The sequence below is a fragment of the Paenibacillus sp. JT22N12 genome, assembly GCF_056269365.1.
This window is the reverse complement of the sequence record NZ_JBWDNU010000009.1, coordinates 173,014-230,684: the sequence shown is the minus strand read 5'-3', so window position 1 is coordinate 230,684 and position 57,671 is coordinate 173,014. Positions and strand designations below refer to the sequence as shown.

The window sequence follows — 57,671 nt, the reverse complement described above, 5'->3', positions numbered from 1 at the left end:
GACTTCACTGTCCGAAGAGATTTCTATTTGAATGAGAATGCCATGGTTCAGAAGGAGCTGCAGATTGTGCTTCAGGGTAAGCAAAGCCTGGACGCCGCGATTCAAAGCATGCAGAAGCAGGGACAGGCGTTTGTTGATGCCTTCGTGAAGAAGAACAAAGCGGATGAGGAGAAAACGGAACCGTGAGCGGGAGTGGGAAAAGAGATCATCGGATGCGCTGTGCCGCGGCTTTTCCGGCCGTTGAGGACATGAAGGCTGCTGACAATGCCGGAGAACAGGGTGACTGGCGGATTCCCCGCCGGAAGTGGAGCGGGGCCGCCATCATAGCCCTGCTGATGATTGGCTTGTCATTGATGGGAGGGTGCATGGATGGGCCCTCAAACGAAAAGACGGCTAACTCTCTAGTGATTGCTGTCAATTCCGAGATTGCTTACGATTCGGATTATCGGGATTATCTGGAGGCAGCTTTTCCGGATTTGAAATTCCGGCTGGTTGAGATGAAGATTGAGCCTGCCAAGGAGATGACCGGGCAATTAAAGCAGTTTATGCAGCGGGAGCAGCCGGATTTAATTATCGGCGTATTTGGTTATTACGTGTCGCTAGCCAACAGCGGATTGCTTGAGAATCTGTCGGTACGTCTGAAGGGCAGCGGAATATCAGCGGATGATTTTCAGCCTGGCGTTATCGAACGGCTTAAGCAGACGGCGGATGGGGAGCTGTACGGCTTGGCAGGGGAGTTTGACGCTCCTGTGCTTGTTTATAATGAGGATTTGTTTGCAAAATATGCCGTCGAGCTTCCCCATAATGATATGACGCTCCCGGAAATCTTCGAACTGGCCAATTCATTCGCCCAGGCGGGCAGCGCTGGGGACGGGGTGGTCGGATTTCATCAATCGTTAAGCAGTATGCCGGCAGATCAGCTGAATAATTTGGCCCTGAGTGAAGGCATTCAGGCCTACAATCTGGACAAAGGCAAGATGACAATCGATACGCCGTCCTGGAAAATAGTCTTTCAAACGGTTGTCGATATGTATCGGGCCGGAACGCTTATGATGCAGGATGTTAAGACCGACAGGATAGGCGCGATGGAGGTATATGGACCGGAAGCGGTGGCTGAAGCAGATTTGTTCAAGCAGGCCAAGTCGGCCATGACGCTGGCGGATCATGGCCAGTATGCGCAGACCGGATTCAGGACCGGAGAGGCGACGCCGCCCGTTACCTCCTCCGATCGAAGCCGTACGTATTATATCTACGTGCCCAATATTATGAGCATTCGCTCAGGATCACCAAACGCGGATGAGGCCTGGGAGGTTATCCGGTTTATGAACAGTGACCATATGGCGAAAGTTCGGGCCAATCTGAAGGATGATGGCTTCTCAAGCCTTAAAACCTATCAGCAGTATGATCGCGAGCCGGTCGTGGACGAGCTCTATGAGCTCCATTCCGTTCCACTGCCGACAGATGTTCCTCCTATGTCTCTCGATGTGGAAATGAAATTTTTTAATCAGCTCGCGGAGCTGGAAAACCGGGAAATCACGGCTGTAGTCAAGAAAGAGAAAACACTGGATGCAGCCATTCAAGTCATGCAGAAAGAAGGCCAGTTCCTGCTGAACGCTGCGATGCGCGCCGAGTGATAAAGAAGCGAATGAAGCGGACGAAAGAAAAAACAGAACGATGTTTATTCTTGGTATTGAAAAAATATTAATTCCTCATATTAGACTAAAAAATAATCTGATAGAATAGGAGGGGGATATAAAAAAAGGTATAAATTGGAGGAAAAACATGAAGAACAAGACGATCAGGATGTTTGCTCTTTCCTTGGTTTCTGTATGTTTGTTATTTTCATCGTTTGGCGTGGCATTCGGCGACACTGCATCAGCAGCATCGGATATTAAAGGGCATTGGGCGGAAAGCCAAATCAGCGGCTGGATCGATAAAGGCTATATTAAAGGTTACGAGGATGGGAGCTTCAAACCCAATAAGACAATAACCAGAGCAGAATTTAGTACACTGATTAACCATTCTTTTGGATTTTCGGAAACAGCAGCAATTTCATTTGGAGACGTGGCCTCAAGCTACTGGGCCTACTCCGAAGCGGCAAAAGCTGTCAAAGCAGGATACATAAAAGGTTATGAGGATGGAACATTCGGGGTCAGCAAGCCGATAAGCAGACAGGAGGTTGCTGTTATTATTGGCAGATTGCTAAACCTGCCTGCTGTTAGTGCAGGAGCGTCATTTCAGGATGCAAGCCTGATCGCTGAATGGGCCAAAGATGCAGTGGGCCGGGCTGCTGCCAGTAATATTTTAGTAGGATATAAAGAAGACGGCAGCTTTAAGCCAACCAGCCCAATTACTCGTGCAGAAGCGGTCGTAACATTGGATCGCATTATTTCATACAAAGCGCCAACTGGATCAGCTGGATCAGTTGGGCCGGCTGGACCCGCAGGACCCGAAGGATCAACCGGACCCGCAGGACCAGCAGGACCAGCAGGGCCGTCAGGAGCAACGGGACCCGCAGGATCAACGGGACCAGCGGGGCCAGCAGGACCGGCAGGAACTGATGGGGTAAATGGGGCAGATGGGATAAATGGAGCAGTAGGACCGGCAGGACCGGCAGGAGCAGTAGGACCGGCAGGAGCAGTAGGGCCGGCGGGATCGACGGGGCCGGCAGGAGCTGTAGGACCGGTGGGGCCGGCAGGAGCAGATGGAGCAGCAGGAGCCGACGGAGCAGATGGAGCAGCAGGGCCAGCAGGAGCAGATGGAGCCGACGGAGCAGCAGGGCCACCAGGACCGGCAGGTGTGGTAAGCTTTGCAGACTTTTTTGCCTTGATGCCTCCTGATAATGTAGCAACAGTTGCTCCGGGTACAGACGTAAATTTTCCGCAAGACGGACCTAGTAACGGAACTATTATCCGTACTGGTCCCAGTATGTTCAACTTGCCCGCAATTGGCACATATCAGGTCTTGTTTCAGGTGAGCGTGACCGAAGCGGGACAATTGATGTTAACGCTCAACGGCGCTGATTTGGCTTATACGGCAGTTGGGCGGGCTACAGGTACTTCTGAAATAGCAGGAATGGCTCTTGTGCAGACGACGGTCATCAATTCGGTACTCACTGTACGAAATCCAGCGGGCAATTCCACGGCACTAACCCTTACTCCTCTGGCAGGAGGAGCAAGGCCTGTATCAGCACATCTTATTATTACGCAAGTTGCATAGATGGAGATAGAGCGGCAAATCTATGGTGTCCTCACCTTATTACAAGGTGGGGATTTTCCATGTCTGGATCGGTGCATAGGCGCGATTTGGAGGAAAAAATAGTGGAACAGCTTCTTTAGCCAGGACAAATATATGCTATACTAGCTGGAAACTAAACTAGAATAAGAGGTGGGCAAATGGCGATAGCGTACAAGATTAATGCTCCGCTTCTCTCAGGGGACGTTTCCGATGTATTCAAAAGCTCGGGCATCAAACGTCCGGCAGATGACCTTGACCGTATCCAGCGGATGATTGACAACGCCGACATTAATGTATCAGCCTGGGATGGGGACAAGCTCATCGGATTGGCCAGAGCGATTACCGATTTCTCTTACTGCTGCTATTTGTCCGATCTGGCAGTAAGTCAGGAGTATCAGAAGAGCGGAATTGGAACAGAGCTTGTCAGGCAGCTGCGTGAGCATCTGGGGGATAAGGTCTCTTTATTATTAATCTCCGCGCCGACCGCGATGGATTATTACCCGCGTATCGGGTTTGAGAAAAATGACCGGGCATTTATAATACCAAGATCGAAGTAACGAGCGTTTGCAGGGCCTGTTAATCACCGGTAATTTAAACGTGAATGCTGTTGTACCAATCCGGCAGCATGCCGTTTCGGAGGACTTCCACATGCATGATATAAGATGGGCACGGCTAGAGGATGCCGGGGATTTGGGACGGGTGCACGCCGCATCCTATCGGGATGCTTATAAAGAGATCATGCCGGCTGATTATTTGGTCAAGGTTGCGGCTGAGGAACGGGCCAGGCACTTTGAACATTCCCTGTCTCAAGGCATGGAACGGACTGCAATCATGCTGCTCAATGAAACAGCAATAGGCTGTCTTATAATCACCCCCTCCATTGAAGGCTTCGAAAGCACCGCTGAAATTTCGGCAATTTACCTGTTGAAGGAATATCAAGGCTCAGGGTATGGGACCCGTCTGCTTGATTGGGCACTGGAGCGATTGAAGGAACTGGGTTACATAAAAGTGATTCTGTGGGTGCTCCAGGAGAACAAGGCCGCAATCGGCTTCTATGAGCGTCAAAGCTTTGAATTCGACGGCACGGAGCGGGAGATCTACCGGGGCAGGAATTTGCGCCAAATGCGATTTCGAAAGGCGTTATGACAAGGCCTGATCGAGATCGATTACGATGGAAAATAGGATAGAACCGTTCACAAGGCTGCCAATCCATTGGCAGCCTTGCTGCGTTTTAAATGCTTGTAAGGCAGCGTGAGCATATATCCGTCAGAACCTATATTCCCGGCAGGCAGAACGCAAGAACTGTCTATAGGCTATCGTTTTTGTTTTTGATAAAATGGAGAAAGTTCGGTCAAGAGCGGCCGGAAGAATGTATAAATATGGGCGGGAAAAGTGATTCCCGGTATAGCCGGGGGTGAATCTGAGATGAGCTAAATGAGAGCGTTTACAGTTCTGATGAATGACTGCAAATAAGAGATGTGCCGGGCTGTACCCAAAGGAACCGACTTCTACTTGGGGTACGGCCTTCTATATTTCAAGGGCTGGGTCCGGCTATCGCTCATAATCGCAATGTCGCTAATCTCATATTAGGAGGGGGACAATGAGATGGAACTGGAAAGAGAAACCGTTTGTTAGCATGAAATCGACTTTATTGCGAAGAATGATTTTGTTGATGCTGGCTGCCGCCGTTCTGCCTACCCTGATTGTAGGCGTGAGCAGTTATTCATTCTCCGCCGCGGCGCTGCAAAATGAAGTGAACCGGGCAAATATCCAGCTTTTAGAGAATTCTTCCGCAACCATTGAAAATGAGCTGCAAAATATTCAAGACAGTACGCTGCAAATGCTGTTTCTTCCCCTTTTTTGGGATGGGGCCTTGCAGAAGGTCAAGAATAATGAACTTGAATATAATATGCAGGTTTCCCAGTTTTTCTTGTCCTTTCAAACCAATCACAAGCTGATACTGGATATCTCGATGTATGTCAAAGACAACTATCTGCTTTCTTCATCCTCCGGTCTATTCAAAGTGACGCCAATTTACGATATTAACAAGCTGAACGAGGCAATCGGGTTTCCGAAATCGTTCCAATGGGTAAACGAGATATTCCATATCCGCCCCAATGATACGGCAAACGGAATTACATTTGTCTGCAAGCTGCCTTTGCAGGATAGCAATCCGTTTGGACTGATGCTTGTCAGGATTGATAAGAAGCTGTTCCAGGATGCTATCCAGCGCTCCGTTGTTTATCCCGGACAGATGATCGCTGTTGTAGATAACGAGGATAAAACGGTTGTTAATTCTTCCGAATCCGTATTGCCATCAGAATTAATTGACACGATTCGAGAAAAAACCGGATCCAACCACAAGCTTCACTATACATGGAATAACCAGGACTATTTAGTGACAACTCTTACATCGCCTTATACCGGATGGCAGTACATTGATCTGATTCCGGCAAGGCAATTGAATGCGAAATCGGCAGGGATCGGAATCATTACGGCGGCTGTTCTGGCTGCCGTTCTGCTGCTTGCTTTTGTCTTTACTTTTCTCGGGACCCGATGGGTCTACCGGCCGGTTGCCAATCTTTTGTCCCGTATGAGGCGTGATTCCACTGAAAGTGATACAGATGGAGATGAAATCGGTTATTTGGAGCAACATTGGCTGGAGTTAAAGGATAAAACCAGAGAGCTGCAGCATCAACTATCACGCCAGTTACCCATTATTCAGGAATCTTTTGTTATGCAGGCGCTTCATGGTCATCTTATCCACTATTCGCAGAGCGAACTCGAGAACTTATTCCACCGTTACGGTCTTCCGCAGCGTGCCATTTTCTCCGTTTTTATTCTGACTTACGATAGGAGCTCGACACTCGAAGGGAGGTTCTCGGATCAGGACCGTGATCGTGATCTTATTGCATTTGCAATGAAGAATATAATAAGCGATATGATCAGCAATTATGAGCGTTCCTTCCTTGGCATTACCGTTAATCTGTTGAATGACCAGGTCGCCGTACTCCTTTGGAATCGAACGGACACGAAAATCAAGATGGAAGCGGTGGCTGCATGGAACGCTTCGGTTAAAGCATTTTTGGAAGAGGTTAGGATTGTTCTGGCGAACTATTTGCGGCTGCCGATAACGGTTGGACTTGGGACTGCAACCCATGAAATTCGCGATCTGGCGCAGGTGTACCGGCAAGCCGCTTCTGCATTATCCTCCCGGTTGGTCGTAGGGGGAGAACAGGTCATTGACCAGGATAATGCCTTCTTGAAGACAAGCGGGAGCTATCGTTATCCAATTGAGCTGGAGCAGCACTATGAGGAATCATTGAGGCAAGGGGACCTGGCGGAGTCGCAGCGCATGCTTCACGAGTTCTCCTTGTATGTGGTGAGTGCCACCCATGTCCCTAAAGTGATTCATATGTCGTATACACAGCTTCTGGGTACTACAATGCGTACCGTTTATCTGCTGGGCATGGATATGGACGCCATTTTTAAGGACGAGGAACCTTATGAACATCTGCGCAAAATGCAAAATATGGACGATTTAAACCGTTGGTTTCTTCAGGAATTAATTACTCCTATTGTCCGGTTTGTGCAAAATAAAACCTATATGGAGCACGAGCAGATTATTGAGAATGTAGTCGCCTTTATACAAGAAAATTATCATCAGGAGATTTCCCAGGATCAATGTGCGCGCGATGCCGGAATTAGCCGGACACATCTCAGCAAGCTGTTTAAACGGTTCAAGCAAATCTCGTTCACCGATTATTTAACCCAAATCCGTATTGAACGGGCAAAGCAAATGCTGCGGGAAACCACGATCCCCGTTAGTGATATTTCCGAAAAGGTTGGTTATTTGCATACGCAAAACTTTATTCGTGTTTTTAAAAAAAATGTAGGAAGCACTCCGGGGCAGTTTCGCGAACAAGAATAACATGATCGAGATAACGGCTATCCACAAGTCTGTTAAGACGGAGGGTAGCCGTTTTTGTATGAGTGCTCCTTTTGTGAATTCGAATAAAAGCGGCACATAAAGAGCATTCACAATTGGCTCATTGTTAAACGAATAGGGCTTACTTACAATACGAGTTAGCAATCCACAATCGAATAAGGAAAGGATGAGCGCATTGCCGAATCAGCGAAAAACCGTATTCTCTCCAGGGAAGCAAATCGAACTGCCTTACCAGACCGCTTCTCCCCATCGACTGCTGCTTTGGCTGAAGGGCTGGAGAAAATCGTTCAAACAAGAAAAATATTTGTACATGCTCGCACTGCCTGGCCTGTTATTTTTCCTTATCTTTAAATATGTGCCCATGTGGGGGTTAACGTTAGCCTTCACAGAATACTCTCCTTATCTCGGTCTTCTAAAAAGCGAATGGGTCGGGTTCAAAAACTTTGAGAGCTTTTTCTTGAATCCGGACTTCTGGCTGCTGTTCCGAAATACATTGGCAATCAGTTTTTTAAACATTGTTTTCTTCTTTCCCACACCGATCATTCTGGCGCTTCTATTGAATGAATTAAAAAACGTAACCTTTAAAAGATGGATTCAAACCGCGGTTTACTTCCCGCACTTCCTGTCCTGGGTCGTTATCGTGGGGATTTGCTTCCTGACCTTGAGCGGCAGCGGAATTGTCAATAAACTGATCGCGGATTCAGGAGGCAGCAGCATAGACTTCCTCACCAACTCCAATAACTTCTGGTTTATGCTGACGATGCAATCGATTTGGAAGGATGCCGGATGGGGCACAATTATTTTTCTGGCCGCCTTGGCCGGCATTAATCCGGAATTATATGAAGCGGCGCGGATGGACGGTGCGAACCGCTGGAAACAGGTTTTATTTGTGACGCTTCCCGGCATTAAAGGAACGATTATCATTCTTTTGATTCTTCGATTAGGTCAAGTTCTGGATATCGGATTCGAACAAATTTATTTGATGTCCAGCTCTGCTGTGACGGAGGTGGCTGATGTATTTGATACCTATGCCTATCGGATGGGAATTCAAAACGGGCGTTTCAGCTTCGCAACGACTGTCGGAATATTCAAATCGGTGGTAGGCCTAATTCTCGTTATTTCTGCCAATCGGTTAGCCAAGAAGCTCGGAGAGGAGGGGGTTTACTGATGAAGCACCGACCCGCATCCCGGGTGTTTGATACCTTCAATTATATCTTTCTCATTCTGTTCTCCCTGACGACGTTACTGCCTTTTCTCTATGTAATTCTCGTGTCCTTTACAGATCCGATCGAATATGCCACAAGTCCGATCGTGCTTATTCCGAAGCAGTGGAGCCTGGCTTCTTATCAGTTTATTTTATCAACCTCAACCTTTCTTCACTCCATGGGCGTGAGTGCTTTCCTGGCGATTGTCGGCACGGCCTGCAGCCTCATCCTGACAAGCGGGCTCGCTTATGCCTTGTCCCGCAAGAAGTTCAGGCCCAAACGCATTCTCATGATGGGTATTTTATTCACGATGATGTTTAATCCAGGTATGATTCCCAATTATCTGCTTGTGAAGGAGCTCGGATTGATCAATACGGTATGGTCGCTTATTCTCCCTGTAATCACCAGCGCCTGGTATGTCATTTTGATGAGAAGCTTCTATCAGGAAATTCCCGATGAGCTGGAGGAGTCGGCAAAAATAGACGGCTGCACAGACATTGGCGTGTTTTTCCGAATTGTTCTGCCTGTTTCATTATCGGCCATCGCTGCTTTCGGTTTATTCTTCGCAGTTGCTTATTGGAACACCTATTTCAATGCTGTACTTTATATCAATTCGAATACATTCCGCCCCATGCAGGTAGTCCTGCAATTACTGCTTATTCAATCGTCCACTCAGGTAGGGGATCCCTCGGTAGCGCAAATGCTGCAGAGCGATCAAATGCTGCCGCCCGAAACCATAAAAATGTCAGCTGTCGTCCTGACCTCGCTGCCTATTATTATGGTTTACCCGTTCCTGCAGAAGTATTTTGTCAAAGGGATGATGGTTGGCTCGGTGAAAGGCTGATGAGGCATTCCTGCTAAGGGGGTGATGGAGTTAGAAGGAATGCGTTCAAGCAGCTTGAAAACGAATGAAGGCGTTCTAAAATTGAAGGAGGTTCGAATATGAGAAGATGGTTGAAAGGTATAAGCTTTGGCGCTTTGGCTGCCGTAATACTGGTGGCGGGCTGCAGTTCAGCACAGACTCCGTCAACAACTCAGCAAGCATCTTCAACTGCTGCTGCCGGGGGTAAAGCTTCCAAACCTACAGAAATTAATATACTAACCACGACTTACAATTCGGTGCCAGGCAATGATCTGGATAGTCTCAAACAACTGAACGAGAAATTTAATGTCAAAATTAACGTTACCTATGTTCCTGCGAACAACTATACGGACAAATTAAATGTGATGCTCGCTGCCGGCGACCTTCCCGACGTGACTTTAGTATGGGATATCAATACGCAAGCGTTCGCCAATGCAACGAACCAGGGAGCTTTCTGGGACTTGACACCGTATATTCAAAACTACTCTAATTTGGCCAGCTACCCTGAGCAAATTTACAAGAATGTCGCCTTCAAAGGGAAAACAATGGGGATTCCCCGTGTCCGGCCGATTGATGGTCACCAATCCCTGTTGATCCGGCAGGACTGGCTGGACAAATTAGGACTGAAGGCTCCAACGACCATGGATGAATTCTATAACGTGATGGAGGCCTTCACCAAAGACGACCCGGACGGCAACGGCAAGGATGATACGTACGGTTTTGTAGGTCAAGGAACGCCTTCGTTATCCAGCTATTATATATCAATGTTCGGAAATGGCCTGCAAACGTATGTGGACCCGGACGGTCAATTGCTGCCGAGTTTCTTTAATCCAAAAATGAAGGATGCATTGGCATTCTGGAACAAAGTGAATACAGCCGGCATCATGGTCCCGGACTTGCCGCTGTTGCAGACCAGTCAGACCAGAGATTTCATGACCCAGGGGAAAGCGGGAATGGGCTTTACCAATGTGTATGACGGCCACTTGTATACCGATGACTTAACCAAGGTTAATCCGAAAGGCATGATCAAGCCTTACTTATTTCCCGCTGCACCGGACGGAAATATCTACATGGAGGCAGCGCCGGGCTCATTTGGAATTTTTATGGTGAATAAAAAAGTAAGCGAGGAAAAATTGAAAAAAATTCTTGAAATTTACGACTATACGGCGACCAGAGAGGTATATAATCTAGTTGCGTACGGAATAAAAGGTACGGATTATACCGAGAGCGAAACGGGCGATATCACCCAGACGGAAGCAGGCAAGAAGAAAGGCTATGCCTTTGATACATCCGCACAGTGGGTTTCCAGCTACTACGACAAATATGTGAAAGCGGATTTGCCGGGCATGACGCCGGAAACCAAAGCATACAATCATGAGGTTGTCGATAAGATCACCACCCTGTCCAAGCCCAATCCCGGACTTGGCCTTGTAACACCAACCGCTTTGGAAAAAAGCGCGGATTGGAATAAGAAAATTAATGATATGGAGACAAATGTCATCATAGGGAAGAGCACCATGAGCGATTGGGAGCAGTTTGTCAAGAGCTTCAAGGATGATCCGAGCTATCAGCAGCACCTGAAAGAGTTGAACGAGTTATATCAGGAAAAGCTGAAAAATTAAAAAAATGCAAGGAGGAGAAGAACGTGGGAACAAGACTGAAAGACAAGGTGGCCGTTATTACAGGTTCATCTTCCGGGATTGGAAGAGCATGCGCGGAGTTGTTTGCGGAAGAGGGCGCCTACGTGATTGTCAACGACGATGGCGGACGGCAAGGCCTGGGTCAGCAGGTCGCCGATAACATTGTTGCCGCTGGGGGCAAGGCCAGTTATTGCTCCGCTGACGTGTTTAAACCGAATGATTTGAAGAAACTTATCCAACATGCCAATGAATCATGCGGGAGGCTGGATATTCTGATGAATAATGCCTATAAAGGCCGAACGGCTTCTGTCGTTGAACAGGAGGAGGCTGAATGGGACGAAGTATTCGCCTCTACGGTCAAGGCAGCCTTTCTGGGAAGTAAGTATGCGCTTCCAGGAATGATGAAAGCAGGGAAGGGCTCGATTATCAATACTGCGTCGGTCCATGGACTCTTGGGTGGAAGAAGGCATTCATCCTATGCTGCTGCCAAAGCGGCCATCATTAATTTGAGCCGTCAGATGGCGCTGGATTATGGAAAATATGGAGTCCGGGTCAATTCCATTTGCCCAGGGAGAATCGTGACGGAAGGCAAAGTGGATTTTCTGGAAAAGTATCCCGAGGAGGTTCGCCGTCAGAAAGCGACCTATCCATTGGGAAGGCCTGGAACGATGCGCGAAGCGGCTATGGCTGCCCTTTTTCTGGCATCGGATGAATCCTCTTTCGTTACCGGTCATGCCCTGGTAGTAGATGGGGGCTTAACCGCCCAGCTTGCGGATGGGGTAGCGGAGTCGGTTGAAGAAGGATTGGGAGTTTGGAATCCGTAAAGAAAGATTGGAGAAACGGTTATGAATTCAAATTCAGCGATATTGGCTTATATAGGAACGTACACGGAAGGTGAAAGCGAGGGTATTTATGTCCTCCGTCTGGATGCGGCTACCGGAGAGCTGGCTTATGCCGGCAAGGTCTCCGGTGTTGTGAACCCTACCTATCTGGCGATAGATTCGCAGCAGCGTTATCTGTACGCGGTGAACACCATTGAAGGGGAGGGAATGGTGAGCGCATTCGAAATCGATTCTGGCACCGGGCTTCCCCGATATTTAAATCAGCAGTCCTCGGGCGGCTCCAAGCCCATTCATCTGGTTGTGGAGCAGGATAACCAATTCTTGTTGACCGCTAATTTCGGCAGCGGCAGCGTAAGCGTTCTGCCTATACGCGAAGACGGAAGTCTGGGAGAACTATCGGATTTTATTCAACATGAGGGCGCGAGTGTACATCCGGTTCGGCAGCAAGGACCGCATGTCCACTCTATAACCCTGGATAACTCCAGCCGTTATGCCGTTGCTGCCGAGTATGGGGCTGATCAATTAATTGTCTACCGTTTCGAGCCGGTGAACGGGAGGTTAAATTCCGGTTCCATTCCACCGGTGCAGATGGAATCCGGAGCCGGCCCCAGGCATTTCGCTTTTCATCCCCATAAACGTTGGGCTTATGTGATTAATGAGCTGAGCAACACCATTGCGAGCTATGACTATAACCCGGACGAAGGCATACTCACGCATAAAGAATCGGTTTCGGCTCTGCCGGTCGATTTTACGGGCCGCAGCAATTGTGCGGATGTACAGGTAAACGCTGCGGGGACGTTTGTTTATGGTTCGAATCGCGGGCATGACAGCATCGTGATCTATGCTGTCAATCCTGCTACGGGCGGTCTTGAATACGTAGGACACGAGCCGACGCTGGGAAAGGAGCCCAGAAGCTTCATTATCGATCCCACGGGCAATTATATGCTCGTTGCACATCAGGCTACTGACAATATCGTCGTATTCGGCATCGACCGTCAGACCGGCAGACTGCATCCGACAGGACATAGCATCGAGATTCCGATGCCGGTTTGCATCAAGATGATTTCGCTGCCCCTGTCATCGAATAAGTTTTCAAATTGATACCCGAGGAGTGTTTCTCTTTGTCAAATGAAACGCCAAAGCTGCTGTCAGAAGTGATCATCTTCCGCGATGATCAGAATCCGCTCGCATCGCAAGCCCAGGTAATCTGGGCAGAGGGACTCTTGTCGGATGCGCTGAAACAACGCCATATTCCCGTAAGCCATACCGGGAAGTATCTGAACGGGTCCGGTACCGAGCTGCAGATCGTTATTGCGGGGACGGATTCGCCGCTTGTACATTCGGCTTTTGAGCAAGCCAATCTTCCTTTGCCTGCCGAAACGGAAGCTTTTGCCGTTGCAGCGCTCCCGGGGCTGATTGTACTATCAGCCACGGACACTCGCGGCATCGTCTACGCCGTGCTTGAGCTTGCAGACCGCATCCAGTTGGCTGCAAACGTTATGGAAGAGCTGCTTGCTACAGCATCGTTTGCCGAGAAGCCCGCCAATCTTATCCGGAGCGTAACCCGTTTATTTGCCTGCGAGCCCGAGGATAAGCCATGGTTTTACGACAAATCATTCTGGGATGAATATTTGACTGAATTGATGACACAGCGGTTCAACAGATTCAGTCTTGCGCTCGGCATGGGCTATGATTACGGTCATGATCCCGATGTCCATGACAATTACTTCTGTTTCAGCTATCCCTTTCTATTCGAGGTACCCGGATATGAAGTGCAGGTCGCAGAGCTTCCTGCCGACGAAAGGCAGCGCAATTGGGACATGCTCCGCTATATCGGAGAAGAATGCCAACGCAGAGGCCTTCATTTTCAATTGGGATTATGGAATCATTCCTATAGGTTCACCGAAAGTCCGAATATGAACTATACGATTGAAGGAATAACCCCGCAGAACCATGCCGAATATTGCCGTGATGCCATCCGGCTGCTGCTGAGGGATTTTCCAACCATTGACGGTCTTACATTTCGCGTCCATTATGAGGGAGGCATTCCCGAGCCTGCCTATGAATTCTGGCGTGTCGTTATGGAAGGTACGAAGGATGCCGGACGTAGAGTAGAAATTGATATGCATGCCAAGGGGATAAACGATGAATTGTTGAAGGTTGCCTTAAGCACGCAGCAGCCTGTTTACTTGTCTCCCAAATATTGGGCTGAGCATATGGGGCCTTCTTATCATCAGGCAGCCATTCGGGAAAACGAATTTTCGCCGCCTGACAGTCCTGCAATGAAAATGCAGGAAATTACGGCTTTATCCCGCAGATTTACACGGTATGGCTACGCCGATTACTTGCGGCATGATCGCGCGTTTGGCATCTTGTTCAGAGTTTGGCCGGGAACGCAGAAGCTGCTGCTTTGGGGCGATCCGGCTATCGCTTCAGGGTACGGGCGCTTTGCAAGCTTCAGCGGCACTCAAGGGGTGGAATTATGTGAGCCTTTAACATTCAAAGGCCGCAAAGGCTCAGGATCGCCCGGGGGCCGCGAGCCTTACCTGGATACAGCGCTGCAGCTGCCTAATCGGGATTGGGTTAAATATAAGTATTATTACCGGCTGTGGGGGCGGCTGCTGTATAATCCGGATGCGGATCCGGCCTCCTGGCGTCGTTACCTGAATAGCGAATTCGGTGCTGCGGCTTATTACTGCGAGCAGTCGCTCGCACATGCCAGCAGAATACTCCCGCTTGTAACCGCTGCCCATCTTCCTTCTGCTGCGAATGTTATATATTGGCCCGAGATGTACTCCAACCAGCCCATTATGAATAGGGGGGAGGCCTCCTATTATGAATTCGACACACCGAAGCCCGGAACATTCGGCACATCAAGTCCGCTGGATACGGCTTTGTTTTATCGGGTTGACGATTTTGCCGACGACATTGTTCAAGGGTTCCGCGCAGGGAAATATTCCCCTTTGGAAACCGCCGGCCGTCTGGAGCAGTTTGCCGATACGGCAGAAATGAATTTGTCTCAAGCCTTTCGCGATGCAGGTGACCAGAATACGCCTTCCTTCCGCCGGTTCACTATCGACGTAACCATTCTGATCGATCTGGGACGCTTCTTTGCCAATAAGTTCCGTGCTGCATTAGCCTACGCATTGTTCGAGCGCAGTCAGAATTTTGCACAATTGGAACTGGCGTTGGCACATTACCGGACAGCAAGAGATTCATGGAAGCATCTGGTTATGGTCTCGAAGGACATATATAAGCCGGATATTACCTTTGGTTATACCCCTCATGTCAGGGGACATTGGAGCGACCGTTTGCAAGCCATAGAAGACGATATCATGGCTATGGAGCAGAAGGCCGGCGAAGCACCAGCAAAACCCGGGATAACGGACATACTGGCAGCCGCTGCTCCGTTTCTTCAAGCCCGCAGCCCGAATAAGTGTGAGGAATACAGGCATGAATCTCCAGTCCGTCTGCATAAAGGGGAAGAATTGGATTTGAGCATCGCGGTGCCGGATGCAGAGGACGGGTTTGGAATCGATCTGCACTACCGTCATGCCAATCAGGGGGAACGCTATGTGACCGTGGAGATGTCCCGGAAAGGAGACCTGTTCTCCGCTTGCGTGCCTGCGGAATATACGGACTCAACTTTTGATTTCATTTATTTTTTTGAAATGAAGGACACCAAGGGCGATGCCTGGATTTACCCGGGTTTGAATGAGGAGCTTTCCAACCAGCCCTATTATGTCATTCCAGGCTGCTGATACTGACGCCTAACTTATAACACGGTAAGAGGCTCCGGAGATATATCCGGAGCTTCTTTGCGTGTAAGGTAAAGGTTATTCTTATGCCGGCCCGATCATAAAAAAGTGTAACGTATATTAAATTCGTTACAAATTATCAAAAATAGCCGGTGATACAATATAAAGAGCACGATTAACCGAAGAATGTCCGGGAAGGAGATTGATATGATAGCGGCAATTAGCTATTCCGGCGATTTTATTCCGGACGTTGGGCAGCTGCAAAGGATGAAGCGGCAGTTTCCCCAGGTGACGTTTATGGATAAAAAGCGGGATGAATGGGAGCTCGGCGGCCTCGAGAATGCCGAAATTCTGATTGGATTCCCATCTGACGGGATGCTTCAAACGATGAGAGCGCTAAAATGGCTGCAGCTGCCAAGCGCCGGAGCGGACAGCTATGTGAAGAGGCTTGCGCTGCCGGAGCATGTGGTCGTGACCTCCTCCAGCGGAGTATTCAGCGTCCCCGGCGCCGAGCATGCACTGGCGCTGATGCTGGCACTGACGAGGCAGCTTCACGTTCATTTCCACCAGCAATCGGAACGGATCTGGAAGCATAATCCACGTTGTCTGGAAATTCAGGATTCGAACGTGACGATCATCGGCATGGGGGATATTGGAACGGAGTTGGCCCGGAAAGCGAAAGGGCTGGGAGCCCGTGTCATCGGGGTCAAACGGAGCGTGTCAAAACGTCCGTCTTTTGTCGATGAGCTGGTTGTGACCGCCGATCTGGACAGCGCCCTGGCCAAATCGGATTTTATCGTCTCCACACTTCCGCTGACGGCCGATACCGAGGGTATAATCAGCGCTGAACGAATCGGGAGGATGAAGCGCGGAGCTGTTTTCATTAATATTGGACGCGGGCGCACCGTCGACGAGGAGGCGCTGATCGAGGCGCTGCAGAGCGGGCATCTTCATGGAGCGGGACTGGATGTTACGGCGGTGGAACCGCCCCAGGCAAGCAGCCCCTTGTGGGATATGCCGAACGTCATTCTGACGGCTCACGCGGCAGGCGTAAGTCCCAAAAAAGCGGAGAGAAGAACCGAACTATTCACAGCCAATATTCAAAGATATTTGCAGGGCGAGCCGCTGCTTAATGTCATCGAACGGGGCAGAGGGTATTAAACGTTTATTGATCTTGGGTATGGCTGGTGATAAGATCGCATTACGGTAAAACCCAAGTATGACGCCTTAGGAAAGGAGCATGGATGAATGAAAATAATCCGTTATAACACGCTTCTCGACGAACTCATTCCCGAAGGGCGGGAAATTCATAGGCTTGCTTCCGGATATTCGTTCGCGGAAGGACCTGTCTGGTGTTCACGGACCAACCAGCTTTATTTCACAGACTTTCCCAACCATCATATTCATACCTGGAGCGAGTCGGACGGCGCACGGCTCTACATAGAACAGAGCGGCAGGGCGATCGGTCTTGCATTGGACGCGGAGGGCCGGTTGATTCAGTGCGAATCGCTGGCACGGCGGATTTCCCGCATTGAAGCGGATGGAACCGTTACCGCTCTGGCAACGCATTATCAGGGAAAGCGGTTGAATAATACGAACGATGTCATCGTGAAAAAGGACGGGACGATTTACTTCTCCGATCCCTACAGCGCGATGCTGGGAGATTCCAGAGATCTGGATTACAACGGCGTATTCAGGTACCACCCGGCAACAGGCGCTGTCGATTTGCTGGTCGGCGACTTTGAGCGGCCTAACGGCCTGGCCTTTTCGCCCGATGAATCTCTGCTCTATATTAACGATACCAACAAACAGCATATTAAGGTGTATGATACTGCGCCGGACGGAACCGTAAACCCTGACGGGCGGATCTTCGCAGAGATGGATACGGCAATGGGGCCGGGGGCCGCGGATGGAATGAAAACCGATGAGCGGGGCAATGTGTATGTCACCGGTCCGGGCGGCATCTGGATATACGCGCCGTCAGGGGAGCATTTGGGCAGAATCGAGCTGCCCGAGGTCGCAGCCAATTTATGCTTCGGCAGCGGTGCCGGCTCTTCGCGGAACGATATATTGTATATTACCGCCACCACTTCTTTATACAGTGTGAGGCTTGATGTTTGCGGAGCTGTGTAGAACGGGAGCTTGCCACAACCTTATGCCATTTATAAGTTTTACGCTTATAAATGTCCATAAGATTTGAGGGAAGAAACGAACTGCTCCGCCAAAGGACGGCGATAGCCGTTTCTTCTTTTATAAACGGGGAGGGATACAGGATGAAGTTTGGTTATTTGGGACGATCCGGCATGAGAGTAAGCCGGTTATGCCTGGGTACGGCTGCTTTCGGCAGCGAGAAGAAGAAGCCGGGGGATTACGGCAGCGTGACGGAGCAGGAAGCGCATAACATCATGGATGCCGCTCTGGATGTTGGAATTAATTTTTTTGATACAGCCAATGTATACGGCGATCTCGGACAGCGCGGCATCACGGAGGAAATCATTGGCCGCTGGTTCGCCAAGGGCGGCAGCCGCCGCGAGCGGGTCGTGCTCGGCACGAAGGTCGGACGCATGTTTGACGATGACATCATCGACGGTCCGAATCAGCCGCAGGGACTGTCCTTATATAAAATCCGCCGCCATTTCGAAGCTTCGCTGAAACGATTGCAGACTGACCATATCGAGCTTTACCAGATGCACCACGTCGACCGCAACGTACTGTGGGAGGAGCTGTGGGAGGCCTTCGAGGGATTGGTGCGGCAGGGCAAGGTGGATTATATCGGCTCCTCGAATTTCGCAGGCCGGGATTTATTGAAAGCGCAATCAAGCGCCAAAGAGAGACATTTTATGGGCTTGATCTCCGAGCAGCATGGCTACAGTCTGGTCAACCGTTATGCCGAATTGGATACGCTTCCCACAGCAAGAGATCTGGGAATTGGCGTTACGATCTTCAGCCCCCTGGCCAGAGGGCTCCTGGCTCTCGACATCACGCGCCCCATCCCGCAGACGCTTAGCGGTCATGCGCGCAAGCTGCTTGAATCGCACCGTCCACAGCTTGAGCAGTACTCCGCCCTCTGCCGTGAGCTCGGGGAGAAGGAGGCTCACGTCGCCTTGGCCTGGTTGTTGTCGAAACCGGCAATCTCCGCGCCGATCATCGGCCCCTGTACGGTAGCGGAGCTCGAGGATTCGCTGAGGGCTGTCGAGATCGAGCTGGATGAGCCGACTCTAAGGCGCCTGGATGAGATTTTCCCGGCTCCGCGCGAGTTGAATATTTTTCAATAAAGAGGGTGGGGATCGCCATGTCGAATAACTCGCCGTGTACAATAGATGAAACTGCTGTTTCCAATATAAAAATGCTGGTTTTGGAGAACAGCCTGCTCAAAATCAGCATTTTGACCGGAAAAGGCGCCGATCTGTACGAATTCATCTATAAACCCCTGGATATGGACGTCCTTCTGAAGACTGGCGCGGGACTCGAAGGCTTCCGCGGCAGGAATCTAGCCGAACAGCGGCTTGGGATGTATTCGGAGCTCTATGCGGGAGGCTGGCAGGACTGCCTGCCCCATAGAGCCAGATACGGCAGCATCGAGATTACGCAGGATACGGGCGGGATCGCCGCGACGCTTCCATGGGAGTATGAAATAATCGTGAATACGGCCGATAAGGCGGCTGTCCGCTGCTATGTCCAGCTGCCGGAAATCCCCATGTATGTTGAGAAAACCTTCATGATCAGGCAGAACGATCCCGTCTTGTATATCGGGGAGCGAATCCGGAATACGGGAAACTCCGCTATCGCGTTTACCTGGACGCAGCATCCTGCGTTCGGGGGACAGTTTCTGGACGAACACGTGACCGTTGAGGTGCCGGATTGCATCGCATTCCATCCCCGTCAGTATGCGGCTGCTCCCGGCAGCGGTCTAAGCAGTTATGAGGAGCCGATAGACCGGATCACGCTGCCAAGCGGCGCAGCCAGGAATATTCGGGAAGTGCTTCCACGGGAGGCGCATGAACAATTATTTCTCGTGCTAAAGAACATTCGCGAGCCCTGGGCGAGGCTGGTCAACCGGAAGAAGGGAGTCGGCGTTTCGCTCCGCTGGAAGCTGGACGCTTTTCCGTACATCCGCTATTGGAGCAGCATCAGCGATGACATCTATACCGTTGCCATCGAGCCGTCCAATGATGCCTTTGCCTCATTGGACGATTCCCTCGCTCATGGCACCTTCCGGGAGCTGCAGCCGGATGAGGAATATGTCACCGATTTTAGCTGCGGAATTTTTGAAACAATGGTCTGAATTCTTTGGGAAAGAGGGGCTGCTCCATGACAGTGGCGATAACGGTTCGGGATGATTCTGCCCGATTGAAGCTGGCGCTTGGTCACTTGACCGAAGCGCTCGAGGAGATCGGGGAAACCTGGAGTTACGGAGCGCCGGACAGTCCGGCGTCCATAAATATTATGATAACGGCAAGCGTTGAGGAAGCAGCCTCGCACGGGCTGGACATGGATGCCGGCGTTCGAAGCGAGGGTTTTGAAATCCGCAAAGGCGTTTATAAGGGCAGGCAGACGGTATACGTGCTGGCTGCCGAGGAAACGGGAGGGATGTACGGCATATTCGAGCTTGCCGAGCGGCTGCAGTCGAAGGGTAAGCTGCTGGATGTCAAGGAGTGCGTGATGAACGCCAAATTTCCCTTCCGCGCGCTGAAGTTTAATTTGCCCTGGTCCAGCTACAGGACGAATGAATGCTTCGACCTTCAGCACGACGCCGTCCGCGATCTGGACTTCTGGGTCCAGTTTCTCGATATGATGGCCAGGAACCGTTATAATACGCTGACCCTGTGGAATCTTCATCCCTTTCCCTATATGATCAGACCGGTGAATTTTCCGGAAGCCTGCCCCTTTACAGAGCAGGAATTATCGGAGTGGAGGCAGTATTGGACCTCACTGTTCCAGATGGCGAAGGACCGTGGAATCGAGACTTATATGGTGAACTGGAATATTTTCGTATCGGAGTCGTTCAAAGCGAACTATGACGGAAATGCTGTCAGCGATCTGCAGCATTATTACGGCGATTCCTATTCCACGGAGCAGATCAGGCAGTATACCCGGGAGTGCGTGACGCAGCTGATCGACGAATACCCCGATTTGACCGGCCTTGGCACATCGCTGGGGGAAAGAATGCATGATATGACTCCACAGGACAGACAGACATGGATCGAGGATGTCTATTACGAAGGGATGAAGCGGGCAAGCCGGCCTGTCAAATTCATTCACCGCGCACCGTTCTCCGTCGATCCGCAAATTACGAGAGACTCCATTGAGAACAACGGCTTTCTGCCCGAGCCGGTCTGGGTCGAAGTGAAGTTCAACTGGTCCCATGCCTATTCCTCTCCGAGACTTCTGCTCACGCATGGCGGTTCGGCAGGAATGGAGGGGTATTGGGATCGGCCGCCGGCCAATTACAAAATCACCTGGATGGTGCGCAATGAGGATTTCTTCACGCTCCGCTGGGCGCAGCCTGATTTCATCCGGACGCATATCTCGGCCAATGCTCATGACTATGTCGGCGGATATTATATCGGCTCCGAGTGCTTTATCCCTGCCGACGATTACTCTCATGCCGCGGGACATCCCCATATGGACTGGACCTATGCTTTCGAGAAAATGTGGCTGTATTACATGCTGTGGGGCCGGCTGCTGTACGATTCCGGGACGCCTGATACCGTCTTCGAGGAGGCAATCGGCCGGCGCTTCGGCAAATCCGCAGGGAGTCCGTTATTAAGCGCATATTCCGCCGTCTGCAAAATGCCGATGGCGCTGGCCTCGTACTTTTCGTTCACATGGGACTTTACCTTATATGCGGAAGGCTTCATCGCAAGCGACAATACCAAATGCGACTCACCCGGCGATGCCTTCATTTCATTGCAGGATCTGCTGGAAAGCACGCCGTTCGATCCCGAATATTTGTCGCTCAGGAATTATACGGACCTGCTGCTGGGCGGCGGTTCCATGGAAGGGCGGACAACGCCCCTCCAGCTCGCGGATACGCTGGAAGCGGACGCCGGCCGCGGGTTGGCTTTGCTCGGGGCGATCCGCTCGGAGCGTCCGGCTCTTGACTGCGAGAAGGCGGATATTGAGGCGTGGGCGTATCTCGGTCTTTATTTTGCCGCCAAGCTGCGGGCCGGGGTGCATGCTGCGCTGTTTGAGAGAACCGGCGAAGAAGCGGAGCGGCAGAACGCTGTGAAATGGCTGAGTCCGCCGCATGCCGCCAGCCACTGGGAGGCGCTGATTGCGGTGACGAACGCCCATTACCGCGAGCAGCCTCTGATGCACCTGGGGGAAACGCCGTTCAGGTGGGATTTGTTCCGGCCGCAAATTGCGGCGGATATCGCATTTGCAAGCGGAAAAGAGGCGATAGAGCATGCTGAAGGTCATGATCGTAGAGGATGAGGATATCGTCAGAGATGAAATCAAGCATCTGATCGATTGGGAATATCACGGCTTCGCGCTCATCGCCGAAGCGAGGAACGGCCGCGAGGGCTTGCGGCTATTCGAGGAGCAGAATCCCGACATCATCATCTCGGACATCAAGATGCCCGTGCTCGGCGGTCTGGAAATGACGGCGGGCATTCTCGGCAGGCAGAAAAACAAAAAAATTATCCTGCTGACGGCCTTCGGAGATTTCGATTTTGCGCGCGAAGCGATCAAGCTGGGCATTCATTCCTATGTGCTGAAGCATGAGCTGGACAGCGAAATATTAGTGGAAGAGCTCAATAAAGCGAAGCAGCAGATCGAACAGGAAGAGAGCGCGGGCTACCTGGCCAGAAAAGAGCATCTCCGGTTGTTCCTCAAGCGCGCAGCATCGCAAACGGGTGAAGCGGAGACGGCAGGTCTCGCGAGTCCATTCCCCTGGCAGGGCAGGACGGGAATATTCATCGTGGGGCTTGACCGCAAGCCCCAGGAGCGGGAACCGCTGCAGCCTGTTGATGAAGGGATAGAGCGGGGCGAGTTTATCGACCTTCTGTATACCCGGCTGTTCAAAGGATTCGAAGCCGAGGCGGCCGATTTGTCCAACCGCGAATATGCGGTTTTTGTCCGGATTCCCCAGCCGTTCAGCGAGAGTAAAATGTACGAGTTCAACTGGGCGTTCGCCCGGCATCTTCAGCATCAAATTGCCCTGGCCAGCGACCATACCGTGTCCATCGCCATCGGGCCGATTTTCGAGAACCTTCGCGTCATGAAGGAATCCTTGAAGAAAACAAGGGAAATCTACGCACTCAAAATTTTCAATAAAAGCAGCTGCATTCTGACCGGTGCCGGGAAGGCTCTATCACAGGATATTCCCTATCCTGTGATAGAGCAGAAGCTGAAGGATATTCAGGATGACCTCAGTTTGAGTGAGTATGCTGACGTGAACGGGAAGATCAGAGATCTGTTTACACGCCAGCTGGTGTCGCTGCAGGATACGGGCTTGCTGCGCAAATGCTTGTTTGAGCTGGTTCGGATCATCAATCTTCACAAATCGCCGCAGCAGGGCGCTCCGATTATCGACCCTATTGAAAAGCTGGGGGAAATTCAGGATCTGGACAATGTATTTCAAATGTCCGACTGGTTTGAGCGCATTGTCGAGCAGATCTCGGAGGAGTCCAAATCGAAGCACAGCAGGAAGATCAGGGATGTGCTTCAATATATTCATGCCAATTATCAGAAGGATATTTCGCTGAATGAGGTTGCCGACAGGCTGGGGCTAAGTCTGATTTATACCAGTCAGCTGTTCAAGAAGGAGGTAGGCATTTCATTCGTCGTCTATCTCGCCAGATACCGGATTGAACGCGCCCAGGAGCTTCTGGAGACGGGGAATTATAAAATCTACGAGGTGGGCTCGATGGTCGGCTATCAAACGGTGCAGTATTTTTGCAAAACCTATAAACGGATAACGGGAAGAAATCCCGGCAGCCGCTAACGCTATACGGCAGGAAGAGGGATCTTATGACAAGTCGGTTCAGCTTATGAGAATCAAGACAAAAATCGTCACGCTGACTTTTCTCGCTATATTGCTTTCCGTCGGACTAATGGGCGTTTCTATGTACATTTACGTCAATCCCATTCTCAGCAGACAGACCATCAGAGACAACCAGACCATCGTCGGGAAAATAACGCAGCAGGTCTCGTACACGCTGGAGGATACGGTGACCTACGCCAAGGGCATTATCGTCAACGACCAGCTGCAGGCTTTGTTGAAGAAAACGATGGTAACGGACGGTTACGACTATTTCTCGACGGTCTGGAAAATCAATACGCTGCTCAAGGAATACAATTTCCTTAGGGACAATATTATCGTGGATATGAGCATCGTCGATACGCATGGCAAGGCGCTCGAGCTGAGCGGCATTTACTACAGCGACCTGAGCGAGGGCTGGTACGACGATTTCAGAAACAGCCATACCTATAACGGGGTCTCCAGGCCCCATATCGTGGTCGCACCTTCGAATACATCCCGTTTGAATGTGGTGACGTATGTGACCAATATCTATGATAAACAAAACCCCTCCCGGAGCGTTTATTTGGGCAAGCTGCTGATCAACCTGAACTATGCCGCACTGGTAAAGCCGATGCTCGTGGATCCCTCTCTCGGGATCAAGATTATCGCTTTCGACAAGTCGGAGCATACGATTTACTCCCCCGACCCATCCTCCGCCGCCATTCCAGACGAATTGCTGAAAGGGCCGTCACAGACGCAGAACGTCTTGTTCAGGGCGGGCCAGTATTATATCTTTGATTCGATTCCATCCAGCAACTGGACGATTACCGGAACGATATCCAAAAGCAAAATAAACGCGAATATGAAATATTTCAATTACGCGATTGTGTATATTTTTTTGATCTGCCTGCTGTTCATGTGGATCATCATTTATCCGGTAGCCGCCAATGTGGCAAAGCCCCTGCTCAAGCTGGTTCGCGGCATGAGGCAGGTGGCGAAGGGGGAATTCCACACCAATATCGTGGTGACAAGCGGAGACGAGATCGAGGAAGCGGCCAGAGTGTTCAACCGCATGGTCAAGGATATCAAGAAATTATTGGACGAGTCTGTCCTCATGGAGAAAAAGGAAAGAGAACTGGAGCTCAAAATGTTCATGCTGCAGATCAATCCGCATTTTATCTCCAACACCCTGAACGCCATTATTTACCTGGCGCGCAAGGCGAACGCCCCGGATATCGTCACGCTGACGAAGGCGTTCATCTCTTTCCTGCAGACAACGATCAGGAATCACCCCAAGATGCTCTCCAGCATCGGCGACGAGATGAACTATATCGACGACTACAATATGATCCTCAAATACAGGTATAACGATGCGGTGGAAGTCATCTGGCAGGTTGACGAGTCGTGCAAGGCATATAAAATTCCGAAAATGATCCTGTATCCGCTTGTCGAGAACAGCATCTTTCACGGGATTCTGCCTGCCCTGAGGAAGGGCTGGATACGGATCCATGTCTCATCCGACTCCAATGCGCTGAAGGTCAGCGTGGAGGACAACGGAGTCGGAATCAGCCCAGGCATTCTGGACAAGCTCCGGGGGCAGATGGCCTCGCCTGCGCTGGAGGAGGATCTGGATCACATCGGGCTGCTTAATGTAAACAACCGTCTGAAGCTGCTGTTCGGCCATACCAGTATTCTGAATATTGAAAGCACGGAAAACGAAGGTACGCTGATCTGGTTTTCGCTGCCGCTTATTTTCCTGACGCACGACCCTAAAAATGTATAACAGATCATAATTTTGAGCTATATTTTGCGATTCCCGCAGATGATAAATTCAAGATGCAGGAAAAAGATAAACAGGAGGAGGCAGTTGAATGAAATCACGCATTTGGAGGGGTATACCGTTATTTCTTGTCAGCATCCTTATAGGTACGCTGCTTGTGTCATGCAGCAGCGGCGGCGGTAACAACCAGACGGCCGCGAATAATGAAGAATCGCAGCAGAGCTCAGACACAGGCGGGAAGACGGCGGAAAAAAAGACAGACATCAACATCTGGACATGGGATGTCTCGGACAGCCGCAAGAAGCTGTATGAGGAATTTACCAAGCTGAATCCGCAGTACAATATTGTGCTGACCTCGGTTCTGGCCAAGGATATGGCGCAAAAGCTGCAAACTGCGCTTGCCTCGGGAGCCGATCTGCCCGATATCGCCTGGCTTGAACAGACGTTCCGCGGCAAGCTGCTGTCGCTGGACATATGGGAGGATCTCTCCAAGGAGCCTTACAGTCTCGACACCTCCCAGCTGCTGGACTACCTGATTCCCCTGGAAACGACAGATTCCGGCGTATATGTCGGGCCAGAGGCTCCTTCCGTAGCCGGCATGGCGTACAAGCGGGCTTTGGCCAAGGAATACTTCGGCACTGATGATCCTGCGGAGCTGGAGAAAATTTTTACCGATTGGGATGTATTTATCGAAAAGGGCAAGGAAGTTAAACAGAAATCAAATGGAAGCGTATTCATGTTTGCCAGTCTGGGCGATGCCTATGCGTTCCTGAAGGGCCAATCGAGCACGCCGTTCATCCAGGGCGATACGCTTAACTTCGATCAGGGCGTCAAGCCGATTCTGCAGAAGCTTGTGGAAATGAAGCAGGCGGGAATCGTCGATACGCTGGATGTTTCATCGCCGGCCGAAGGCACGTCATATACGGACGAGATTCATATCTTCTACCCGTGCGCCAACTGGTCCGTCGACTTCACGATCAAGGCCAATGACAAGGACGGGATTGGCCGCTGGGGCTTCATGATCCCGCCGGGCGGCCCTTTCCCTTTCGGCGGAACAGTTCAGGGGGTTCCGGCGAAGGCCAAGAACAAGGTGGGTGCAGCGGAACTGATCAAGTTCTTCTTCATGACCGAGAAGGGCTCGGAAATTATGCGTGACCAGAAAGGGAATTTCTCCCCATACAAGCCTGTCTATGATATTCCGAATTTTTATTCCCATAAGGATGAGCATTTTGCAGGGCAGGATGTCATGGCCGTGTTCGATACGGATATTTTTCCCAAAATCAAATCGGTGCGTCTGCCGAGCAAATATGATCAGGATATCGATGATGCGATGAATGTTGCGATGCAGACGATCAACGCGTCCGAGGGCGGCAGTGTGTCCGTCGACGAGCTGGTCCAGAAAATGCAGGACGACATCATGACCAAACAGCCGGACATCAAGGCATAGTTCCGTTGAAGAAGCGGGGTTCGGGTTAACGCCCAGCCCCCTTCATACACAGTCAGATGTTTTAACTCCATTCGGTAGAGGGTGAAGGATTTGCAATGGAATGGAAGAAAGCTGGTTCCCTATTTTCTCATTACTCCGTATTTTCTGCTGTATGCGCTGTTTAGTCTCTTCCCGATTGTGTACTCGCTTGTTCTCAGCTTTACAAGCTGGGACGGGATTTCCGCCAAGACGTTTGTCGGGTTAAAGAATTATATCCGTATCTTCACGGACGATCCGCTGTTCTATAAATCCATTTTCAACACGCTGCTGATCGTCGTGGTCACCATTCCGGTGGAGATTGTGCTGGGGCTGGCGCTTGCGGTATTCCTCAAGGATTTCTTCAGCAGATCCCGGACGACGTTCCAGTTAATCAATTTTTTCCCGTATATTACGACGCCCGTCGCGATCGGGATTATCTTCCAGATCATGTTCGACTGGAAGACCGGCACGGTGAACATTCTTCTGGAGAAGATCGGAGTGGACTCCGTCAACTGGCTCGGCACCTCCACGCCTGCGAGAATAGTGGTCATGATAATTGTAGGCTGGGTCGGATACGGCTATAAAATGGTGCTGTTTCTCTCGGGCTTGTCGACGATTCCCGAGGAGCTCTATGAATCGGCCAAAATCGACGGCGCGAAATGGATCAACTCCTTCTACTCTATTACGCTTCCGATGCTGAAGCCGATCATGCTGTTCGTAGTCATTACGAGCATTATTAACGGGTTCAAGCTGTTCGATGAGCCCCAGCTTCTGTTCCAGTCGGCCTCACAGCCGATCGGCGGTCCCGATCATGCCGCAATGACCGTCGTGATGCGCTATTACGAAGTGGCGTTCAAGGATTTTCAATTCGGCTACGGCTCGGCGATTGCCTACAGCCTGTTTATCATCATTTCGATTTTTTCCTTTTTGACCTTGAAGATTATGAACCGCGGGGAGGAGACCTGACACTTGAGTATATCAATCGCAAAATGGCCGGTGTATTTCTTTGTGGCGGTCTTGTCCCTGCTTGCCCTGATTCCTTTCTATATGATGATTGTAATGGGCACCTATGTCAGCGAGGATCTGTACACGGGTCTAAAGCTGCTGCCGGGCAATTATTTTATCGAGAATTTCAAATCGATTATGGAGCAGAATTTTTTCAAATTTTATCTGAACAGCATCTATGTCTCGGTGCTGAACACGGTCGGAGCCGTGCTGATCAGCGCCCTGACGGGCTTTGCTTTTGCCAAATACAATTTCAAGGCGAAGAAGTCGCTTTATTATTTTATTCTGGGCACGCTGATGATCCCTTCGCAGCTTGGACTGATCGGTTTCGTGGTGGAGATGCGGACGCTCGGACTTGCCAATACGCTGTATCCGCTCATTATCGGCGGCCTGGCCAACGCTTTCGGCGTTTTCTGGATGACGCAGTATATCGCAAGCTCCGTTCCCAATGAAATTATTGAGAGCGGTAGGCTGGACGGCTGCAGCGACCTCGGTATTTTCGCCAGGATTGTGCTGCCCGTCATACGGCCGGCCATGATTACGCTTTTCCTGCTGTTCTTCTTATGGTCCTGGAACAATTATCTGACGCCGCTGGTTCTCATCAACAAGGAATCGTTATATACGATACCGCTTGCCATATCCACATTGGGGAGCGAATACCGGACGGATTATTCCGCCAGAATTCTGGCTCTTGCCATTGCGACGCTGCCGATTCTCGTCATATTCGGCTTCGGGTCCAAGCATCTTATCCGGGGACTTGTAGGCGGGAGCATCAAGGGATAGATAAGGAGTGCGATGATGAAACAGATTGTGGAGCTGAACGGGGACTGGGAGCTTAAGAGCTTCGAGCCGTTCGCTAAAATAAACGCCGATGACAAGGAATGGGAGACGGCGGAGAACTGGATCAAGACTTCTGTGCCGGCGCAGGTACATGAGATATTGCTGCGGGAAGGCATTATCGAGGACCCTGCGCTGTGGGGGAAAACCGAAGCATGCCTGTGGGTGGCCGAGCAGGACTGGATTTATCAATGTGAATTCGCCTGCGGAGAGCCTGCTGTATCCGGGGGAAAAGCCTTTCTGCATTTCAAAGGTCTGGATACGCTGGCGGATATTTATTTGAACGGAAAGCATCTGGCCAGCCATAACGATATGTATCTGCCGCTCAGGGTGGATGTGACCGGCCGGCTGGAGCCGAATAACACCTTGATGATCCATTTTCACTCCGTGCATGAATATATCAAGCATCTGGAGCTGCCGGAGGAATGGATCGGCAAAATCAGACCGAGCCGGTTATTGCGGAAAAACGAGCATGATTTCACCATGTATCTGGGCGCCAAGCCTTATCTTACCCGCGTGGGCATTTACGATAAGGTACTGCTGGAAGTGATAGACGAGGCGGAAATTATCGGGACGGATCTTCGGGTCAGGCTGCTGGACGGCTACGGACAAGGGACGATCAAGGTAACAGCCGATGGTTGGGGCAGCGTGGGAGAATGCGGGCTGAAGGTTGAAGTCCGAGATCCGGACCGGCGCCTTGTTGCGCAGTACAGCGGCAGGGCAGACCGCAATCATAAAGGCCGATGGGGGCATTCCTGCGAATTGACCATCGACAGCCCCCGGTTATGGTGGCCGCGCGGCTACGGAGGGCAGCCGCTGTATGAGGTTGCCGTGGAGGTGCTGGTAAACGGCGAGGTCAGGGACCGTGAAGTGAAACAGATCGGATTCAGGGATGTTGTCATGGCGAAGCCGCTGGACTTTGTCATCAACGGGCGGCCCGTCAAATTATGGGGAGCCTTGTCTGCTCCGATTCAGGGCATTACGCATTGCTGGGACAATGAGAAATCCAATCTGCTGCTGGATATGCTGGAGAACTGCAATATGAACGCGCAGCGGGTATGGGGCGGATGCGACCGGTACGACGACGCGTTCTACCGGGAAGCGGACAAGAGGGGCATCCTCGTCTGGCAGGAATTTTTTCATGATTACGGCATGTTTCCCGATACGCCGGATTACCGCGAATTATGCAGGAAGGAAGCCGAATATCAGGTCAAGCGGCTGAAGCACCACCCTTCCATCCTGCTGTGGTGCGGCGGGAACGAATGCTTCATGGGAGCGGAATTCGAGCTGCCCGGCGAGTCTTATATTGGCGGCGAAATATTTCTCGAGGATTACAGAAACGTCTGCGGGACACTCGATCCGGACCGGTATTATCATATCAATTCGCCTTCGGGAGGCAGCTATTCCAATGATCCTCTGGAGGGGGACACGCACAGCTATACCAATACCTGGTATGTGCCTGGAGCCGATTATCCGGTCTTCATCGCGGAGGAAATCCGGACGTCACCGCCAGCGGTGAAGAGCTTCGTCCGGTATATGGGAGGAGAGAGAGCGTGGCCCGCAGGGTACTCGGGAATGATCACCAGGAAGGACCAATACCCCTGGCCGGATACGTGGACGGAGCGCACGACTACATTCGGGTGGAGAAAAATCCCGCCGATCGAACAGTTCTACGATTCGGATGATCTCGAATCGGCGGTCTATAAATTCGGAGCGGCCCATGGACTCTACTTGAGGAAAATTATTGAGAACAACCGCAGAGGAAAACCGTCCGCAAGTCCGGGGGGCGAGCGGATTACCAAAGGGCATTTCGTCTGCAGATGGAATGATCCCTGGCCGGTCATCTACGGCTCGATGATCGACTATTATTTTGAACCCTATATTCCCTATTATGCTGTCAAAAGAGCGTACGAACCAGTTCTGCTCTCCTTTGACGCGAGCAATTTCATTCATCTATGGGTAGTCAATGACAGCCCGGAGGATGTGGAGGGAACCTTGTTTATCAGGCTGTTCAACCCTTCCGCCAACGCTTTTGCAGGTGAGATGACGAGGAAGGCTCTCGTCGCTCCGGGTGAATCGAAGCTCATTGCCGATCTGAAAGAGTTCAACCAGTTTTCGAGAGAGTATATCCTCTACGCCTGCCTCGTAGACGGCACAGGCAAAGTCATAGCCAGAACGAATGATTTCGTGGATATTGAAAAACATTTGAAATTTCCCGAAGCCAGGCTTAACATGGAAATAAACGGAAATGAGTTGATGGTGACTACGGACCGGTTCGCCAGAAGCATTGAGCTTGGCGGCAGCGAGGAGGGGGATGAGTTTGGCTGGCTGTTCGAGGACAATTACTTTGATCTGCTTCCGGGTGAAGAGAAACGCATCCGAATATGGGGCAGGCACACGAAGGGAATCATTTCGGCCAAACCGTATTATTCGCCGTTCGTCAGCAAGGTTTCTTTCAACCTGTAACTGTCATTCCGGCCCGGTTAAGAGAGGAGGAAACGGATGAAGATTACCGATGTTGAAGTCTGGAAATTGACCGGAGCAATCGATACCGTGTGGGCGCATGACGAACGCTCCGCAGCGCCGCTGGACAGCTATTCCGACTACGCACTGCGCAGCCAGCCGGTCAGTCTTGCGGATGGCAGGCTTCCCGTGGTCCGTCATTATGTGATCATTCATACGGACGAGGGAATTGACGGTCTATACGGGCCGATTGTGTACGAGGAGCAGGCGAATATTATCGTTAAAAGGATCAAACCGTTCCTGATCGGCCAGAATCCGCTTGATATCGAGCGGCTGTGGGATCAAATAAGAGTTGACCGGCATGGACGTTCCGGATATTTCATGATGGCGCTCAGCGCGATTGACTGCGCTCTCTGGGATTTACGCGGCAAATATTACAACGCGCCGGTTTACCGGCTGCTTGGAGGGCCGACACGCACACAGATTCCCGTATATGCCAGTACGCTTGGATTCCCGATTGAGGCCGGAGCAGCCGGGAAGCAGGCGAAGGCTTTGGCCGAGGAGGGATTCACCGCGCAAAAATGGTTTTTCCGCCACGGTCCCTCGGGCGGCAGGGAGGGCAAGGCGATCAACCTGCGGATGGCGCAGGAGATCCGGGATGCGCTTGGCGGCGGGAGCGACTTCATGCTGGATTGCTGGATGGGCTGGGATGTGCCCTATGCGCTCGATATGATGGAGCAGCTGCGCGAATTGCGGCCGCTCTGGCTGGAGGAGCCGCTGCAGCCCAATCAATTGGACGGCTACCGGGTGCTTCAGGGCCGGGGAGCGATACCGCTTGCGGCCGGCGAGCATCTGTATACGCGCAAGGAATTCAAGCCGTTCCTGGACCGGGGACTGCTGGATTACGCGCAGCCGGATCCCGACTGGACCGGAGGCATTACGGAGCTGCGCAAAATCGCCATTCTTGCGGAAACCTTTGACGTCAAGTTCATTCCCCACGGCTGTACGGTAATGGCGAACCTTCATGTCATTGCGTCGCTGCCGCCTTCCGTCTGTCCTTATCTGGAATATTTAATCCGGTATCAGCGGCAGCAGAATCACTTTCATATCAATAAACTCGTACCGGTTGACGGTTTTCTGCCGCTGCCCGATCAGCCGGGTCTCGGAATTGAGCTGGACGAGAGCGCGATCCTGAGCAAAATGGTTTACAGTTAATAATACTAGAAGTCTGATGATTAACAGGTGGAGAAGGCGGAAGACGTTTCCGCATGTGCAGCCAGATTATCACCAGACTTCTGCAGGAGGCCAAGAATGAAAATAACAAGCATCGAGACCTTTACGACCCGCCAGCTGTCGATCGTCCGCGTCACCTCGGAGGACGGATTGCAAGGCTACGGTCAGATTGCTCCCTATCATGCCAATATATCGGCGCTCGTACTCCACCAGCAGGTCGCGCTACGCGCATTGGGCGCAGACTCGAATGAGCCGGGAGCGCTAGCCGAGCTTATTATCCGGGAAGAGCATAAATTTCCCGGCTCATATATTTGCCGGGCGGTGGGCGGATTGGATACGGCATTATGGGATTTGAAGGGGAAGCGTGCCGGAAAGAGCGTATGCGAGCTTCTGGGCGGACAGCCGCGTAGACTGGATATTTACGGCTCCAGCATGAAGCGCAATATATCGCCGGCGGACGAAGCGGAACGGATCAAGCGGCTGCAGGAAACGAGCGGAATCCGTGCCTTTAAAATCCGCATCGCCAATAATTTCGGCAATGATGTGGACGTCTATCCCGGCCGTTCGGAGCAGGTTGTTCGTGCGGTAAGGGAGGCTGTCGGTGACGACACGCTGCTGTTTGTCGATGCGAACAGCGGCTTGACGCCGGGCAAAGCGATCGAGACGGGCCGTATGCTGGAGCAGTATGGAGTGTCCCACTTCGAGGAGCCTTGTCCCTATACGGAGCTGGAATGGACGAAGCAGGTAGCGGATGCGCTTGATATACCGGTTACCGGTGGCGAGCAGGATACGGACCTGGCCCAGTTCCGGCGGATGATCGCGATGCGGGCGGTTGATATCGTCCAGCCGGATATCTGTTATGTCGGCGGCTTGAGCCGTGCCCTTGAAGCGGCGAAGATGGCGGAGTCGGCCGGGATGGTCTGCATGCCGCATGCCGCCAACCTGTCCATGGTCACGATATTCACGCTGCATATGGCCTCAGCAATCCCGAATGCCGGTGCCTTCATGGAGTATACCATCGAACAGGATGAATGGACGAAAGGTCTGCTTGCGACGCCCCTGGAGGTGGTCGGAGGTCAAGTGCAGGTTCCGGAAGGCCCGGGCTGGGGAGTAACGATCCAGCAGGAATGGCTGGATCGGGGAGACTATCAGATCAGCCGATAAAGAAGATTAACGCCTGCCTGAAGATATTCTTCGGGCGGGCGTTTTTTTGAGATAGAAGAAAGTATAACGGTGGCCTATACTCTGCTTCTATTTCACCGGAATGAAACGAGCCCCGCCTGCATGAGGACGGCGACAGCCGTTTCACCTTGAAATATAGGAAAGTATATCATTTCGCCATACTTTCTCTATATTTCACCGGAATGAAACGAGCCACCGCCATGAGGACGGCAACAGCCGTTTCACCTTGTGCGCCCATATCAAGAAACAAACCGCTTTTCCCCACAGCAGCTGCTCAAAGACCCCCTACAAGGACGAACCCCGGCTTTATTTACCTGCAATAAATATCGTATAATGAAAGCGCTATATAATGGGTATGAGGATGGATGCCGTGTTCAATTTATATATAAAGTCCAAAGTGTCTCAACGTTATGTCTTCTCGTATCTGATTATTTTTTTCGTCCCGTTTATCGTCATGATCCTGTTTATTTACCATCAAACCGACGAAACATGGAATAATGAAATTGAAGAGGCCAACAGGAATAAATTGCTGCAGGCCAGTGAGCTGACCTATGATCGGATAAAGGAAATGAACCAAATTGCCGCCCGAATTACGTATGACTCGGATCTGACGCCCTACATGGTCAGTCATCCGTACAGCAGCCGGGAAGCGATCAAGAAATTGGGTATTTATAAGTCTTCAACCGCCATTATCGATGAAATTTTTCTATTTTACCGAGATTCGCAGAATATGTACTCAGACCGCGGCTATTACTCTGTCGACACGCTGCTGAAGCGGATACTGGGGGCAAACGATATAGAGAAGGAACGTTTTTTAAATCTGATCAAAGGGCTCAAAACGCCGACTGTACTTCCTGCGGACTATTTCGGATCAGTGGATAATAAGAGGAAGGGTACGATGCTGTTTCTATGCCCCATCCCGCCGCATGAGACGAATAAGCACGGGACCGTCATCTATTTTGTCCAGGACGATGTGTTTCAGAACATGATGCACAGTGCCCTGGGCGACTTCGAAGGCCATGTTTATATTCTGAACGACAACAACGATATAATAACTTCTCAGAACCATGGCGGGGAGCTCCAATTCAAAGACTTGGAATCCGTCGATTTGTCGGCAGAAGGCATCTCCCAGGCAACTATTCATCATACGAAATATTCAGTGGTCACGGTCCGCTCGGCGGAGACCGGCTGGACGTTCGTCATGGCGATGCCGACCGCACAATTCTTCAATAAGGCGTTCCATCTTCCCATGCTCTTGCTGTTCATTGCTGCGTGGCTGATTCTTGCAGGATTGGCCCTGGCCCTGTTCTTCGCAGCGCATCAATACCGGCCGGTTAATCGTATGCAGGAACGGATGTCCGTTCAGGAGCCTTACGTCCGGGATCAATGTTTGTTAAAGCTGCTGGGCGGGAGTTGGGAGGATCCGGACAATATTCGCGAGGTTTGCGCCATGTCCGGCATTGTTTTTCCATACCCTAATTTTTTCGTAGTTTATGTCTCTTTTGACGATTTGTTCTCGCATGAAGCGAAGGTCCGGAGTACGCTGCTAAAGAAACTGGAAGGCTGGCATTTGCAGGATGCGATTGGCTTTGGTGTGGAGCTTATTCATGATCATGCCATTGCGGTCTTGATAAATTGCTTGAATGACAAGTCCATGGAAAATGCGGTTCGCGACCTGGAACAGCAAAAGGCAGATTCGGGCCGAGGCGCGACGATGGGGGTCGGGGGAATATACGATGACATCACCCGCGTACATAATTCATACATCGAGGCCTCGGCGGCGACGGATTACAAGTTTGCCAGCGGAACCGATACCGTCGTTTATTTCAAGCCGTCAGGAGCCCGGACAGGGACGAGCGGCTGGTATCAGTCCGATATTCATCTCAAGCTTACGCAAAGCTTAAAAAAGGGCAATAAACAGGCGGCTGCGGAAACACTCGGCATAATGCTGAATCAGCTCAAGACGTTCCGCGTGCCGGTCTATTTGCTTCGCTGCTATTGCTTCGATGTCATCAATATTGTCTTCCGGGCGGCGGCAAGCATGGAATATGCGGATGCAGCGCTGGAAGAGAAGATCGTCAATTTTACCTCTATTGAAGATTTGGAGACTCTGCTGTACCAATTCAATGAAGGAATCTGCCGGCAAGCGGCCCAGAATAAGGAGATGGAGAGGCTGCTGTTAAGCGAACAGGTCATGCTCTATATCCAAAAGCATTTCAGGGAGAGCGATTTCAGTCTCGAGGGAACGGCAGCCCACTTCAAATTGTCCGAATCTTATCTCAGCCGGTTTATTAAAGAGAAAGCGGATATTACGTTCATGCAGTACTTGTGGGAGCTTCGGTTAAACGCGGTCAAGAGGGAGCTTGAACATACCGTCAAGCCAATCAGAACCATCGTTCAGGAGGTTGGTTACCTCGACACGCCAAATTTCATCCGCAAATTCAAAAAGACGGAGGGATTGACGCCGGGCGAATACCGCAAGCGAAGAGCAGACATGCTTTGAAACAGGAGAGCACTTTCCATGGCGGATGTGCTCTTTTTTATCATTTCAAACGCGTTGTCATTTGGCGAATCGGTCCATTTGAAGTTCAAAAACTACATATCACTTATCAAGCTATGCGTCTGTTGCCGCCAAGTATTCGGCTTTGCGCATTGTCATTTGCAAAAATGACATGTTTACGGAGATGCTGAGTCAGACATACACTGAAAGCGCATCCAAAAACCGGTATTTCTGGGCATGCACATCATCTTGCAAGGGGAGGAGATCTATTTGTTCAAAGCGGAGGAAGCCCTGGATCAAACCAGGAGAGGCATGGATAGAAAGCCGCAATCAGCGACAGGTATGGTTCTGAGAAACCTGAGTAAAACCTGGCAGCTGTATATACTGCTTCTTCCCTCTTTGCTCTACTTTTTCATTCTGCATTATATTCCGCTTTATGGCGTGCAGATTGCTTTCAAGGAATACATTGCCACCAGAGGGATATGGGGCAGTCCATGGGTCGGCTTCGATCACTTTCAGCGATTCTTTAACTCCTACTACTTCAAGGACCTCATTCGGAACACGCTTGTACTCAATGTGTATGGATTGCTGCTGTTCCCATTGCCGATTATACTGGCGCTTTCATTTAACGAGGTCAAGCATGCAGCGTTCAAGAAATGGGCGCAGACGATTACTTATGCTCCCCATTTTATATCGACGGTTGTAATGGCAGGCATGATTATTGCCTTTCTCGACCCCGAGACTGGCTTGATCAACAATATCATAAAAGCGTTCGGAGGCGATTCGACTCCCTTCCTGATTATTCCGCACTGGTTCAAGCACATCTTCGTATGGTCGGGTCAATGGCAAGGTCTTGGATGGGGAGCGATCATTTACTTGGCGGCACTGGCAGGCGTGAATCCCGATCTGCACGATGCCGCGTCTGTCGATGGGGCTTCAAGAATGCGCCGGATATGGCATATCAACATTCCTGCCATTATGCCGACGATCATTATTCTGTTTATATTGACAATGGGCAGCTTCATGTCAATCGGCTTCGAGAAGGTATTGCTGCTTCAGAATGCCTTGAATATGTCGTCATCCGACGTCATTCAGACCTTCGTGTACCGCAGCGGTCTGCTGCAATCGCAGTACAGCTTCTCTGCGGCAGTAGGGCTGTTCGATTCGCTTATTAATGTCGTCCTGCTGGTCACAGCCAACCAGATTGCCCGAAAAACAACGGAAAACAGCTTATGGTAAAGGGAGGGGAACGTTAATCATGAACCGGAGTCTGTCCGACCGAACATTTGATACGATCAATAATGGACTGCTGCTGATTGTCATCGGGATTATTCTTTTTCCCCTCCTGTTCGTCTTGTCTGCATCCATTAGCGATCCTATGCTTGTGAACAGCGGGAAGGTGTGGATTTGGCCGCGCGGCATAACCTTCGAAGGCTACCAGCGCATCCTGCATAACAACGAAATATGGATGGGGTACCTGTACAGCATTGTATACACGGTTCTTGGAACATTGCTGCACCTGGCCGTGCTGCTGCCATGCGCCTATGCGCTGTCGAGAAAAGAATTGATGGGTAAAAAGCTGATACTGTGGTACTTTCTCTTGACCATGATGATCGGTGGAGGACTGATTCCGACGTATTTGCTGGTCAAGCAATTAGGCATGCTTAACACGGTATGGGCAATGGTCATTCCCGGCGTGGTGGGGGCGTGGGACATTCTTGTGGCAAAGACATTCTTTCAGCAAAATGTGCCTGATCCGCTCGTTGAGGCGGCCAAGGTGGACGGAGCATCCTACTTCTATATTTTTCTGCGTATCGCACTGCCCCTCTCCCTGCCCATAATTGCGGTCATGTCGCTCTTCCATGGGGTCGGCTTGTGGAATCAGTATTTCAATGCGCTGATCTATTTGAACGATGACAGTATGTATCCGCTGCAAATGGTGCTGCGCAAGATTCTCGTCGCTCAGGAGATGAGTTCCGAGAATATGTCGGGCAGTGCCATTCAGGCGGAAGCCATGGCTTCGCAAGCCCGTATCGCATCTATCTTAAAATATGGCGTCATCATCGTGTCCACACTGCCGCTGCTTATTGCCTATCCTTTCTTGCAGCGCTTCTTTCTGAAGGGCGTTCTGGTCGGTTCTATTAAAGAATGATAATAATCAGTTAAAGGAGATTTGAACAAGGATGAGGAAAAAATGGCTAACTATCTGTTTGTCATCTATAATGGCCGGATCCATGCTGCTGAGCGCATGCTCGAACGGCGGGGGCAATGAATCCGGGGCTGCGCTTGAAAACCGGGAACCAGGCGATAATTTCAACGAAACAGGATTCCCCATTGTAAAGGAGCCGATTAAAGTATCCATGATGGGCGCCAGGCACGCGCTTGTTGGCGAATGGAAGAATCTGCAGTTTTTCAAAGAAATGCAGGAAAAAACCAACATTCAATTTGAATTCAACACGCCTCCGCAGGCGGATTATGACGAGAAGAAGAATCTGTCCTTCGCCAGCGGTGAAATTCCAGACGTCTTCTTCGGAGGTCAGTTAACCCCGGATGATGAATTTACGTACGGCAAGCAGGGAGTTCTCATTCCATTGGAAGGTCTGGTCGAAAAATTTGCGCCGAATATTCAAAAAATGTTCGACGAGCATCCCGAAATTAAGAAATCGGTCACAACGCCGGACGGTCATATATACGCACTGCCATCTGTTAACATGGCCTCCATAGCCAAATTGCCGGCCACGTGGATCAACGGGAATTGGCTGAAAAAACTGGGTATATCAGAGCTTCCCCATACAACGGATGAACTGTATGAGCTGCTGACCGCGTTTAAAGACAAGGACCCTAACGGCAACGGCAAGCCGGATGAAATCCCCCTTACTTCGATTAATCTGGGTGATGTCCGCAACATCCTGCTGCCTGCCTTCGGAATTGTTGGAAGAGCGCATATCGTAAAGGATGGCAAAGTCATCTATGGGGCCGTACAACCTGAATATAAAGAGTACGTGACGTTTATGAATAAACTGTGGAAAGAGAAGCTGCTGGATCCCGGGACGTTCTCTCAGACGGTCGAACAGAAATCTGCCAAGGGAAATGCGGGGCAAATCGGCATGTTCACAGACTCGCTCCCTTATCTTACTTTGGGCGGAGACGCTGAGAGCTCCACCATACATCCGATTCTTCCGGCTCTTACCAGTTCTGCCGATCGTAAGCCGATGATTACCCAGTGGTCTGGAATGACAAGAGGAACGTTCGCCATTACGAACAAGAGCAAAGATCCGGAAGCGATGATCCGATGGGTCGATTACTTGTACAGCTCAGAAGGGGAAATATTGGTCCACTACGGCAAAGAAGGCGATCTGTGGGAATGGGCTGATCCGGAGAAAAAGCTGCGCAAATACAGGAACCCGCCCGAAGGTATGAACCTTGAAGAATACCGCGGCGGCAGCATTACACCTGCAGTCGGCGTGGCGGTTCCTATGTTCACTCCCAATGAGGTAGAAGCCAACTGGAAAGATACCATGCATCAATACCGAATTAAAGAGGTAGACGAGAAGCTGGCGCCGTATGGAGAGCCCGTCTTCCCCGAAATCTATCTGCTGCCGGAAGAGAGGCAGCAAATTCAGGGCATTGAAACCGACCTCAATACGTACCTGGAGAGCATGGAAGCCAAGCTGGTGGCAGGAGAAGCTCCCCTGGAGAATTGGGATGCCTTCCAGAAGACGATTGAGGATATGCGAGTAGACAAGCTGCTCGAAGTGTATCAGACTGCCTATGACCGCTGGGCCGGAACGAACTAATAGAATAGAGCCGGCGGACAGCGCCGGACAGCGCCGGACAGGTCCACGAAGAAACGTCATAACCTATCCAAATTCGCAAGCCTGCTGCGCATATACCTTGGACCGGCTCCAGTAAAGGAACCGGTCCGAGGTTTACTTTTTATGATCGGAAAAACACAGGAAGACACCCTGGGAAGGAGTAGCTAACAGGCTTACAAGGGAACTATTTTAATTGACAGCCGGAGTAAAATGAATTATTCTATTTTTGACTGAACAGATCAATCTAAAAACAGGATCGGAAACCCTCCTTCTCGTTTATTAAGGGACTATCTTGGAGGGGAATTTTTTTTAACTCATTATTGACTGAATTAATCAATCAAAAAAAGGAGAGATTCACATGAACAGCACACAAAGGCAGGGAAAAGCGATTGTTATCGGAGGCAGCATGGCCGGTTTATTGGCAGGGAGGGTCTTGGCGGATTATTACGAAGAGGTGCTCATCATCGACAAGGATGAATTCCCCGGGCAGCAGCCCGAGGACCGTCTTGGCGTTCCGCATGGTTTTCATCCCCACCGGTTCACGAACCGCGGCAAGGAGATTACCGAGAAGCTTTTTCCTGGCTATGAGGAAGAATTGGTGGCGCTCGGTTCCCCGTCTTCACTGAATAAGACCGCACATATGATGAGTCAATACGGCACGGTATCCAACCCTTACCCGCGCAACGATATCAAGTTCAGCCGGGCGGCGCTGGAGTGGGTCATCCGCGGTCGCGTAAAGCAAATTCCACAGATAAGGCTGCTTCCGAAGCATGATGTGCTGCAGCTCGTGACGACTTCGGACCGGACTGCCGTTACAGGGGTTCAAATCAAGGAACGCGGAGCGTCCGGCCGGGAGAGTGAGCTTGCGGCGGATCTTGTGGTGGACGCCAGCGGCCGCGCCTCGAAGCTTACGCAATGGCTGACCGATCTGGGTTACGAGGTGCGTCAAGAAGACAAGATGAAAGCCGCAATCGGATACAGCACACGGCGTTACAGTGTGCCTGCCCATATGGCCCATCTGCCCGAGGAATGGGATGTTATTAATATTATGGGCCAGCCGGCAAACGGAACGTTCACAGGCGTCTTCTCCTTTATCGAGAATCAGGTGGCCGAAATGGTGCTTTATCGCCCGGGAGGACAATACCCGCCAACGAATGCGGATGAATTCGAACAGGCTGTTGCCCAGCTTCCCAGCCCGATAATTGCGGAGATCCTGAAGGAGCTTGAACCGGTCACTCCGCCCCGCGGCTTTCGCGTACCGGAATTGTACCGCCGTCACTATGAGCTGATGGAAAGTTGGCCTGCGGGATTGCTGGTGCTGGGCGATGCAATCTGCATCTATGATCCTATCTTTGGTCAAGGCATCACGGTGGCGGCGATCGAAGCGGATATGCTGAGTGCCTGCTTGCAGGAGCAAAGGAGAAATCCTCAATCCGGCTTCGAGCAGAGCGTGCTGCGGAAAATGCAGGATGAGGCGATTACGCCTGCCTGGTGGCTCAACTGCGCGGCGGATTTGCAGTGGGAAGGCGTCGAATACGAAGCGGGGGGCGAGCCGCTCAAGGGGATTGCTTTTGCCCGGAGGTTCATGGATTTGATGCTGAAGGAGGGGACGGGAAATCATAATTTCCAATTATTCGGCATGTACTGGGCAGTGAATACACTATCGGTGCCGCTGCGCGAGCTGTTTAATCCGCAAATGGTCACAATGGCTCTTGAAACATCCGACGAGGGCCGCCAGCTGCTTGCGGAGCTGCTGGAGGAGCATGGGCTGCCGCTTGCGGAAGCACTGGAAGAGATTATGCCTTGTTAAATGGACGCTTTATCCAGTATCCAAGGAGAGGCACTTTGAGGTCAAGATGATCTACGATTACGAACGAATGATACAGTAAGAGAGAGGCTTATTTACAGCAATAAAGATTAGGGGGGCCTTACGGTCGGCTCCCCTGTTTGTTATACAGCCATACGGGACTGCTGAAGAAGCAGCAACCGAGAAACTAGTATTTTGGGCCTGGTACAGCCGCAATTGTAGACTTTCCTGCACGGGCTGCGCCTCTATTATCTTCAGCGGCAAAACGCTCAATAACATCTAACGGCAGGTGATCCGTTATCAGCCGGCCGTAGTGTACCATCTGGATAATGCCCTTCTCATCGATAAGGAATTCGGCCGGAATACGGTGAAAATTGGCGCCTTCCTCCGGAGTCAAAGCGAAGCCAGCCGCCGCTGCCTCCTTGACGAACGTCTCTGTATTCGGATCTGCTATCGTCGCCTGCGTCTTCTCTTCGGATACCTCAACAGCATACAGGTCATAAAGCTTCGCTTCAGGATCGGCGATTATCGGAAATGGCGCTTCCTGTTGGCCGACATGGCGGGTGATGCTGGTCTCGGGCGACTCGAACACCGCGATGATTTCGAGCCCCTGCCGGTTCCACTGGTCATAGCTGCGGATGTAGTGCCGCACCCGCAGATTGCACATGGCGCAGGCTGCGTTGCGGAAGAACGCAAGCAGCACCCTGCGGCCGCGCAGGCTGGACAATTGCAGTGGCGGGGCTCCGTCAACATGGGCAAATATGAAATCCGGTGCGGTCATCCCCTTGATTAATGGAATTCTCATGATAAATAGCCTCCTGGTTATATGATAGGGTAACCCTCAGTCTGAACCGACTGACTTTACCCTACCACGCGAAGCCTCAGCCTTCTGTGACCTGGTCACCAACAAGCTCCTTTAAAGCTTCCCGCTGCTGAATCGATACGCAGCCCCTTCCCGTTGTGATCCAGCCCTTCAACTGCATACGGTTCAGCTGGCGGCTGACGACTTCACGTACGGAACCAAGCTCGGCAGCCAGCTGTTTATGTGTAATATGGAGGGTTGGCTGCTCCGCTGTCAGCTTCAACAGGACTTCTGCGAGACGCGCTTCCAGCGTCTTTGACAATTTGGCCGAGAGGCTGCCACCCATTCGGATCAGTCCATCCAGAATATTGCCGAACACCGCGTTCCGAATAGGGGCATGCCTCTGAATCCAGAGCAGAAACGAGCTCTTCGTGACGAAGAGGGCCGTAACCTCGGTCTCAGCCGTCATAGCCCCGGGATATTCGCGTTCGCTCAATCCGCTCAGCACCATCATGGCGCATATATCGCCGGCAGACAGCCGGCTTGCAACGGCTTCACGGCCGTGTTCGGTTATATTCGAGATTTGTACGGTTCCTGCTAGGAGGAACACGGCATATTCAGCGGCATCCTCGCTGCGGAACAGGGTCGAATGTGCAGGAAAAACCCGGAGCACGGGCTGCGCATCGGCCCACTCCTCAGGCGAGAGCGCTTGAAAACAGGGAAAAACCTCGGACAGAGTGTGCAGCTCTGGGGAAAGTCGGGTCATGAGGATATTCTCCGATCGGACAGAATGATAGCCTTATTGTACAGGATCGGTGCGCGGAGCAGCAACCAGCAGGCTCATGGCATCGATGAGTTTGTGAAGTTTCACGCCTGTCATGTCTATGAGGGTAAGTAATTAGAATAAAATGTACTATAATGGAAGGTGAGGAAATTGGGGAAGCGCGAAGATATTTTGAATGCACTTCTCGGAGGAACAAGCCTTCATCGAGAACGATTGCCAATCGCCTGGGGAAATATCCGCTTGATGAAACTCGCATTCAGGAAACGATTGAAGCCTGCAGGAGAGCCATCAGGGCCTGATGCCGGCATTGGAGAATCATGGCAGCTGATAGAGCAGCAGGCATGTGTAAGCGGCACCCGAGAGGGTATACTATCAGCAATACTAATCAGAAGGGAAGAGTGAATATAATGGCGGAAGAGAAAACAAGAATCGAACCGTGCTGGAGCTTTGACAATAGTTATGCGCGGCTGCCGGGAGCCTTCTTCTCCACGCTCGATGCAATCCCCGTACGGTCACCGGAATTAGTGATATTCAATGAGCGGCTGGCGGTCTCTCTCGGGCTGGATAGCCAGGCGCTGCAAAGCAAGGACGGCGTAGCGGAGCTTGCCGGGAACCGGGTTCCTGAGGGCGCCCTGCCGCTCGCTCAAGCTTATGCAGGGCATCAATTCGGCCATTTTACGATGCTGGGGGACGGACGGGCGCTGCTGCTGGGCGAACAGATTACGCCTGCGGGCGAACGGGTGGACATACAGCTTAAGGGCTCCGGCCGTACGCCATATTCCCGCGGCGGCGATGGCCGGGCTGCGCTCGCGCCGATGCTGCGCGAATATATCATTAGCGAAGCGATGCATGCGCTTGGTATTCCGACCACCCGCAGCTTGGCGGTGGTGGCGACAGGGCAATCGGTGATTCGCGAGGAGGAGCTGCCTGGCGCTATTTTGACCCGCGTAGCTGCCAGTCATTTGAGATTCGGCACTTTTCAATATGCGGCGGCACGGGATGCGATCGACGACCTCCGGGCTCTGGCGGATTATACATGGGATAGACACTTTAAAGACAGCAACGCTGGTGAGAACCGTTACCTTTCCCTGCTTCGGAATGTAATACAGCGTCAGGCTTCACTGATTGCCAAATGGCAGCAAGCGGGATTCATTCACGGGGTGATGAACACCGACAACATGACACTTAGCGGTGAGACGATCGATTATGGTCCCTGCGCCTTCATGGATGCCTATGACCCGGAAACGGTCTTCAGCTCGATTGATAGCCAAGGCCGCTATGCCTATGGCAATCAGCCGCGCATCGCCAAGTGGAATCTCGCGAGACTTGCCGAAGCTTTATTGCCGCTGCTGCATGACGACGAAGAGCAGGCGGTCAGGCTGGCCGAAGAGGCGATCTCGCAATTTAGCGAGCTTTACAGCAGCAATTGGCTGGCAGGCATGAGGGCGAAGCTGGGAGTTTTCAATGAAGAGCCGGAGGATGAAGCTCTGATTGATGATCTCCTCAAGATGATGCAGAAGCATGGCGCGGACTACACGAATACCTTCCGCGCTCTTACTTGGGATCGAACGGAAGAGACAGTACTGCATGGCACCGCCGAATTTGTCCAATGGCATGACCGGTGGCAGGCGAGACGAAGCAGGCAGGAGCAAGCGAAGCCAGCCTCGCAGCAGTTGATGCGGGACAGCAATCCTGCGGTTATCCCGCGCAACCACCGGGTCGAAGCCGCTCTCGAGGCCGCCGTGAAAGGGGACCTCAGCATCATGCAGCGGCTGCTGGCTGCGCTGTCGAAGCCTTACGCGCACTCCCCCGAACAGGAGGAGTATACTTCGCTGCCTGAACATTCCTCCCAGCCTTATCGAACCTATTGCGGCACCTGAGTCTTCCGGTCTTAAATGCTTCAAATTATTCGTATTTGCACACGAAAGAGAATACACACGAAAGAGAATGAGGCCGATACAATTGTATCGGCCTCATCAGCATGAAGATTTTATTTTGTTCGACGTTGTTTACGGAATAGACTTTCGGCAGTATGGCATAATATCCCTGGACGCGATATGACAATTTGATCCAAACGGATTATACTTTAATGGTATGGATCAGTGAGAGTTTCGAAGGAGAGGGCGCATATAGCCACCGACGGCATTAAAATGAAAACGCTGGGTGAATTCCTGAAATCACGCAGGGAGCGGCTCCAGCCGGAACAAGCCGGCATCAACTTTTCCTACGGCAGACGAAGAACGCCAGGGCTTAGACGGGAGGAAGCTGCCCTTCTGGCAGGAGTCAGCGTGACTTATTATACATGGCTGGAACAAGGGCGGGATGTGGCGGTATCCAGGGAAGTCATTGAGAGTATCGCAAAAGCGCTGCAGTTGACCGAAGATGAGCGCCTGCATCTCATTCAGCTGTCGAGTCCCCATTCATCCGGTCCCTCTGTCTCGATGGATGCGCAAATCAATTCGGAGTGGCAGATTATTATCAATCAATTAACGTATCCAGCCTTCATAACGAATGATCGATCGGAAGTGCTTGCCTGGAATCAGGCGGCCAATGAAATTATTGCGGACTTCGCAGCCTTGCCCGCTCAGGAGCGTGTCTTGATCCGGTTATTGTTCGTTGATCCGGAATTGCGGCGGCGTCTGATCAATTGGGAAGAGTTTGCACGCTACTCGGTCGGGGTTTACCGGACTTATTACGATAATTATGCGGCAGACCCCTGGTATCGCGAGACGGTTGAGCAATTAATCATGGACAGCGCTGAGTTCGCCGCCATGTGGGAACTGCATGATATCCAGCTCAAAAGAGTAAGCCGGGTGCTATACCAGGTCCCCGGAGCCGGAGAGCGCATGTATGACATCAATTCTTTTGACAGTCTCAATGGCAATATGAACTTGCACTGCTGCGTCTACATTCCGGTTGCGTCAGAGGAAGCATAGCCATAAAGGATGTGAGGCTTCCGCAATGCAGACGCTGTACACCAATCAGGCTGCCGGATCAATCGGTAGCCTGTCGATTGTTATTGCTTGGGTGACTTGACCCACCATAAATTGTTGAAAGGATCAACAAAGCCGCCCATTATGCCATTTTCGTCTACCATCATGGATGTTACGGAAGTGCCGCCTGCCAGTTCTGCTCTCCGCACGGCCTCTGCTGCGTCATCAACATAGACATACATGTGAATATTCGATGGTTCCTTCGCTTTAAGTTCGGTATCGTACTTCTGTTCGCCCTTGCTGCAATCATCATCGCAATTGACGGCTTCCTCCGTACCATCAGCGAAGTAGAGCAGGCTTTCCCCGATCTTTAATTCACCATGCGTTATTTTTTTTCCATTCGTACTCTTGACGATCAATCCGGCTTGAGCGCCAAAAGTGCTCTCTAAAAATTGGATCAAGACCTGCCCGTCAGTAACCATGATATAAGGAACAACATTCTGCTGCCCAGCTGGCGCACCCATTTTTTAACCACCTTTTCATTAAGAATTTTGCGTACATCCTTATCGTACAACATTCGTGCAAATGCCAATGTTTGCTTTCATTTATCCCTTTTTACGGCATATGAATTATAAGGACTTTGTCATAGGGTTGAATTATTTGGATAGGGCTGGAAAAGGAATTTCGATGGTGGATTGAAGCAGCCGGGAAAATAGAAATATGAACTTGAAGTGGTCAGATATGTAAGGAGGAGTGTAATGACGCTATATGCATCAACTCATGCGAATAACAACAATGTTAAAATCCATTACTACGATTCACTGGAGAAATCGAAATCAGATGGAAATAGCATTCCGTTAGTGGTTTGTCCAGGATTATCGGAGACAGCAGAGGAATATATTGACCTGCTTGAAGCTGTTTCACCGAGAAGATGTATACTTCTATCATTCCGAGGAAGAGGAGGGAGTGATACACCGGTTAATGGCTACAATCTTGACGATCATGTTTCCGATCTAGAGGCGGTTGTTCGACATGCTGGAGTGGAGTTGTTTCATTTGTTCGGCTATTCGCGTGGGGCATCATACGCGCTTGGCTATGCCCAAAAACATAAAGGGCAAATAAAATCTTTAATTCTTGGTGATTATCCTCCAGAACATCGGGCTATGTCCGAGGACTGGGTGAAAGATTATATCCATAACTATTTGATACCGCACAGTCGGACGAATTATATTCGTCCGGAAGCTGTTCTGGGTATTCAAAGTGAATCCTCCCAGTCGAGTCTTGAGAACGTCCTCTCAATGAATGTTTTAGTAGCCAGAGGTAAACTTCAGGGATCATTAATCACGGATAGCGATCTTCTGCGTTACAAGGAAATGTGCAGCAGATTATCTATAAAGGAATATCGTCGATCCGGACATGATATAAAAGAAAAGGAAAAGGAGCTTTTTTACAGCGATGTAGTGAGCTTTCTGGCTGGAATAAATAGCTCGCAATAGTTAAGAAAATTATGGTACTATTGATAGAATTATAGAAAATGAAGTTAATGGGCGACTAACTAATAAAGTCTTTATTTCGGCGCCAATGGAATAGAATAATGAAGGAGCTTGCTACCTGGCAGCTCCTCTTTTCAATTTGTACCTATTTATATCCGAACGAAATGAGGGAGAAAATTTGAAAATTGTGAAAACGAATAAGCGGCTGGACAGCGTCCGCGTGGCCGTTCAAGAAATGATCATGTCTATCGTTAGCAGAGCCCGGCAGCAGGAAGCATGTGTCCATCTGTACGGAGTGTCCGCTTTTGCTTCGATGCTCGCAATGAAAAGAGGGCTTAATCAGGAACTGGCGGAGATCGCAGGATTGCTTCATGGTTATTATTTGTATAAAACCGGAATCCATGACTTTCCCGGTCCGAACAGCGCCGAGGCGGTAAGACCTATTTTAAGAGATATGAACATTTTTACCAAAGAGGAGCAGCTCATCATCCAACAGGCGATTTTCTATCAGGGAGATAGAACCGGAACCCATGGTCCCTATGATGAAATGATCAAGGATGCTTATGCTATGCAGTCGTACTTTCAGAATAGGGGCCGAAGCGTATCGCAGCAGGATACCCCAAGGCTTCAAAATGTGCTTCGTGAATTGGGGATTCCTCATGAAATGCCGGAAAATATGCACAGTGAGAGTAGGGTATCCAGCAGCTTCTCCGCTGCCGGCAAACGGGGCAAGCTGGCCGACATAGCGGAAGCGCTTGCCGGAGAAGACATAATTGGCGTTCCGGGAGATGAACGATATCGGGAAATCTGCCAGTATTGGCCGGATAGAAACGTCTATAAAGAATTGCAAAACAGCTGGTGTGCCGCATTCGTCTATCATTGCTGCCGGCAAGCCGGATTTCTGCTGCCGATTCGGTACCCGAACTCGATCTGCCGGTTTGCAGGCGTAGGCGCTTGGCTAGAGTGGGCTGGGCTGCCGGAAACCGGATTTTTTTATGAAGACGATCAGAAAGGGTTCACGCCGCAGCGCGGTGATATCGTGATCTATGAGAAGCTGCTGTCTGACGACCCGCATGATCATATCGGGATTCTACTGGCTTGTGAGGAGGAAAAAATAGTAGTCGCGGAGGGCAATAGAGATAATCAGAATTTCTCCTGCGTCTTCTATAGGAACAGAAGGCATTGCATACGGGGCTATATCCGAATTGATGAGAGCTACCGGTATCATTTTGACGGCAGCTATAGTCCGATTCTTTAGGGATAACAGATTTGTGACTGGATTCATAGTATTTTGAACAGCGTTTCGCTTTATTTATTTTTGCTATAAAATTGTATGTTTATGGTAAATAACCCAGCGATAGAAGGCGGAAAGGGTGCCTTCAAGAGCTTTTATTGTCATGCACCGGACTGAATCCGTATAATGCGCGGTGGCTGAACCAGCGTTGTTAATAGCCCCTATATACACAGGCAAAGCTAGCAAATACAAGGGAAATCTGAATGTCGCATATGCAGGCTTAAGACGAATCTATCAATTTTTTCGTTAACATTATATACATAATTTGAAAACATTCTGTTAATGTAAGTGCTTTAATATGAGGGGGTACACATACCTTAGGAGGGAATATATGAAATCACAGAAAAAGAATGGATTTAAGGCAGCAATGGTAGCAACTGCGGCAACCGCCCTTCTCGTAACAAGTGTAGTCAGCGCTCAAGCGCCTAATCGTGCAGAAGCTGCTTCTTCGCAAACGAAAAACGTGATTTTGTTCGTCGGTGACGGCATGGGCACAGCCCAGCGTGACGCGATCCGTCTTGCCACTGTAGGTGAAAACGGTAAACTGGCTATGGATGCTATGCCATACGTTGGTTTAATTCATACAAGATCCACTATCCCCGTTACGGATTCGGCTGCTTCAGCTACGGCTTATGCCAGCGGTGTAAAAACGTATAATGGCGCAATCGGCGTGGATGCCAACAAAAAATCGGTAAAAACAATCATGGAATACGCGAAAGATGCCGGAAAAGCCACTGGCGTAGTTACAACCAGCCAAGTTACGGATGCTACCGGCGCTGCATTCGGCGCGCATGTTGAAGACCGTGCCAAGCAAAGCGACATCGCCCTGCAGTACCTGACCAAAAGCAAAATTGACGTGCTTCTCGGCGGCGGCGAGGATTTCTGGTACCCTGCGGGCGATGCTGGCAAATTCAAAGACGAGCCGGCTGAAGATCCAGCAGAAAAAAGCAAGGGAACTCAAGGAAATCTGATCAATAAGGCTAAAGCATTGGGATACAGCTATGTTGCGAACAAAACCGATATGCAAAAAGCAAAAGGCGGCAAGCTGCTTGGACTGTTTGCCAATGAGGAGATGTTCCAGCAAAAACCGGAAGGCGAAGGGGATATTTACAACCCGATTGTCTCTCTTCCGGACATGACCAAAAAAGCCATTGACACGCTTGCGTCAAACAAAAAAGGCTTCTTCCTGATGGTTGAAGAAGAAGGTACAGATGAATTCGCTCACCAAAACAATGCCAAAATGACCATTAAAGCAGGTCAACAGCTGGACAAAGCGGTTCAAGTTGCCAAAGATTTTGCCAAGAAAAACCCGGATACGCTTGTTCTCGTACTTGCCGATCATGAAACAGGCGGGTTCTCGATTGAAGAAGTTGACGCCGGAGACGAGTCAGGCGACGCTATTTCCAAAGAAGACGGTCCTTTCGCCATTGTGAACTCCAAACATAACTTTGTTGTTGACTGGACAACCTCAGGTCATACGGCGGTCGATATCCCTTTAACGGCAATTGGCAAAAACGCCGAAATGTTCTCTGGTATTTATGAAAATACCGAAGTATTTACCAAGCTCATGCAGTCCCTGGGACTTAAAGTGAAAAAATAATGCAGTAAAGAGTGAAACAAGGCTAGCCAGTAATTCTGGCTAGCCTTGTTTGTGTCTCTGGAGGCACATATTCTCGCAGTTGAGTGTCCGACACGTATGTTATTCCAGATTAGGAATCAATCGATTGTAAGAACAATCTTCCCGCGGCCATGTCCGGTTTCTACTTCCCGATGGGCATCGGCTGCGTCGGACAGCGTAAACGTTTTCCGTATATGAACCTGCAGCTTTCCCTGGGTATGAAGGTCGACGAGTTCGGCAAGCCGGGCTGCGGACCGCTGGCTGCGGATCGGACGAACTCCAAGCTCCTGCACAATGTCAAAGGCGGCGATTGTGCCGATGCGAGCCTTGTTCGCAACGAGCTGTACCGAAGCGCGCAGAGCATCGCCTCCCGCCGCATCCAGCGCCGCGTCCACGCCATCCGGTGCGAGGCCCCGGACTCTTTCGACCAGACCGTCCCCATAGCTGACCGGAATCGCTCCGAGCGATCGAAGATAACCGTGATTTTGCTCGCTGGCTGTGCCAATGACGGTAGCCCCCCAGGACAAGGCTAACTGGACCGCGATCGTACCGACCCCGCCAGCGGCGGCATGAATTAATACGGTGTCGCCTTTGCCGACGCCCAATTCCTTCAGCGCAGTATGGGCAGTCTGCCCGGAGGCGGACAGTGCCCCTGCGACCTCCCATGCCATAGTCCGGGGCTTGGTCACGATCTGACTGCTGCTCACCACTACATAATCGGCATAGCATCCCAGCACCCGAAAGCCCAGAACCTCATTGCCGGCAGTGAAGCCGGTGACGCCTTCCCCGACCTGATCAATAATCCCCGCGAACTCGTTGCCAAGAATCTGAGGGAAATGCACTGCTGCCCCGGGTGGAGTCCAACCGCTGCGTACGGCCAAGTCGGCGGGCTGGACTCCGGCAGCCTGGACGCGGACCCGCACTTCGCCCGCGCCTGCTTGAGGAGCCTCAACCTCGATTAGCTGCAAAACCTCCGGAGGGCCAAAGGAGACAATTCCCGCTGCTCTCATGCTGCTTCCCCTCCCTGTCTGGGATAACGATTGTCCATCTAAGCTCACCCTTTCTAAAAGTATTTGAATGTATAAAATGTATCTTTTCAGTATTTCAATTGTTTGCCGGCATCATTTATTTTATAATAAAATGTAAATAAACAAAAATATATCTAAACACATATAATACATATACTTGAGTATATAAGGAGGAGGGACAAGGATGGAATTGCTGCAGCTGCAGTACTTTCGCAAGGTAGCCAAACTGGAGCATATGACGAAGGCTGCCGAGGAGCTGCGTATTGCGCAGCCCGCTCTCAGCAAGACGATTTCCCGGTTGGAGGAGAGCGTAGGCGTGCCTTTGTTTGACCGTTATGGAAGACATATCCGGCTTAATACATTTGGACAAATATTTTTGAAAAAGGTTGAAGCGGCCCTCAGCGCGCTGGAAGAGGGGCAGAAGGAAATTACCGAGCTTGCGGGATTGGAGCATGGAGTCATTCATTTGGCGACATCCGCCCTGGACCGTTTAACAGAGCCGCTGGGGGCGTTCCTCTCCCTCTACCCAGGAGTCAATATCCGGCTCACACAGGTTTCAAAAGAGGAAGAAATAGCTCTTCTGCTTGGAGCAGGCGAAGCCGATATTTGTTTTACGGCTCTGCCCGTCGAACACCCGGAATTCAGTGCAACGACTGTGTTCAGCGAAGATGTTTTCTTGGCCGTTCCTCCCGGGCACCGGTTAGCGGACCGTGACAGTATTCGTTTGGAAGAGGTCGCGGATGAGCCGTTTATCGGCTACAAAGAGGGCATTCTTTTCCAGCCGATGAATGACGGCTTCTTCCGCAAAGCGGGGATATCGCCAAAATACGTCTGCCAGGTAGACGAACCTGCCAGCATTTCAAATCTTGTCCGTGCCGGATTGGGAATTGCCCTTATCGGCGGGTGCGGAAGAAGTCCGGGTGTCCCGCTTCATCTGCTGCGTATTGAATATCCTGTGTGTCAGCGCAATTTTCAAATCATATGGCACGAGAAACGCTATCTCTCTTTGGCAGCCCGCAAGTTCAGGGATTTTTTCGTACAATACTTTGCCGAACAGTAAGGGGGGCTTGAATCTTATGAGTAGACTGGCATGGGCAGCTCTTGTTTTATTGTCTGCTATTGTAATGAGTTCTTGCAGCGCAGTATCGCCCTCTTCGAGTGCAGATTGGGCATATGGCTTTGTGGTCTGGAACGGCGATATTTATGAAGACATCAAAGAAGAGGTCGCTAAGGATGCAATTGAACAAAGTATCGGGGAAGTTAAAAAGTATTCCGATCACGAAGGAACATATGGCAATGGATACTCCAATCAATTTAAAAAGGGTACAAAGTTTTATCAAATTCAGGGAATAGACACGGAACAATTCATAGCAGCGGAATCAGACGGAAAGTATTTCAAGCTCAAGGATAACGGCAAGTATGGAAAATAACGAATCCGCCAGCTCCAGCGTGAGAGCCGTTAAAACGGCTGAGCTTATATCCCATTCAAGAAATCTGAGAATCGAGCCCAACGATTCCTTAAGAGAAATTTTTCTGGGAAGCTGGGAGGGTCAGAACAACATTGAACAATCTCAGCCGGAAGCTTATTATGCTTTTTGGAATACTCCGCATCTCTACAGCCCCCAGAACGGGGGAGAGTCTTTTCAAGACGTTTCCGATCGGGTCATTCCAGTGATTGAAGAGATCATTGCTGCCCACAAGGGAAAAGAGATTCTAGTCGTAACGCATTCCGTCACATTGAAACTGATTATGAGTTATTTTGAAGGCAGGCCCTTGGAAAAGCTGTGGGAACCACCATATCTGCATCCTACAAGTCTCAGTAAGGTTGTTATTCAGAACAATAATCCGACAATAGAGCTCCATGCAGATGTATTAAAGGAAAATTCAGGCTTTACATTTTTTCGGGGATGTATTATATTTGTATGTGCAAACAATATTATTTTGTGACAGTGTCCATTCAAGAAATGAGGTACCATCCATGCTGGAAAATTATTTGAAGGAATGCCTGTATTTCACTGCGAATCGGCTCGGCAGGGTTATTACCAAGATGGCTGAGGATGAGTTTGCCGTAAGCGGATTATCGCCGACATATGGTTTTTTGCTGATGGCCGTGTACGAGAAAGAAGGGATTTCACAGAAGGAGTTAGGCGGAATTCTCCATCTTCAGCCTTCAACGGTGACCCGCCTTGTCGAGAAGCTTGTCAATAAAGGATTGATCTACAACCGTGTGGAAGGGCGATTATCGCTCATATATGCAACGGATAAAGGCAAGGCATTGGAAGATGTGATCAATCAATGCTGGAATAACCTTCGTGCCCGCTATTCCGGCATATTGGGGGAACAAGAAGGCGATGAACTAACCCTTCATTTATATAAAGTGAGCGATCAATTAGAAAATATCGAATGATTCAACTCCATTTTTTTAGAAAAATATTTGCTTGTACAAACAATTTATGATGATGATCGTTGTTTCCCCAGGTGGACAGAGGCCTAACGCCTTGCCTATAAACTACTTATATACAAGGAGGATTCATTATGAACGAAAATGCGCAAAAAAACGTCAACCAGGAGAGTGCTCAAGAAAGGAAGCCGATCCTGATTCTTGGCGGAACAGGCAAGACAGGCAGCCGTGTGGCGATGCGGCTTACGGAGCTCGGCCTGCCGATACGGATTGGCTCCCGCTCTGGTAAGCTGCCTTTTGATTGGGAGGATCAAGCAACCTGGGCAGCAGTGCTGCAGGATGTGTCAGCGGTGTATATCACTTATTATCCCGACCTTGCACTGCCGGGGGCAGCAGCAGCCATCGGAGCATTCGCTAAGCTTGCGGTGAGCAGGGGAGTCAGGCGGCTGGTGCTGCTGTCCGGCAGAGGCGAGGAAGAGGCTCAGCTCAGCGAGCAGGCGCTGCGGAATTCTGGCGCAGATTGGACGATTCTGCGGGCGAGCTGGTTCTGCCAAAATTTCAGCGAAAGCTTCCTGATCGGGCCGGTCATGAGCGGTACGGTAGCTCTCCCGGCAGCGGATGTGGCAGAGCCGTTCATCGATGCCGAGGACATCGCGGACGTCGCAGTCGCCGCCCTGACCAGGAACGGCCATGTGGGCCAGCTCTACGAATTGACCGGCCCGCGCGCGCTCACCTTTGCTGAAGCGACCAAGGAAATCGCCCAGGCCAGCGGACGGGAGGTCCGTTATGTGCAGGTCTCCGGGGAACAGTTCAAGTCGATGATGGCGGAAGAGCATGTGCCTGACGAAATCGTGCTGCTGCTGACCGATCTGTTCACCAAAGTATTGGACGGCCGCAACTCCCATCTGACGGATGGCGTTAAGCGTGCTCTGGGCAGAGAACCGCGGGATTTTGCTGAATATGCACGAAACACTGCCGCAGCCGGCGTCTGGAGGGTTTAGTATTATGGAGCGCTTGCTTGGCACATTAACCTTCGTCTCGGCACTTGGAACCGGATTGGTTGCCGGACTGTTCTTTGCCTTCTCGGCATTCGTGATGACAGCTCTCTCCCGTCTCCCGGCGGAGCAGGGCATTGCCGCTATGCAGTCCATTAACGTAACCGTCCTCAATCCATGGTTCAATACTGTGTTTTTCGGATCGGCCTTGACATCTGTTGTCCTGATCATCGTTTCATTCTTCAGATGGGGGGAAGCTGGCGTGATCTATCTGCTCGCCGGCAGTCTGCTCTATCTCGTAGGCTCCTTCCTGGTGACAGCCGTGTTCAACGTGCCGTTGAACGACACGCTTGCCGCTGTGGATCCCGCAAGCACCGAAGGCGCGGAACTATGGACACGTTACATCGCCGATTGGACGGCGTGGAATACGGTACGAACCGTCGCGAGCCTTGCTGCGCTGGCATCGTTCATCGCCGCATTCCGCATGGGGGAATGAGAGGAATCTTCTATAAGTATGGAATGGGTCAACCGGTATAGCGGTTGGCCTTTTGTTCATATCTGATCCCATGGTAGGATTAGGTTATAATGCTGTTTGGTGAAGCGGAAAGAGCTTAAATAACCGGAGGATGGAGACTTTAATTTGAAAAGAATCGTCAACGGACATTTTCAAGACCTCAATATCTACGTACAAAACATTCAAAAAGAGACAGGAGCAACAGCTGCTGCTGTCTGCATCATCCATAAAGACACCGTGGTAAACGAATGGTACGCTGGCACCCACGATTCCTCTCCAGAGTCGCGGAAGGTCGACGAAGCTACCCGGTTTAATGTAGGTTCCATACGTAAAACATATCTTGGGCTTGCGGTAAGCCTGCTCATAGAGCAGGGCAGGATCAACAGTGTTGATGACGAAATTGCGGGATACCTGAATGAGCTCGGGGAGGCCGCTAAGGGAGTAACTTTACGGCAGCTGCTCACGCATACTCACGGTTTAATGGAAGCAGACGGCGCGATCGTAAGAGAATTTCCGGCGGGTGAGAGCTGGGCGTACAGAAATACCGGCATTACCCTGTTAACCCGGCTGGTTAAGCATTTATCTGCACAAAATGTAAGCGAATTTGTGCAAAACAGCATCCTTGCACCGTATCATTTGAATAAAACCGGTTGGAGAACTTCGTACGATGAGCACCTGATTTACAACTACTACAAGGACAAGCATACCTGGGTTGGCCCTAATGACAGCGATGCGGGTGATCAAGGCAATTTATTTATCAGTGCTGAAGATATGGCGGCGTGGGGTTATATTCATCTTAGAAAAGGCTGTGTGAATGGCAAGCAAGTCCTGCCACAAACTGTTTTTGAACGGGTAACCGAATTACACACACCCTCCACAGTACCTGAGCATCTGCCCCGTAATGGATTTGTTTGGTGGCTTCAAGGCAGCAGTCCATTAAACCAGATCGGTGAGCATGTACCCAATGGGGCGTATCAAATTCTCGGCATCACCGGATGTGTTTGTTTGGTCATCCCACATTATGATGCAGTAGTGGTAAGAATGTATAATCAATTAAACAATCCGGTTGGGTTTGATTATTTAAGCGAAATAAGGATGTTTGGAAATATCGCTGCCGGCCTGCTGGACAGCTATAAAGCCGCTCAACCCTCTTGACCTTCACATCATGTGATGGTTTAGTATGACATATATCAATCAAAGCGGGGAGGGCTCGTTATTCATATCAGTGAGCTGTCAGGGAGGACAGGGGTGAGTCTGCGTTCTCTGAGATACTATGAAGAAAAGAAGTTACTGAACCCCGTTCGCCTGAAGAACGGATATCGGGATTATGCGGAATCGGATGTTGAAAGGATTGCATTGATCCAGCTTTATTTTAGTCTTGGGCTCACAGCCAAGGAAATAATGGATTTCTTTGACTGTTTATTTCAAAATGGTACAAGACGGGAATGCCTGCCGAACGCCATAGAAGTGGCTGAAAGAAAGCTGGGCGACATCAAAAAACAAATCGGGATTCTTCGCAAAGCCGAGTCCCAGCTGGAAGAGCATTTGTACGAGTGGAGAAATGCGATCAATCAAACAGTGGAATTAAATGAGAATGGCGACAGGGAGGTCATGTGACAGATGGGCAGGCATTCTCCAGATCGTTTTTTGCGAGGCATTGAGCTTGAGAGGGATGTGATCCCTTCCTTTGATCATTATCCATTTCATCTCGGGGTAATTCGGAGTCTCGGCAAGCTGGACTTTCATCCCAAAGTGAGCTACATCGTGGGTGAGAACGGGATGGGGAAATCGACGCTAATGGAATCGATTGCCGTGGCCTGGGGATTTAATCCGGAAGGCGGCACCCGGAACTTCTCATTCTCCACGCAATCCACCCATTCCGATTTGCATAAATATATACGTTTGGTGCGCGGAGCGCATAAGCCGCGGGATGGATTCTTTTTCCGGGCGGAGAGTTATTATAACCTGGCGACGAATATCGAGGAGCTGGATAGGGAAGGCTCTGCCGGCCCACGCATTATAGATTCTTACGGAGGCAAGTCGCTGCATGAGCAATCCCACGGCGAGTCGTTTTTTGCTGCTTTCCTTCACCGGTTCGGAGGGCAGGGCTTATACATCCTGGATGAGCCTGAGGCCGCCTTGTCTCCTCTCCGGCAGATGGCCATGCTTTCGCGCATTCATGAGCTGGTCCAAAAAAACTCCCAGTTCATTATCTCCACCCATTCCCCCATTCTTATGGCATATCCGGATTCGATCATTT

At 50.7% G+C, this 57,671-nt stretch carries 48 protein-coding genes (2 of these 48 only partly in view); 44 read left to right on the top strand and 4 right to left on the bottom strand.

Annotated elements, in window-relative coordinates:
* The 30 genes from AC0YOA_RS27400 to AC0YOA_RS27255 all read left to right on the top strand — a co-directional run.
* Positions 1–186, top strand: partial view of an extracellular solute-binding protein gene (locus AC0YOA_RS27400; protein ID WP_475789344.1) — the end only. It extends 1,224 nt beyond the left edge of the window; the window shows 186 of its 1,410 coding nt (coding positions 1,225–1,410); its start codon lies beyond the left edge, outside the window; it ends in the stop codon at positions 184–186.
* Positions 183–1,634, top strand: coding sequence for an ABC transporter substrate-binding protein (locus tag AC0YOA_RS27395; RefSeq protein WP_475789343.1), 1,452 nt, complete (start codon positions 183–185; stop codon positions 1,632–1,634). Before AC0YOA_RS27400 ends, AC0YOA_RS27395 begins: the two co-directional genes overlap by 4 nt.
* 148 nt (positions 1,635–1,782) lie before the next feature.
* Entirely contained in the window at positions 1,783–3,219 is a 1,437-nt protein-coding gene (locus AC0YOA_RS27390; RefSeq protein ID WP_475789342.1) for an S-layer homology domain-containing protein, read from the top strand.
* Positions 3,220–3,395: 176 nt separating this feature from the next.
* On the top strand, positions 3,396–3,794 hold the full coding sequence (locus AC0YOA_RS27385; protein WP_475789341.1) for a GNAT family N-acetyltransferase: 399 nt from the start codon (positions 3,396–3,398) through the stop codon (positions 3,792–3,794).
* Between the two features lie 91 nt (positions 3,795–3,885).
* Positions 3,886–4,383, top strand: coding sequence for an N-acetyltransferase family protein (locus tag AC0YOA_RS27380; RefSeq protein WP_475789340.1), 498 nt, complete (start codon positions 3,886–3,888; stop codon positions 4,381–4,383).
* Between the two features lie 454 nt (positions 4,384–4,837).
* Positions 4,838–7,168: a helix-turn-helix domain-containing protein gene (locus AC0YOA_RS27375; RefSeq protein WP_475789339.1), complete on the top strand. Its 2,331-nt coding sequence runs from the start codon at positions 4,838–4,840 to the stop codon at positions 7,166–7,168.
* Between the two features lie 184 nt (positions 7,169–7,352).
* A complete protein-coding gene (locus tag AC0YOA_RS27370; protein WP_475771796.1) occupies positions 7,353–8,354 on the top strand; it encodes an ABC transporter permease in 1,002 nt (333 codons plus the stop codon).
* On the top strand, positions 8,354–9,235 hold the full coding sequence (locus AC0YOA_RS27365) for a carbohydrate ABC transporter permease (RefSeq protein WP_475789338.1): 882 nt from the start codon (positions 8,354–8,356) through the stop codon (positions 9,233–9,235). Before AC0YOA_RS27370 ends, AC0YOA_RS27365 begins: the two co-directional genes overlap by 1 nt.
* Positions 9,236–9,333: 98 nt before the next feature.
* Positions 9,334–10,875: an extracellular solute-binding protein gene (locus AC0YOA_RS27360; protein WP_475789337.1), complete on the top strand. Its 1,542-nt coding sequence runs from the start codon at positions 9,334–9,336 to the stop codon at positions 10,873–10,875.
* A gap of 23 nt (positions 10,876–10,898) precedes the next feature.
* Positions 10,899–11,717 (top strand): SDR family NAD(P)-dependent oxidoreductase, encoded by an 819-nt coding sequence (locus AC0YOA_RS27355; protein ID WP_475789336.1) that lies wholly within the window; start codon positions 10,899–10,901, stop codon positions 11,715–11,717.
* Between the two features lie 21 nt (positions 11,718–11,738).
* Positions 11,739–12,836: a lactonase family protein gene (locus AC0YOA_RS27350; RefSeq protein WP_475789335.1), complete on the top strand. Its 1,098-nt coding sequence runs from the start codon at positions 11,739–11,741 to the stop codon at positions 12,834–12,836.
* Positions 12,837–12,856: 20 nt separating this feature from the next.
* Entirely contained in the window at positions 12,857–15,496 is a 2,640-nt protein-coding gene (locus AC0YOA_RS27345; protein ID WP_475789334.1) for a hypothetical protein, read from the top strand.
* Between the two features lie 204 nt (positions 15,497–15,700).
* Complete coding sequence (locus tag AC0YOA_RS27340) at positions 15,701–16,654, top strand: D-2-hydroxyacid dehydrogenase (protein ID WP_475789333.1); 954 nt, start codon at positions 15,701–15,703, stop codon at positions 16,652–16,654.
* An 87-nt stretch (positions 16,655–16,741) separates the two neighbouring features.
* Positions 16,742–17,626: an SMP-30/gluconolactonase/LRE family protein gene (locus AC0YOA_RS27335; RefSeq protein WP_475789332.1), complete on the top strand. Its 885-nt coding sequence runs from the start codon at positions 16,742–16,744 to the stop codon at positions 17,624–17,626.
* Between the two features lie 140 nt (positions 17,627–17,766).
* Positions 17,767–18,768, top strand: a complete 1,002-nt coding sequence (locus AC0YOA_RS27330; RefSeq protein WP_475789331.1) for an aldo/keto reductase — start codon at positions 17,767–17,769, stop codon at positions 18,766–18,768.
* Positions 18,769–18,785: 17 nt separating this feature from the next.
* Positions 18,786–19,778: a DUF4432 family protein gene (locus tag AC0YOA_RS27325; protein WP_475789330.1), complete on the top strand. Its 993-nt coding sequence runs from the start codon at positions 18,786–18,788 to the stop codon at positions 19,776–19,778.
* 26 nt (positions 19,779–19,804) lie between these two features.
* A complete protein-coding gene (locus AC0YOA_RS27320; protein WP_475789329.1) occupies positions 19,805–21,931 on the top strand; it encodes a hypothetical protein in 2,127 nt (708 codons plus the stop codon).
* Positions 21,903–23,444 (top strand): response regulator, encoded by a 1,542-nt coding sequence (locus AC0YOA_RS27315; protein WP_475789328.1) that lies wholly within the window; start codon positions 21,903–21,905, stop codon positions 23,442–23,444. Before AC0YOA_RS27320 ends, AC0YOA_RS27315 begins: the two co-directional genes overlap by 29 nt.
* A gap of 46 nt (positions 23,445–23,490) precedes the next feature.
* Positions 23,491–25,245: a cache domain-containing sensor histidine kinase gene (locus tag AC0YOA_RS27310; RefSeq protein ID WP_475789327.1), complete on the top strand. Its 1,755-nt coding sequence runs from the start codon at positions 23,491–23,493 to the stop codon at positions 25,243–25,245.
* A gap of 88 nt (positions 25,246–25,333) precedes the next feature.
* Positions 25,334–26,689 (top strand): ABC transporter substrate-binding protein, encoded by a 1,356-nt coding sequence (locus tag AC0YOA_RS27305; RefSeq protein WP_210046827.1) that lies wholly within the window; start codon positions 25,334–25,336, stop codon positions 26,687–26,689.
* 90 nt (positions 26,690–26,779) lie between these two features.
* On the top strand, positions 26,780–27,673 hold the full coding sequence (locus AC0YOA_RS27300) for a carbohydrate ABC transporter permease (protein WP_475789326.1): 894 nt from the start codon (positions 26,780–26,782) through the stop codon (positions 27,671–27,673).
* Positions 27,674–27,676: 3 nt separating this feature from the next.
* A complete protein-coding gene (locus AC0YOA_RS27295) occupies positions 27,677–28,495 on the top strand; it encodes a carbohydrate ABC transporter permease (protein WP_475789325.1) in 819 nt (272 codons plus the stop codon).
* Positions 28,496–28,507: 12 nt separating this feature from the next.
* Entirely contained in the window at positions 28,508–31,015 is a 2,508-nt protein-coding gene (locus AC0YOA_RS27290; protein ID WP_475789324.1) for a beta-mannosidase, read from the top strand.
* Between the two features lie 36 nt (positions 31,016–31,051).
* Positions 31,052–32,227, top strand: a complete 1,176-nt coding sequence (locus AC0YOA_RS27285; protein ID WP_475789323.1) for an enolase C-terminal domain-like protein — start codon at positions 31,052–31,054, stop codon at positions 32,225–32,227.
* 96 nt (positions 32,228–32,323) lie between these two features.
* The gene (locus AC0YOA_RS27280) at positions 32,324–33,409 is read left to right on the top strand and encodes a mandelate racemase/muconate lactonizing enzyme family protein (protein WP_475789322.1); all 1,086 of its coding nucleotides are present in this window, start codon (positions 32,324–32,326) and stop codon (positions 33,407–33,409) included.
* Between the two features lie 388 nt (positions 33,410–33,797).
* Complete coding sequence (locus AC0YOA_RS27275; protein ID WP_475789321.1) at positions 33,798–35,930, top strand: helix-turn-helix domain-containing protein; 2,133 nt, start codon at positions 33,798–33,800, stop codon at positions 35,928–35,930.
* A gap of 309 nt (positions 35,931–36,239) precedes the next feature.
* Positions 36,240–37,166 (top strand): ABC transporter permease, encoded by a 927-nt coding sequence (locus AC0YOA_RS27270; protein WP_210046526.1) that lies wholly within the window; start codon positions 36,240–36,242, stop codon positions 37,164–37,166.
* 19 nt (positions 37,167–37,185) lie between these two features.
* A complete protein-coding gene (locus AC0YOA_RS27265) occupies positions 37,186–38,079 on the top strand; it encodes a carbohydrate ABC transporter permease (protein ID WP_210046476.1) in 894 nt (297 codons plus the stop codon).
* Positions 38,080–38,110: 31 nt separating this feature from the next.
* Positions 38,111–39,724 carry an extracellular solute-binding protein gene (locus tag AC0YOA_RS27260; RefSeq protein ID WP_475789320.1) on the top strand — a complete coding sequence of 538 codons (1,614 nt, stop codon included), beginning with the start codon at positions 38,111–38,113 and terminating at the stop codon, positions 39,722–39,724.
* A 376-nt stretch (positions 39,725–40,100) separates the two neighbouring features.
* Positions 40,101–41,552 (top strand): FAD-dependent oxidoreductase, encoded by a 1,452-nt coding sequence (locus AC0YOA_RS27255; protein WP_475789319.1) that lies wholly within the window; start codon positions 40,101–40,103, stop codon positions 41,550–41,552.
* 184 nt (positions 41,553–41,736) lie between these two features.
* On the opposite strand, the gene AC0YOA_RS27250 is transcribed toward AC0YOA_RS27255, so the two are convergent.
* Both AC0YOA_RS27250 and AC0YOA_RS27245 read right to left on the bottom strand, forming a co-directional pair.
* Positions 41,737–42,354 (bottom strand): peroxiredoxin family protein, encoded by a 618-nt coding sequence (locus AC0YOA_RS27250; protein ID WP_475789318.1) that lies wholly within the window; start codon positions 42,352–42,354, stop codon positions 41,737–41,739.
* Between the two features lie 76 nt (positions 42,355–42,430).
* Entirely contained in the window at positions 42,431–43,117 is a 687-nt protein-coding gene (locus tag AC0YOA_RS27245; RefSeq protein ID WP_475789317.1) for a Crp/Fnr family transcriptional regulator, read from the bottom strand.
* Positions 43,118–43,542: 425 nt separating this feature from the next.
* Between AC0YOA_RS27245 and AC0YOA_RS27240 the strand changes: the two genes are divergently transcribed.
* The gene (locus AC0YOA_RS27240; RefSeq protein ID WP_475789316.1) at positions 43,543–45,015 is read left to right on the top strand and encodes a protein adenylyltransferase SelO; all 1,473 of its coding nucleotides are present in this window, start codon (positions 43,543–43,545) and stop codon (positions 45,013–45,015) included.
* A 222-nt stretch (positions 45,016–45,237) separates the two neighbouring features.
* Complete coding sequence (locus AC0YOA_RS27235; RefSeq protein WP_475789315.1) at positions 45,238–46,071, top strand: helix-turn-helix transcriptional regulator; 834 nt, start codon at positions 45,238–45,240, stop codon at positions 46,069–46,071.
* Positions 46,072–46,151: 80 nt separating this feature from the next.
* Here the strand turns inward: AC0YOA_RS27235 and AC0YOA_RS27230 are convergent, their stop codons facing one another.
* The gene (locus tag AC0YOA_RS27230; protein WP_475789314.1) at positions 46,152–46,592 is read right to left on the bottom strand and encodes a VOC family protein; all 441 of its coding nucleotides are present in this window, start codon (positions 46,590–46,592) and stop codon (positions 46,152–46,154) included.
* 234 nt (positions 46,593–46,826) lie between these two features.
* Between AC0YOA_RS27230 and AC0YOA_RS27225 the strand changes: the two genes are divergently transcribed.
* The 3 genes from AC0YOA_RS27225 (at position 46,827) to AC0YOA_RS27215 (ending at position 50,455) form a co-directional block, all read left to right on the top strand.
* Complete coding sequence (locus AC0YOA_RS27225) at positions 46,827–47,564, top strand: alpha/beta fold hydrolase (protein ID WP_475789313.1); 738 nt, start codon at positions 46,827–46,829, stop codon at positions 47,562–47,564.
* 184 nt (positions 47,565–47,748) lie between these two features.
* The gene (locus AC0YOA_RS27220; RefSeq protein WP_475789390.1) at positions 47,749–48,819 is read left to right on the top strand and encodes a CHAP domain-containing protein; all 1,071 of its coding nucleotides are present in this window, start codon (positions 47,749–47,751) and stop codon (positions 48,817–48,819) included.
* Between the two features lie 367 nt (positions 48,820–49,186).
* Entirely contained in the window at positions 49,187–50,455 is a 1,269-nt protein-coding gene (locus tag AC0YOA_RS27215) for an alkaline phosphatase (RefSeq protein ID WP_475789312.1), read from the top strand.
* A gap of 116 nt (positions 50,456–50,571) precedes the next feature.
* On the opposite strand, the gene AC0YOA_RS27210 is transcribed toward AC0YOA_RS27215, so the two are convergent.
* Positions 50,572–51,483 carry an NADP-dependent oxidoreductase gene (locus AC0YOA_RS27210; protein ID WP_475789311.1) on the bottom strand — a complete coding sequence of 304 codons (912 nt, stop codon included), beginning with the start codon at positions 51,481–51,483 and terminating at the stop codon, positions 50,572–50,574.
* 202 nt (positions 51,484–51,685) lie between these two features.
* Between AC0YOA_RS27210 and AC0YOA_RS27205 the strand changes: the two genes are divergently transcribed.
* The 9 genes from AC0YOA_RS27205 to AC0YOA_RS27165 form a co-directional block, all read left to right on the top strand.
* On the top strand, positions 51,686–52,561 hold the full coding sequence (locus tag AC0YOA_RS27205; RefSeq protein ID WP_475789310.1) for a LysR family transcriptional regulator: 876 nt from the start codon (positions 51,686–51,688) through the stop codon (positions 52,559–52,561).
* A gap of 16 nt (positions 52,562–52,577) precedes the next feature.
* Positions 52,578–52,931, top strand: coding sequence for a hypothetical protein (locus AC0YOA_RS27200; RefSeq protein WP_475789309.1), 354 nt, complete (start codon positions 52,578–52,580; stop codon positions 52,929–52,931).
* A complete protein-coding gene (locus AC0YOA_RS27195) occupies positions 52,921–53,448 on the top strand; it encodes a histidine phosphatase family protein (protein ID WP_475789308.1) in 528 nt (175 codons plus the stop codon). Before AC0YOA_RS27200 ends, AC0YOA_RS27195 begins: the two co-directional genes overlap by 11 nt.
* Positions 53,449–53,479: 31 nt before the next feature.
* Positions 53,480–53,908 (top strand): MarR family winged helix-turn-helix transcriptional regulator, encoded by a 429-nt coding sequence (locus AC0YOA_RS27190; protein WP_475789307.1) that lies wholly within the window; start codon positions 53,480–53,482, stop codon positions 53,906–53,908.
* 128 nt (positions 53,909–54,036) lie between these two features.
* Positions 54,037–54,903, top strand: coding sequence for an NmrA family NAD(P)-binding protein (locus AC0YOA_RS27185; protein WP_475789306.1), 867 nt, complete (start codon positions 54,037–54,039; stop codon positions 54,901–54,903).
* 4 nt (positions 54,904–54,907) lie between these two features.
* Positions 54,908–55,393: an anthrone oxygenase family protein gene (locus tag AC0YOA_RS27180; RefSeq protein ID WP_475789305.1), complete on the top strand. Its 486-nt coding sequence runs from the start codon at positions 54,908–54,910 to the stop codon at positions 55,391–55,393.
* A gap of 144 nt (positions 55,394–55,537) precedes the next feature.
* Entirely contained in the window at positions 55,538–56,566 is a 1,029-nt protein-coding gene (locus AC0YOA_RS27175) for a serine hydrolase domain-containing protein (protein WP_475789304.1), read from the top strand.
* A 30-nt stretch (positions 56,567–56,596) separates the two neighbouring features.
* Positions 56,597–57,028 carry a MerR family transcriptional regulator gene (locus tag AC0YOA_RS27170; protein ID WP_475789389.1) on the top strand — a complete coding sequence of 144 codons (432 nt, stop codon included), beginning with the start codon at positions 56,597–56,599 and terminating at the stop codon, positions 57,026–57,028.
* Between the two features lie 3 nt (positions 57,029–57,031).
* On the top strand, positions 57,032–57,671 hold the 5' portion of the coding sequence (locus AC0YOA_RS27165) for an AAA family ATPase (protein ID WP_475789303.1). Its footprint extends 122 nt past the window's final position; only the first 640 of its 762 coding nucleotides appear in the window; its start codon is at positions 57,032–57,034; its stop codon lies off the right edge, out of view.

Excerpts from the sequence above, each read along its gene's own strand:
- AC0YOA_RS27260 (WP_475789320.1), top strand. The coding sequence starts at position 38,111 with ATGAGGAAAAAATGGCTAACTATCTGTTTGTCATCTATAATGGCCGGA.
- AC0YOA_RS27340 (WP_475789333.1), top strand. The coding sequence starts at position 15,701 with ATGATAGCGGCAATTAGCTATTCCGGCGATTTTATTCCGGACGTTGGG.
- AC0YOA_RS27245 (WP_475789317.1), bottom strand. The coding sequence starts at position 43,117 with ATGACCCGACTTTCCCCAGAGCTGCACACTCTGTCCGAGGTTTTTCCC.
- AC0YOA_RS27285 (WP_475789323.1), top strand. The coding sequence starts at position 31,052 with ATGAAGATTACCGATGTTGAAGTCTGGAAATTGACCGGAGCAATCGAT.
- AC0YOA_RS27290 (WP_475789324.1), top strand. The coding sequence starts at position 28,508 with ATGATGAAACAGATTGTGGAGCTGAACGGGGACTGGGAGCTTAAGAGC.
- AC0YOA_RS27205 (WP_475789310.1), top strand. The coding sequence starts at position 51,686 with ATGGAATTGCTGCAGCTGCAGTACTTTCGCAAGGTAGCCAAACTGGAG.
- AC0YOA_RS27180 (WP_475789305.1), top strand. The coding sequence starts at position 54,908 with ATGGAGCGCTTGCTTGGCACATTAACCTTCGTCTCGGCACTTGGAACC.
- AC0YOA_RS27230 (WP_475789314.1), bottom strand. The coding sequence starts at position 46,592 with ATGGGTGCGCCAGCTGGGCAGCAGAATGTTGTTCCTTATATCATGGTT.
- AC0YOA_RS27380 (WP_475789340.1), top strand. The coding sequence starts at position 3,886 with ATGCATGATATAAGATGGGCACGGCTAGAGGATGCCGGGGATTTGGGA.
- AC0YOA_RS27255 (WP_475789319.1), top strand. The coding sequence starts at position 40,101 with ATGAACAGCACACAAAGGCAGGGAAAAGCGATTGTTATCGGAGGCAGC.
- AC0YOA_RS27385 (WP_475789341.1), top strand. The coding sequence starts at position 3,396 with ATGGCGATAGCGTACAAGATTAATGCTCCGCTTCTCTCAGGGGACGTT.
- AC0YOA_RS27365 (WP_475789338.1), top strand. The coding sequence starts at position 8,354 with ATGAAGCACCGACCCGCATCCCGGGTGTTTGATACCTTCAATTATATC.
- AC0YOA_RS27195 (WP_475789308.1), top strand. The coding sequence starts at position 52,921 with ATGGAAAATAACGAATCCGCCAGCTCCAGCGTGAGAGCCGTTAAAACG.
- AC0YOA_RS27390 (WP_475789342.1), top strand. The coding sequence starts at position 1,783 with ATGAAGAACAAGACGATCAGGATGTTTGCTCTTTCCTTGGTTTCTGTA.
- AC0YOA_RS27360 (WP_475789337.1), top strand. The coding sequence starts at position 9,334 with ATGAGAAGATGGTTGAAAGGTATAAGCTTTGGCGCTTTGGCTGCCGTA.
- AC0YOA_RS27375 (WP_475789339.1), top strand. The coding sequence starts at position 4,838 with ATGAGATGGAACTGGAAAGAGAAACCGTTTGTTAGCATGAAATCGACT.
- AC0YOA_RS27215 (WP_475789312.1), top strand. The coding sequence starts at position 49,187 with ATGAAATCACAGAAAAAGAATGGATTTAAGGCAGCAATGGTAGCAACT.
- AC0YOA_RS27185 (WP_475789306.1), top strand. The coding sequence starts at position 54,037 with ATGAACGAAAATGCGCAAAAAAACGTCAACCAGGAGAGTGCTCAAGAA.
- AC0YOA_RS27240 (WP_475789316.1), top strand. The coding sequence starts at position 43,543 with ATGGCGGAAGAGAAAACAAGAATCGAACCGTGCTGGAGCTTTGACAAT.
- AC0YOA_RS27250 (WP_475789318.1), bottom strand. The coding sequence starts at position 42,354 with ATGAGAATTCCATTAATCAAGGGGATGACCGCACCGGATTTCATATTT.
- AC0YOA_RS27320 (WP_475789329.1), top strand. The coding sequence starts at position 19,805 with ATGACAGTGGCGATAACGGTTCGGGATGATTCTGCCCGATTGAAGCTG.
- AC0YOA_RS27210 (WP_475789311.1), bottom strand. The coding sequence starts at position 51,483 with ATGAGAGCAGCGGGAATTGTCTCCTTTGGCCCTCCGGAGGTTTTGCAG.
- AC0YOA_RS27280 (WP_475789322.1), top strand. The coding sequence starts at position 32,324 with ATGAAAATAACAAGCATCGAGACCTTTACGACCCGCCAGCTGTCGATC.
- AC0YOA_RS27265 (WP_210046476.1), top strand. The coding sequence starts at position 37,186 with ATGAACCGGAGTCTGTCCGACCGAACATTTGATACGATCAATAATGGA.
- AC0YOA_RS27325 (WP_475789330.1), top strand. The coding sequence starts at position 18,786 with ATGTCGAATAACTCGCCGTGTACAATAGATGAAACTGCTGTTTCCAAT.
- AC0YOA_RS27225 (WP_475789313.1), top strand. The coding sequence starts at position 46,827 with ATGACGCTATATGCATCAACTCATGCGAATAACAACAATGTTAAAATC.
- AC0YOA_RS27335 (WP_475789332.1), top strand. The coding sequence starts at position 16,742 with ATGAAAATAATCCGTTATAACACGCTTCTCGACGAACTCATTCCCGAA.
- AC0YOA_RS27200 (WP_475789309.1), top strand. The coding sequence starts at position 52,578 with ATGAGTAGACTGGCATGGGCAGCTCTTGTTTTATTGTCTGCTATTGTA.
- AC0YOA_RS27350 (WP_475789335.1), top strand. The coding sequence starts at position 11,739 with ATGAATTCAAATTCAGCGATATTGGCTTATATAGGAACGTACACGGAA.
- AC0YOA_RS27270 (WP_210046526.1), top strand. The coding sequence starts at position 36,240 with ATGGATAGAAAGCCGCAATCAGCGACAGGTATGGTTCTGAGAAACCTG.
- AC0YOA_RS27190 (WP_475789307.1), top strand. The coding sequence starts at position 53,480 with ATGCTGGAAAATTATTTGAAGGAATGCCTGTATTTCACTGCGAATCGG.
- AC0YOA_RS27330 (WP_475789331.1), top strand. The coding sequence starts at position 17,767 with ATGAAGTTTGGTTATTTGGGACGATCCGGCATGAGAGTAAGCCGGTTA.
- AC0YOA_RS27310 (WP_475789327.1), top strand. The coding sequence starts at position 23,491 with ATGAGAATCAAGACAAAAATCGTCACGCTGACTTTTCTCGCTATATTG.
- AC0YOA_RS27370 (WP_475771796.1), top strand. The coding sequence starts at position 7,353 with ATGAGCGCATTGCCGAATCAGCGAAAAACCGTATTCTCTCCAGGGAAG.
- AC0YOA_RS27315 (WP_475789328.1), top strand. The coding sequence starts at position 21,903 with ATGCTGAAGGTCATGATCGTAGAGGATGAGGATATCGTCAGAGATGAA.
- AC0YOA_RS27305 (WP_210046827.1), top strand. The coding sequence starts at position 25,334 with ATGAAATCACGCATTTGGAGGGGTATACCGTTATTTCTTGTCAGCATC.